This is a genomic window from Longimicrobium sp., assembly GCF_036399255.1.
Lineage (GTDB): Bacteria > Gemmatimonadota > Gemmatimonadetes > Longimicrobiales > Longimicrobiaceae > Longimicrobium.
On sequence record NZ_DASWNM010000090.1, the window covers coordinates 1 to 57,671 of the forward strand.

49 protein-coding genes (1 of these 49 running past the window's edge) are annotated in these 57,671 nt (G+C 70.3%); 16 read left to right on the top strand and 33 right to left on the bottom strand.

The features are described 5' to 3' along the window. Positions 1-476: 476 nt before the first annotated feature. Complete coding sequence (locus VGC13_RS15780) at positions 477-1,337, bottom strand: helix-turn-helix transcriptional regulator (protein ID WP_331126231.1); 861 nt, start codon at positions 1,335-1,337, stop codon at positions 477-479. 272 nt (positions 1,338-1,609) lie between these two features. Between VGC13_RS15780 and VGC13_RS15785 the strand changes: the two genes are divergently transcribed. After that, complete coding sequence (locus VGC13_RS15785) at positions 1,610-4,057, top strand: BTAD domain-containing putative transcriptional regulator (RefSeq protein WP_331126232.1); 2,448 nt, start codon at positions 1,610-1,612, stop codon at positions 4,055-4,057. Between the two features lie 13 nt (positions 4,058-4,070). Here VGC13_RS15785 and VGC13_RS15790 read toward each other — a convergent pair whose 3' ends face one another. The 7 genes from VGC13_RS15790 to VGC13_RS15820 form a co-directional block, all read right to left on the bottom strand. Continuing rightward, the gene (locus VGC13_RS15790; protein WP_331126233.1) at positions 4,071-4,721 is read right to left on the bottom strand and encodes a hypothetical protein; all 651 of its coding nucleotides are present in this window, start codon (positions 4,719-4,721) and stop codon (positions 4,071-4,073) included. A 181-nt stretch (positions 4,722-4,902) separates the two neighbouring features. Next, positions 4,903-5,082: an alpha-hydroxy-acid oxidizing protein gene (locus tag VGC13_RS15795; RefSeq protein WP_331126304.1), complete on the bottom strand. Its 180-nt coding sequence runs from the start codon at positions 5,080-5,082 to the stop codon at positions 4,903-4,905. A gap of 23 nt (positions 5,083-5,105) precedes the next feature. Next, positions 5,106-7,646, bottom strand: a complete 2,541-nt coding sequence (locus tag VGC13_RS15800) for a tetratricopeptide repeat protein (RefSeq protein ID WP_331126234.1) — start codon at positions 7,644-7,646, stop codon at positions 5,106-5,108. An 85-nt stretch (positions 7,647-7,731) separates the two neighbouring features. Next, on the bottom strand, positions 7,732-9,012 hold the full coding sequence (locus VGC13_RS15805) for a lactate 2-monooxygenase (RefSeq protein WP_331126235.1): 1,281 nt from the start codon (positions 9,010-9,012) through the stop codon (positions 7,732-7,734). 126 nt (positions 9,013-9,138) lie between these two features. Beyond that, positions 9,139-10,452, bottom strand: a complete 1,314-nt coding sequence (locus VGC13_RS15810; protein ID WP_331126236.1) for a M20/M25/M40 family metallo-hydrolase — start codon at positions 10,450-10,452, stop codon at positions 9,139-9,141. 587 nt (positions 10,453-11,039) lie between these two features. Continuing rightward, positions 11,040-11,498 carry a hypothetical protein gene (locus tag VGC13_RS15815; protein WP_331126237.1) on the bottom strand — a complete coding sequence of 153 codons (459 nt, stop codon included), beginning with the start codon at positions 11,496-11,498 and terminating at the stop codon, positions 11,040-11,042. Beyond that, on the bottom strand, positions 11,495-16,663 hold the full coding sequence (locus VGC13_RS15820) for an RHS repeat-associated core domain-containing protein (protein ID WP_331126238.1): 5,169 nt from the start codon (positions 16,661-16,663) through the stop codon (positions 11,495-11,497). The genes VGC13_RS15815 and VGC13_RS15820 overlap by 4 nt, the downstream gene beginning before the upstream one ends. 321 nt (positions 16,664-16,984) lie before the next feature. Here VGC13_RS15820 and VGC13_RS15825 point away from each other — a divergent pair, with 321 nt between their 5' ends. The 7 genes from VGC13_RS15825 to VGC13_RS15855 all read left to right on the top strand — a co-directional run bounded on the left by VGC13_RS15825 (position 16,985) and on the right by VGC13_RS15855 (position 25,495). Further along, positions 16,985-17,650 carry a hypothetical protein gene (locus VGC13_RS15825; RefSeq protein WP_331126239.1) on the top strand — a complete coding sequence of 222 codons (666 nt, stop codon included), beginning with the start codon at positions 16,985-16,987 and terminating at the stop codon, positions 17,648-17,650. A 514-nt stretch (positions 17,651-18,164) separates the two neighbouring features. Further along, positions 18,165-18,476, top strand: coding sequence for a four helix bundle protein (locus VGC13_RS15830; protein WP_331126240.1), 312 nt, complete (start codon positions 18,165-18,167; stop codon positions 18,474-18,476). A 43-nt stretch (positions 18,477-18,519) separates the two neighbouring features. Beyond that, on the top strand, positions 18,520-19,239 hold the full coding sequence (locus VGC13_RS15835) for an SDR family oxidoreductase (RefSeq protein ID WP_331126241.1): 720 nt from the start codon (positions 18,520-18,522) through the stop codon (positions 19,237-19,239). A 189-nt stretch (positions 19,240-19,428) separates the two neighbouring features. Continuing rightward, positions 19,429-21,567: a PBP1A family penicillin-binding protein gene (locus tag VGC13_RS15840; protein ID WP_331126242.1), complete on the top strand. Its 2,139-nt coding sequence runs from the start codon at positions 19,429-19,431 to the stop codon at positions 21,565-21,567. Between the two features lie 668 nt (positions 21,568-22,235). Then, positions 22,236-22,805 (top strand): hypothetical protein, encoded by a 570-nt coding sequence (locus VGC13_RS15845; RefSeq protein ID WP_331126243.1) that lies wholly within the window; start codon positions 22,236-22,238, stop codon positions 22,803-22,805. Between the two features lie 189 nt (positions 22,806-22,994). Next, positions 22,995-23,675, top strand: coding sequence for a TetR/AcrR family transcriptional regulator (locus VGC13_RS15850; RefSeq protein ID WP_331126244.1), 681 nt, complete (start codon positions 22,995-22,997; stop codon positions 23,673-23,675). Positions 23,676-23,707: 32 nt separating this feature from the next. Next, the gene (locus VGC13_RS15855; protein ID WP_331126245.1) at positions 23,708-25,495 is read left to right on the top strand and encodes a DUF885 domain-containing protein; all 1,788 of its coding nucleotides are present in this window, start codon (positions 23,708-23,710) and stop codon (positions 25,493-25,495) included. A 180-nt stretch (positions 25,496-25,675) separates the two neighbouring features. Here VGC13_RS15855 and VGC13_RS15860 read toward each other — a convergent pair whose 3' ends face one another. The 15 genes from VGC13_RS15860 to VGC13_RS15930 form a co-directional block, all read right to left on the bottom strand. Beyond that, positions 25,676-26,185: a hypothetical protein gene (locus tag VGC13_RS15860; RefSeq protein ID WP_331126246.1), complete on the bottom strand. Its 510-nt coding sequence runs from the start codon at positions 26,183-26,185 to the stop codon at positions 25,676-25,678. Continuing rightward, the gene (locus VGC13_RS15865) at positions 26,182-26,547 is read right to left on the bottom strand and encodes a hypothetical protein (protein WP_331126247.1); all 366 of its coding nucleotides are present in this window, start codon (positions 26,545-26,547) and stop codon (positions 26,182-26,184) included. Before VGC13_RS15865 ends, VGC13_RS15860 begins: the two co-directional genes overlap by 4 nt. Further along, complete coding sequence (locus VGC13_RS15870; RefSeq protein WP_331126248.1) at positions 26,544-27,095, bottom strand: sigma-70 family RNA polymerase sigma factor; 552 nt, start codon at positions 27,093-27,095, stop codon at positions 26,544-26,546. The genes VGC13_RS15865 and VGC13_RS15870 overlap by 4 nt, the downstream gene beginning before the upstream one ends. Before the next feature lie 62 nt (positions 27,096-27,157). Continuing rightward, positions 27,158-27,835: a hypothetical protein gene (locus tag VGC13_RS15875; RefSeq protein ID WP_331126249.1), complete on the bottom strand. Its 678-nt coding sequence runs from the start codon at positions 27,833-27,835 to the stop codon at positions 27,158-27,160. A 617-nt stretch (positions 27,836-28,452) separates the two neighbouring features. Beyond that, positions 28,453-29,493 (bottom strand): thioredoxin-disulfide reductase, encoded by a 1,041-nt coding sequence (gene trxB, locus VGC13_RS15880; protein ID WP_331126250.1) that lies wholly within the window; start codon positions 29,491-29,493, stop codon positions 28,453-28,455. A gap of 122 nt (positions 29,494-29,615) precedes the next feature. Beyond that, positions 29,616-29,804 carry a hypothetical protein gene (locus VGC13_RS15885; RefSeq protein WP_331126251.1) on the bottom strand — a complete coding sequence of 63 codons (189 nt, stop codon included), beginning with the start codon at positions 29,802-29,804 and terminating at the stop codon, positions 29,616-29,618. 394 nt (positions 29,805-30,198) lie between these two features. Then, complete coding sequence (locus VGC13_RS15890; protein WP_331126252.1) at positions 30,199-30,474, bottom strand: hypothetical protein; 276 nt, start codon at positions 30,472-30,474, stop codon at positions 30,199-30,201. Between the two features lie 25 nt (positions 30,475-30,499). Further along, entirely contained in the window at positions 30,500-30,988 is a 489-nt protein-coding gene (locus VGC13_RS15895) for a hypothetical protein (RefSeq protein ID WP_331126253.1), read from the bottom strand. After that, positions 30,985-33,033: an ABC transporter ATP-binding protein gene (locus tag VGC13_RS15900; RefSeq protein ID WP_331126254.1), complete on the bottom strand. Its 2,049-nt coding sequence runs from the start codon at positions 33,031-33,033 to the stop codon at positions 30,985-30,987. Before VGC13_RS15900 ends, VGC13_RS15895 begins: the two co-directional genes overlap by 4 nt. A gap of 378 nt (positions 33,034-33,411) precedes the next feature. Further along, positions 33,412-34,530, bottom strand: a complete 1,119-nt coding sequence (locus tag VGC13_RS15905) for a sensor histidine kinase (protein WP_331126255.1) — start codon at positions 34,528-34,530, stop codon at positions 33,412-33,414. A gap of 77 nt (positions 34,531-34,607) precedes the next feature. After that, positions 34,608-35,021: an IS200/IS605 family transposase gene (tnpA, locus tag VGC13_RS15910; RefSeq protein WP_331126256.1), complete on the bottom strand. Its 414-nt coding sequence runs from the start codon at positions 35,019-35,021 to the stop codon at positions 34,608-34,610. Positions 35,022-35,131: 110 nt separating this feature from the next. Next, positions 35,132-35,671: a GAF domain-containing protein gene (locus VGC13_RS15915; RefSeq protein ID WP_331126257.1), complete on the bottom strand. Its 540-nt coding sequence runs from the start codon at positions 35,669-35,671 to the stop codon at positions 35,132-35,134. A gap of 303 nt (positions 35,672-35,974) precedes the next feature. Continuing rightward, entirely contained in the window at positions 35,975-36,361 is a 387-nt protein-coding gene (locus tag VGC13_RS15920) for a hypothetical protein (protein ID WP_331126258.1), read from the bottom strand. Beyond that, positions 36,361-37,113, bottom strand: a complete 753-nt coding sequence (locus VGC13_RS15925; protein ID WP_331126259.1) for an SRPBCC family protein — start codon at positions 37,111-37,113, stop codon at positions 36,361-36,363. Before VGC13_RS15925 ends, VGC13_RS15920 begins: the two co-directional genes overlap by 1 nt. 434 nt (positions 37,114-37,547) lie before the next feature. After that, entirely contained in the window at positions 37,548-38,510 is a 963-nt protein-coding gene (locus VGC13_RS15930; protein ID WP_331126260.1) for a COX15/CtaA family protein, read from the bottom strand. A gap of 217 nt (positions 38,511-38,727) precedes the next feature. Between VGC13_RS15930 and VGC13_RS15935 the strand changes: the two genes are divergently transcribed. The 3 genes from VGC13_RS15935 to VGC13_RS15945 all read left to right on the top strand — a co-directional run bounded on the left by VGC13_RS15935 (position 38,728) and on the right by VGC13_RS15945 (position 40,726). Further along, positions 38,728-39,798, top strand: coding sequence for a heme o synthase (locus VGC13_RS15935; protein WP_331126261.1), 1,071 nt, complete (start codon positions 38,728-38,730; stop codon positions 39,796-39,798). Continuing rightward, positions 39,795-40,055: a hypothetical protein gene (locus VGC13_RS15940; protein ID WP_331126262.1), complete on the top strand. Its 261-nt coding sequence runs from the start codon at positions 39,795-39,797 to the stop codon at positions 40,053-40,055. Before VGC13_RS15935 ends, VGC13_RS15940 begins: the two co-directional genes overlap by 4 nt. A 128-nt stretch (positions 40,056-40,183) precedes the next feature. Further along, on the top strand, positions 40,184-40,726 hold the full coding sequence (locus VGC13_RS15945; protein WP_331126263.1) for a DinB family protein: 543 nt from the start codon (positions 40,184-40,186) through the stop codon (positions 40,724-40,726). Between the two features lie 1,055 nt (positions 40,727-41,781). Here VGC13_RS15945 and VGC13_RS15950 read toward each other — a convergent pair. Continuing rightward, on the bottom strand, positions 41,782-42,828 hold the full coding sequence (locus VGC13_RS15950) for an inorganic phosphate transporter (protein ID WP_331126264.1): 1,047 nt from the start codon (positions 42,826-42,828) through the stop codon (positions 41,782-41,784). Positions 42,829-42,835: 7 nt separating this feature from the next. After that, positions 42,836-43,447 carry a DUF47 domain-containing protein gene (locus VGC13_RS15955; protein WP_331126265.1) on the bottom strand — a complete coding sequence of 204 codons (612 nt, stop codon included), beginning with the start codon at positions 43,445-43,447 and terminating at the stop codon, positions 42,836-42,838. A 259-nt stretch (positions 43,448-43,706) separates the two neighbouring features. On the opposite strand from VGC13_RS15955, the gene pstS reads away from it, so the two are divergent. The 5 genes from pstS (at position 43,707) to phoU (ending at position 48,674) form a co-directional block, all read left to right on the top strand. Further along, entirely contained in the window at positions 43,707-44,828 is a 1,122-nt protein-coding gene (pstS, locus tag VGC13_RS15960) for a phosphate ABC transporter substrate-binding protein PstS (protein WP_331126266.1), read from the top strand. 387 nt (positions 44,829-45,215) lie between these two features. Beyond that, complete coding sequence (pstC, locus tag VGC13_RS15965; protein WP_331126267.1) at positions 45,216-46,211, top strand: phosphate ABC transporter permease subunit PstC; 996 nt, start codon at positions 45,216-45,218, stop codon at positions 46,209-46,211. Then, the gene (pstA, locus tag VGC13_RS15970; RefSeq protein WP_331126268.1) at positions 46,208-47,110 is read left to right on the top strand and encodes a phosphate ABC transporter permease PstA; all 903 of its coding nucleotides are present in this window, start codon (positions 46,208-46,210) and stop codon (positions 47,108-47,110) included. Before pstC ends, pstA begins: the two co-directional genes overlap by 4 nt. Positions 47,111-47,232: 122 nt before the next feature. Then, a complete protein-coding gene (gene pstB / locus VGC13_RS15975) occupies positions 47,233-47,979 on the top strand; it encodes a phosphate ABC transporter ATP-binding protein PstB (RefSeq protein WP_349264224.1) in 747 nt (248 codons plus the stop codon). After that, the gene (gene phoU, locus VGC13_RS15980) at positions 47,976-48,674 is read left to right on the top strand and encodes a phosphate signaling complex protein PhoU (RefSeq protein WP_331126270.1); all 699 of its coding nucleotides are present in this window, start codon (positions 47,976-47,978) and stop codon (positions 48,672-48,674) included. The genes pstB and phoU overlap by 4 nt, the downstream gene beginning before the upstream one ends. A 148-nt stretch (positions 48,675-48,822) precedes the next feature. On the opposite strand, the gene VGC13_RS15985 is transcribed toward phoU, so the two are convergent. The 8 genes from VGC13_RS15985 to VGC13_RS16020 form a co-directional block, all read right to left on the bottom strand. Continuing rightward, positions 48,823-49,347 carry a hypothetical protein gene (locus VGC13_RS15985; protein WP_331126271.1) on the bottom strand — a complete coding sequence of 175 codons (525 nt, stop codon included), beginning with the start codon at positions 49,345-49,347 and terminating at the stop codon, positions 48,823-48,825. Positions 49,348-50,158: 811 nt separating this feature from the next. Then, positions 50,159-50,575 (bottom strand): VOC family protein, encoded by a 417-nt coding sequence (locus VGC13_RS15990; RefSeq protein WP_331126272.1) that lies wholly within the window; start codon positions 50,573-50,575, stop codon positions 50,159-50,161. Positions 50,576-50,674: 99 nt separating this feature from the next. Continuing rightward, complete coding sequence (locus VGC13_RS15995; protein WP_331126273.1) at positions 50,675-51,307, bottom strand: hypothetical protein; 633 nt, start codon at positions 51,305-51,307, stop codon at positions 50,675-50,677. A gap of 555 nt (positions 51,308-51,862) precedes the next feature. Further along, positions 51,863-52,444 carry a hypothetical protein gene (locus tag VGC13_RS16000; protein WP_331126274.1) on the bottom strand — a complete coding sequence of 194 codons (582 nt, stop codon included), beginning with the start codon at positions 52,442-52,444 and terminating at the stop codon, positions 51,863-51,865. Between the two features lie 14 nt (positions 52,445-52,458). Next, complete coding sequence (locus tag VGC13_RS16005) at positions 52,459-54,891, bottom strand: DNA translocase FtsK (protein ID WP_331126275.1); 2,433 nt, start codon at positions 54,889-54,891, stop codon at positions 52,459-52,461. A 749-nt stretch (positions 54,892-55,640) separates the two neighbouring features. Next, on the bottom strand, positions 55,641-56,354 hold the full coding sequence (locus VGC13_RS16010; protein ID WP_331126276.1) for a zf-TFIIB domain-containing protein: 714 nt from the start codon (positions 56,352-56,354) through the stop codon (positions 55,641-55,643). After that, complete coding sequence (locus VGC13_RS16015; protein ID WP_331126277.1) at positions 56,347-56,799, bottom strand: hypothetical protein; 453 nt, start codon at positions 56,797-56,799, stop codon at positions 56,347-56,349. The genes VGC13_RS16010 and VGC13_RS16015 overlap by 8 nt, the downstream gene beginning before the upstream one ends. A 507-nt stretch (positions 56,800-57,306) precedes the next feature. Then, a protein-coding gene (locus tag VGC13_RS16020; RefSeq protein WP_331126278.1) for a 2-phosphosulfolactate phosphatase crosses the window boundary here: on the bottom strand, positions 57,307-57,671 show its 3' end. 376 nt of this gene lie beyond the right edge of the window; 365 of the gene's 741 nt are visible here — the last part of the coding sequence; its start codon lies beyond the right edge, outside the window — the gene reads right to left on this strand; it ends in the stop codon at positions 57,307-57,309.

Consider the following 57,671-nt stretch of genomic DNA (forward strand, 5'->3'; position numbering starts at 1 on the left):
AGGGGTGAAGGGGTGAAGGGGTGAACGGGTGAACGGGTGAACGGGTGAACGGGTGAACGGGTGAACGGGTGAACGGGTGAACGGGTGAACGGGTGAACGGGTGAACGGGTGAACGGGTGAACGGGTGAACGGGTGAACGGGTGAACGGGTGATTGAAGGGCGGGATTCGCCGCAGTTCGGCGGTGGGTGAGCCCGCGGGCGAATGTGCCAAAAGCCCCGTGCCAGCGACGCGTCCGTGGCGCTGGGGCGGGGCTTCGCCTTCATGATCCCGCACGCGCCGGAGTGTCGTTCGGGGGCGAGCGTTCGTCCTAATCCCCGCGGATCACGAGGGCTCGCGGCTTTGAGCGCTGCCTGCCACCTGATCCGCCCGCCGCGGGACCGGAGCCCTCGTCCCGGGGCCGAATCCGTCGTATCAGACGCCGGCGTGTCGAACCGCGCCGGGCCGGAAGCACCTGTATCCCGGACGGCATCGCCGCTCACCGATCGGCCACGCCGGCCGGCGGAGGGCGCGGGTGGGTGCGGCCGGGCGTGTGCCGCGCGCGGGCAGCCTCGTCGTCTCCGCACGCCGCCAGAAAGCACGCCGCCACCTGGCGGACGCCGCAGCCCGGCCCCAGGTCGCGGGGGCGCAGCCCGGCCATCGCCTTGAGCGTCTTGCGCAGGGCGGCACCGCTGGACAGGTCCAGCGCGCGTGCGACGCTCTCCACGCTGCGGCCGGGATCTTCCAGCAGCCGCGCGGCGTGCAGCAGGCGCCGCCACGCCAGCAGCTGCTCCGGTGAGGGAAGCCCCGCGGCGGCCAGCGTGCGGCGGAGCGTGCGCGGGCTGCACCCGGCCCGCCGCGCCAGCTCGGGGACGGTGCGCGGCTCCAGCGGCGACCGCAGCACCGGCTCCAGCCACCCGTGCACGCTGGCGGGCAGCAGCCCGCGCATCCGCTCGATCAGCGCTTCCAGCGGCGTCCACCCGGGCGCACCGTCGAGGCACGCCGCCAGCCGCGCCGCCTCGTCGGGAGCGCCCCGGGGCACCACCGCCCGCACACCCAGCTGCGCCAGCGTGAACGGGTCCCCCGCCGGGCGGCCCGTGAAGTCCGCGTAGGCAACCAGCTCCAGCGCGGGATGACGCGCCCGCAGGCGCCAGATCTCCGCCTGTGCCAGGGCGCCGCCGTGGTACGGGTCCACCAGGGCCAGTCCCGCGGTCACCGTCCCCGCCACGCGCGAGAGATCCGCCCAGCCGTGCACGCACCGCAGCGTGTGGCACGCGCCGCCGGCCGTGGCGTGGCGCAGCGCCCGCCGTACGCCGTCCACGGCTGCGGGCGAATCGGCCAGGAGCAGCACGTCAGCCATGCACGTCCTCCGTGCCGGGCGTCACCGGTGCGCGCGCCGCACGTGCCTGCATCGATTTCATCAAGCGCCTCCGGGATGATGGCCATCTGTTCCCGGACCCGTTGCTCCTCCGGGCCCGCGTGACCATCTTTCGCCGAAGGGCTCACAGTCCCCGCCATTCCATCGTCAAAGTGCAGTCATCGATGGGCACCGTCTTCATCAAGGTCCTGGGTGATCCGCTTCTGCGGGGGTCCGGGGGGCCCATAAGAGGTCGTGCCGCATACAAGCGCCGCATGGCGCTGCTGGCGGTGCTGGCGGTGGCGCGGGGGCGGCCGGTGGGGCGCGAGCGGCTGCTGGGGCTGCTGTGGCCCGACCACCCCGCCGACGCGGCGCGGCACACGCTGTCGGAATCGCTCTCCGTGCTGCGCAGGGAGCTGGGGGACCAGCTGTTCGTCTCCCTGGGCGACGAGGTGGCGCTGAACCCCCAGGTGGCGGGGAGCGACGTGGAGGCGTTCGAGGCCGCGCTGGAGGCGGGACGCCTGGAGGAGGCGGCCGCGGCGTACGGCGGACCGCTGCTGGACGGCTTTTACGTGGCCAACGCGCTGGAGTTCGAGCGCTGGGTGGATGGCGAGCGCGACCGCCTGGCCCGCGCCTTTGCCCGGGCGCTGGAGACGCTGGCCACCGGGGCGGAAGCGGCCGGGAACCCGGTTCAGGCGGTGGAGTGGTGGCGCCGGCTGGCCGCGCACGACCCCTACAGCTCGCGGGCGGCGCTGGGGCTGACCCGCGCCCTGGAGGCCGCGGGCGAGCCCGGCACCGCCCTGCGCGCCGCCGCCGCGCACGCCGCCCTGCTGCGCGAAGACCTGGGCGTAGAGCCGGACCCCGCGCTGGCGGAGGTGGTGGAGCGGCTGCGTGCGGAGCCGCCCCGCATCCCTTCCCTTCCCCCGCCCCGCCCGGCCGCCGCGCCCGCGGACGAGCCTCCCGCCACACCGGATCCGCAAGCGGAGCCGCCCCCCGCCGCGGAGGCGTCCCTTGCGGCGGCGCCCGCGGAGGAACGGATCGAGCCCCCGGCCAGGACCGCCAGCCCGCCTTCCGGCACGGCGGAGGCGGATGGCGCCGCTCCCGCCGTGATGCCCCCCGGGAACAGGCGGCCGTCGTGGAGGCGCCCGGCGGCCGCCGGAGGTTTGCTGCTCGCCGCCCTCGTCACGGGGTTGGCCGTCGCGTGGTTCTCAGCGCGCGACGCGCAAGCGGACCCGCGCTACGATCCGCGCCGCATCGCCGTCCTGTACTTCGACGACCACTCCCCCAACGGCGAGCTGGGCTACCTGGCCAACGGGCTCACGGAGATGCTCATCCACGAGCTTAGCCAGGCGCAGGCGCTGGACGTGGTCTCGCGCAACGGGGTCAAGCGCTATCGCGAGCACGCCGTGGCGTTCGACTCGCTGGCGGCCGACCTGCGCGCGGGGACGGTGGTGGAGGGGAGCGTGCAGCGTTCCGGCGGCCGTGTGCGCGTCACGGTGCAGCTCATCGACGCCAACACGCAGGCACACCTGGAAAGCCGCACCGTCGAGCACCCCGAGGGCGAGCTGTTCGAGCTGCAGGACGCCGTGGCCCGCGAGGTCGCCGGCTTTCTGCGCCGGCGCGTGGGGCGCTCCGTGCGGCTGGCGGAGATGAAGCGCCGCGCAAGCAGCCCGCGGGCGCTGGACCTGGTGCTGCGCGCCGCGGACGCGCGAGAGCGTGCGCGCGAGATGGCCCGCGGCCTTCATCCCCGCGACGTGGCCGCCACGCTGCGGGCGCTGAACGGTGCGGATTCGCTGCTGGCGCGCGCCGCGGCGCTGGACCCGCGCTGGGCGGAGCCCGCGGTGCAGCGGGGATGGGTGGAGCTGGGCCGCTCGCAGCTGCTGGAGGGGGCGGAAAAGGACGCCGCCCACCGCCGGGCGCTGCTCCACGCGCAGGCGGCGCTGCGGGTGGAGCGCACCAGCATGGACGCCCGCGAGCTGCGGGGGACCGCGCTGTGGAAGCGGGCGGCGTACGACCGGCGAGACCCCCGCAGCGCGTCGTGGCGCGGCGAGGCGGAGCGGGACCTGCGCGCCGTGCTCGCGGCGGACCCGGACCGCGCCGCCGCGTGGGTGACGCTCAGCCAGCTGCGCCGCCTGGACGGTGACCTGGCGGAAGCGGAGGTGGCGGCGCGCCGGGCGCGTGATGCCGACGCGTACCTGGCGGTGGGTGAGCTGGGGATCGAGCGGCTGTACCGCGCGGCGTTCTCGTTCGAGGACTTTTCCACCGCGCGCCACTGGTGCGCCGAGGGGCAGCGCGAGTACCCCGCGGACCATCGCTTCCGGGACTGCGAGCTGGCCCTCCTGGCCCGCGACCCCGCCGCGCCCCCCAGTCCGGATTCGGCGTGGCGGCTGGTCGCGGCGCTGGACCGGATGGACCCCGCGACCGGCGCCGCGGCGGCGGGGCGCGCGTACGCCCCCGTCTTTCGGCGGATGATGGCGGCCGCGGTGCTCGCCCGCGCCGGCCAGGGCGACAGCGCCCGGGCCGTGGCCGCCCGGGCACGCCGCCAGGTGCAGGGCGACCGTGAGCAGCTGGCCTCGTTCTACTGGGACGGGGCATACGTACAGCTGCTGCTGGGCGAGCGGGCCCGGAGCGCCGCCCTGCTGGACAGCTTCGTCGCCGCCCGGCCCGAGCTGCGGGACTACGTGGCCCGCGAGCGCATGTTCCGCGGCGTGCTCCGCGAGTAGCCCCGCCGCGTCCTCACTCGCCGGCCACGGCGTCCCTCCGCGGGACATGGCCGGACGGGCTCTCCTGGTGAAGCGGGACGAACGCAGGGATCCCGGATTCGGTCCGGCGCAGGAAACTGGGAACGTTCGGCACCTGCACGCCAACTCCGTCCGCGTACTCCGTCCAGGGAAAGTGCCCCATCACCTGTACCTCGGCCTCCTGGAAGTGTCGCATCACCTGCTCGGTGAACTCCGGGCCAAAAATGCGCTCGTAATACGGCTGCGCGAACTTCTCCACCGCCGACGCGGTGAAAAACAGTGCATCGATGCGACGCGCCGGGATGGAGTACACGTCCGGCTCGACGTGAAGGTCGACGCGGCCCACGGAACGGCCGGCCACGAGGACGGCCATGCTGGTATCGAACGGTCCGAAGAACCCGGATTCTCCACGTACCACCGCCGCCTTCAGCTCATCCGGCACCTCGTCCCAGCTGCCGTACGGCCCCGACATCGCGAAGCCGCCGCGCGTGGGCACGTCCAGCGGCACGTAGGGCGCCACGATGAACGTGGGATCCGCGCGGGGCACGAACCCGTCCGCTGCCTCGGCCAGGGCACGGGCCAGGGCGATGGACATCGGCTGGTTGGGGGGCGGCGAGTCGGAGAGGCCGGGCATCTGATCGGACATGTCGTCTGCTCCAGGTGAACGGTGAAGGCACAGCATTGACCGGATGATGATACCCGGAGGGCATCACAGTCCTTGCCCCGGCACTATCAATGCCCCGCGCCTCCACGCCGTACGTCCTGTAAATCCGCCTGAAAGGACGTTTCTGCCCATCCTCCGCGTCCCTGGGATCACATCCCCGCCCTTACCCGCCGCGCGCCAGCGACTCGCGCGTGACCTCGGCCAGCGAGCGGCAGCCGGCCAGGCCCATCGTCAGCTCGAAGTCGGCGAGCAGGTTGCGGATGACCTCGGCGGCGCCGGCCGCGCCCGCGAGCGCCAGGCCGTACACGTACGGGCGCCCCAGGCACACGGCCCGCGCGCCCAGCGCGGGGGAATGACAGGAGCTACTTAAGGACCGCGTGTTAGAGGGGCTGACTCCCCGTCAGGCGAGTTGGCCGGCTGATCGTCAGTTGCAGTAGCGGAGTCGAGCAGACGTTGCGCCTGCTTCAGATTTGAACGAGCGAGCGCGGCATAGTAGTCCGCGCCTGATGCTTCAAAGGTTTGCGTAGCAGCATGCAGAGATTTGACTGCGTCCTCCAATCTCGCGCTGTCGTTCGCACGCTCCCCTAAAATCTGGAGCGCGCGCCCGAGATTATTCTGCGTGGCAGCCCAGTGGAGTGGCACTCGTTCGCGGGTCCGCTCCTCAAGCGCCGCACGATAAGCAGCGACTGCCTCCTCCAAGCGGGCAGTACCGCTCTCGCGCTCACCCAACGTCCTAAGTGTAGCCCCCAAGTTGTTCTGGATCAGGGCCCAAACAAGTGGTGCTCGCTTACGCGTATACTCCTCGAGTGCCGCTCGGTACGCGATAACCGCCTTCTCCAAGCGAGCAGTACCACTGTCCCGCTCACCGAGAGTTTTGAGCACCGCCCCCAGATTATTCTGGGTTGCTGCCCAGTTAAGCGGTACGCGCTCGCGGGTTCGCTCCTCCAGCGCAGCATGGTAGGCGGCGACCGCCTCCTCCAGCCGCGCCGTGCTGCCCTCGCGCTCACCCAGAGTCCAAAGCGCGCTCCCCAAGTTGTTCTGGGTCATGGCCCAGTAGAGCGGCACGCGCATGCGGGTTCGCTCCTCCAGCGCAGCACGGTAGGCGGCGACTGCCTCCTCCAGCCGCGACGTGCCGCTCTCGCGCTCGCCAAGGGTCGTGAGCGCGTTCCCCAAGTTGTTCTGGGTCGTGGCCCAGTCGAGCGGCACGCGCTCGCGCGTAAGCTCCTCCAGCGCAGCACGGTAGGCGGCGACCGCCTCCTCCAGCCGCGACGTGCCGCTCTCGCGCTCACCGAGAGTCTGGAGCGCGTTCCCCAGATTGTTCTGGGTCATGGCCCAATCGAGCGGCACGCGCTCACGGGTTCGCTCCTCCAGCGCAGCACAGTAGGCGGCGACCGCCTCCTCCAGCCGCAACGTGCCGCTCTCGCGCCCACCGAGGGTCTGGAACGCGGTGCCGAGGTTGTTCTGGACCGTGGCCCAGTCAAGCGGCACGCGCTCGCGCGTAAACTCCTCCAGCGCAACACGGTAGGCAGCGACCGCCTCCTCCAGCCGCGACGTGCCGCTCTCGCGCTCACCAAGGGTCCAGAGCGCGTTCGCCAAGTTATTCTGGGTCGTGGCCCAGTCGAGTGGGACATTCTGGCGTGCGCACAATTGCACTGCTTGGCGCCACACCGAGATCGCCTCGCCGAGCGTGACGTTGTCACCGAACTCCTCACCGTGCTGCAGGAGCGTACTTGCTCGCCTGCACAGGTAGTCGAAGCCCGCGTCGGGGTCAAACGAAGCCACCAGCCGCTCCGCCTCGCAATAGCGATCGGCGGCCTCGCAATAACGAAGTTGCAGACGGTCGACGCCTGCCTCCGCTGCCAGTAGCGCCGCTTCGTCGCGTGCGTGCTGCTCGCGCGTGGAGCGAAGCGTGGCGCGCGCGTCGGCAAAGAGCCGGCGCGCGCCGTCCAGATCACCGGCGTCGAGAAGTTGATTTCCCTCCGACAGCACCGCGCTTGTATTGGGGGTAGACTTCGCGAGCGTGGAGAGTTGCTCACGGAGTGCGAGGTACTCGTCCGCCTTGGCCGAAAGTCGTGCGAGGATTTCCTCGTCGTGGACCGCGCTCTCTCCGAGCTTCTCCAGGATTGACCGGAGCGCCGCAGCCGGAACGCCCTTTTCCGCGGCAAGAGCCTCAAGGACCGCAGCGAATCCGGCCCGGTTCTCCGCGGCGAGATCCGCCACCCCGCTTTCCAGTCGCGCCAGCGCGCCGCCGAAACGCGCTTCGACCTGCGTCAGCCAGTCTCCCAGCGCAGCCAGGTTCGCTGCGTTCTGCAGAAGCAGGCCCGTGTGCAGCACCTCGCGAAACCCGTCATCCGTCTTCACCTGCTCCGCGAAGTAGATCCCGAACAACTCCACGAAGCGCGGCGTTCCCCGGCCGCCGCTGCGAAGATGCTCGGCGAATCCGCTCGGAGTCGGAGCCCCGTCCAGTGCCACCGCCAGTTCGGCCAGCACGGCGCCTTCCATCACGGTGGCGCCTGCAGCCACACCGCCCGCGTCGGCGTGCAGCGAGGCGAGTGGAAGGAGCGCATCACCCTGGAGGTGGGGGATCATGACCGGCTGATCCGCAGCGGAGCGGCAGAATTCGAGCGCCCGCTGGGTAAACGCATTCGGACCGCCACCGAGCCCGGCGAACGGCCGCTCCCTGGCGTAGTCCCGGATGACCTGCTCCAGCGCACGCATCTGCGCCTGGCGCAGGCCGCGCGCGAGGTCACCACCTTCCGGGCGCCTGGCCAGCGCCGGAAGCCGCTCGCGGATGGCGCGAACAGTGTCCACGAACGTCCGGTCGGCTAGCCCTTCCGCGATGCCTCCCATGGCCGTTGCGGCAATCCAGCTGATCCCCGCAACAGCCAGAGTCGTTACTGGTTCCATGACAATCTCAAGAATAGCCCAAGCGCATCAACATCCAAACTGCAGCTGACACAGTGCGGCGGTGATTAGCGACGAACGCAGGCCTTTACCCGCCGCGCACCAGCGACTCGCGCGTGACCTCGGCCAGCGAGCGGCAGCCGGCCAGGCCCATGGTGAGCTCGAAGTCGGCGAGCAGGTTGCGGATGACCTCGGCGGCGCCGGCCGCGCCGGTGAGCGCCAGGCCGTACACGTACGGGCGCCCCAGGCACACGGCGCGCGCGCCCAGCGCCAGCGCCTTGAACACGTCCGCGCCCCCGCGAATGCCGCTGTCCATCAGCACCGGGATGCGTCCATCCACCGCCTCCACCACGCCGGGGAGCGCGTCCAGCGTGGCGATGGCGCCGTCCACCTGCCGGCCGCCGTGGTTGCTGACGATCACCCCGTCCATCCCCGCGTCCACCGCCCGCCGCGCGTCGTCCGGGTGCAGGATGCCCTTGAGGACGATGGGGAGCCGCGTCCGCTCGCGCAGAAAGGGCAGGTCGTCCCAGGTGAGCGAGGGGCGCGAATAGGTGGCGATGAACTGCTGCACCGCCCGCAGCGGCTCCCCGCCTCGCACGTTCTTCATAAAGCCGCCCGGGTGCGCGCGCACCAGCTCCGCGAAGGTGCGCAGCGACGACAGGTTGATGGTGCGCTTCGCGTCCGCCGCCGGCCCCTCGGGCGGCGGCCCGCCCAGCGACTCCAGGAACACGGGATCGGTCACGTACTGCGCGATCCCCTTGCCGCGCAGGAACGGCAGGTAGCCCAGGTCCAGGTCCCGCGCCCGCCACCCCAGCATCGTCGTATCCAGCGTGACCACGATGGCGGAGCACCCGCACGCCTCGGCGCGCCGAACGAAGCTTTCCACCAGCGCGTCGTTCTTGCTCCAGTACAGCTGAAACCAGCGCGGCGCATCCCCCATCTCGGCCGCACATGCCTCCATGGGTCGCGACGCCTGGGAGCTGAAGATGAAGGGCACGCCGCACTCCGCCGCCGCCCGCGCCACGGCCACGTCCGCCTCGGGGTGCGCCATCTCCAGCACCCCGATGGGCGACAGCAGCACCGGCGAGGGAAGCCGCTGGCCGAACAGCTCCACCGAGGTGTCACGCGCCGAGACGTCGCGCAGCATCCGCGGCACGATGCGCCACCGCTCGAACGCCGCGCGGTTCTCGCGCACGGTGCTCTCGGACCCCGCGCCGCCGGCCACGTACGCAAAGGCCTCGGTGCTCATGGCCTCGGCCGCGGCGGCCTCCAGCCGCGCCGAATCCACCGGCACCGCGGGCGTCTTTCCCGCCACCCCGGCCAGGTAGATCTCGGACTGCCTTCCCAGCGCGCTCGGCCGCTCCGCCATCATCATCCTCCAGAAAAGGATTATCTCCCGAACGCCAGCGGAGCCGGCAGGATCGAACTCCGTTGACTCCGTTGACTCCGTTGACTCCGTTGACTCCGTTGACTCCGTGTGAGGCCAATCTTCTTGTCAGCGGGTCAGGCGGTAGATGAGGAGCGCCGCGCGCTTTACCTGCATGGGCAGCGTCTCCAGGTCCACGCGCTCGCCGGGGGCGTGGGCGCCGGTGCCGTGCACGCCCAGCCCCGCCAGCGCGTCCGTGAACGGCGCCACGAACGACACGTCCGCCGCCCCGCGCCGGCCGGGGTCCCACGCCCCTATCGCCGGCGAGCCCAGGTCGCGGTTCACCGTGTTCAGCAGGTCCAGCAGCGCCTGGTTGCCCTCCGTGGGCGCCATCGGCGGATAGCCCTCGGCAAAGGTGATCTCCGCCTGCGTCCGCGGCAGGTGCCGCGCGACGATCTGCCGCATCCGCTCGCGCGCGCGGTCCAGCTGCTCCACGGTCAGCGTCCGCAGGTCGCCTTGCACAACGGCGGACTGCGCGATCACGTTGGATTTTCCGAACGCCGTCCCCCGCCCCTCGTCTTCATTGAACTCCACCCCCGTGCCGCCCACGATGACGCCCGGGTTGAAGGTCAGGTACTGCTCGCCGCGCAGCTCCTCGTGAAAGGCAGTCAGGATGCGGGCCGCCTCGAAGATGGCCCCGCTCCCCGCGCCCTCGCTGAAGACGCCGGACGAGTGCGCCTGCCGCCCGGTGACGCGCAGCACCCACTCGTTGTGCCCGCGGCGCGCCGTCGTCGCGTACTCGCCCGTGCTGTCGCGGCTGGCGGTCTCGAACTCCAGCGCCACGTCGCTGGCGTGCCCCGCCTCGACCAGGTGCCGCCGCGCCTCGGCCAGCGGCGCGCCCGGCGACTCCTCGTCCCCCGTAAAGGCCACGGTGATCGTCGTTCCCTCCAGCGCCCCCGCCGCGTGCAGCGCCTTGAGCGCGTACAGGATGACGACGTCGCCGCCCTTCATGTCGTTGACGCCCGGCCCGGTGGCCCAGCGCCCCTCGCGGGTGAAGCGCTGGAACGGGTGGTCGCGCTCGAACACCGTGTCCAGGTGGCCGATGAGCAGCACCCTGCGCCCGCGCGTCCCCTGCCGGTACGCGAACAGGTGCCCCGCGCGGCGCATGGAGTCGGGCAGCGCGATCCACCGCGCGTCGAAGCCCAGCGAGTCCAGCGGCGCCTGGAACGCGCGCCCCACCTCGCGCACGCCCTCCACGTTCAGCGTGCCGCTGTTGATGTTGACCACGCGCTCCAGGAAGTCGACCGCCTCGTCCGCGTGCGCGTCCACGTAGCGGACGATGGCCTGCTCCTGCGGCGATAGCCCCTGCGCCTGGGCGGCGGACGGCGAGGCGGCCAGCAGCGCGGCGGCCAGAGGGAGCGCGGGGCGAAGGGGACGGGGCACGGCGTGCGGCTCCTGGGCGGCGGACGGCGCCGGGCGGCGGGATGGTGCGATGCAGACGCGCGGCGGATGAACGGCGCAGCATAGCGCGCCAGCCGCGGTGCATCAAGGCGGGATGGGCGGCCGAAACGAAAGGAGGGCAGGTGCCGTGCGCACCCGCCCTCGTTCCCATCTTCGCTCATCATCCACCCGCGGCGCCGATGCCGGCGTATCTGGCAACGCCCGGATCGTTGAGCGGAGTCGTTCGATCACGCGGATCTCTGCTTCACACGCGCCGCCGAAACACCAGCCGAAGATCCGTGGGGATCCTTTCCGGGAAATCGCATCGCACCAGTTCCTCCGACACCTGCACCTGCTCCGGCAGCGCGGCGATGACCTCGCTCACCACGCAAGCGGCGGATTAACGGTCGGCGTGGGAGATCGGGCCGTCGAAGTAGAATCGAACGGGCACGTTTTCCCCGTCCCGCCGATACCCGGCGGCCCGCAGCGCCGGGCCGACCTCGCCCAGGAGGGCGACCTGCAGCACAAGCCGCAGTTCTGATCGATCATCCTTCAAGACTGGCTGCCGCTGCCATGGTCGCACCACCCGGCTACTGCAGCCCCAGCCGGCGAAACGCCTCGTCACGCGAGACCGGCGCGGCCGCGGCGGGCACGTGAAGGACCAGCGCCATCGGGTCCGGCCCATCGACATCCACGTCCATGTGGTCGACGGACCCGTATCCATCACGCAGGTACGAAAGGAAGAAGTGAACCCAGCGGTCGAGCTCCGTCGGCGAGAGCGACGCCCGGACAGTGGTTGAGCCGCGCGCGACGCCGATCGTCCCCGCATTCTCATCCGCCTCATCCACCGCCCGCTCCACGTGAAGCTTGAAGGCGCGGTCCTCGGAATGGATGGAAAAGGTGTCGACCACCGATTCCTTCAGCATGCAGAGTCCGAGCGTCCACGGCGCCATGCTGCCCTCGGCCAGGCGGACGCGCACGACGCGTTCGCCCGGATAATCCTCGATGCTTCCGGCAAACTCGAGCTTGTAGACGATGCTGGTACTCATTGCCACCGTAGATGGAGGTTCTGGATGACTTCGCCAGTCTCGGGATTGAGCTGCTCTAGGTGAACGTGGTTCTCATTCACGTCCTTCGGCTTGGAGCGGTACTGCCACCTTCCATCGCGGCTACGCCACTTGTTCGGCTCGACCTGGACCGGGTCACGCCCCACCATTCTGCGCGCAAGGTTCCGAGCGTCGCCCTCACTCGCCATATCTGCGCTCCAGTTGCGCGTATTCCTCGTTACACGGTCGCGGGGGAACTGTGAAAACCCTCTCCCGTTTCCTCCGACCTTGGTAGCCCAGAAAGCACCGGCGTAACGCACTCCCTCGCCCATGCCCCCGCCGCCCGAACCCATCGCCGCTTCATAGCCCGTCTGCGCAATCCCGCTGGCGGTCGCCGGGTCCACTCCAAAAAAACGGAGCGTATGATACCCGGGACTGCGACACCACGGTCCATTGTTGGTGTCCTCGGGAGGGCAGAGCCCGTACGGGTCCGAATACGATACCGGATCCCCCGCCGCAAACCCGTACGCGTTCAGCCCGCCGGCCAAGCCGATGGGGTCCTCCTGCGTAAACTGGCCGGTGCCAGGGTCGTACGAGCGGTTGCGGCGGTACAGGGTGCCCGCGGCGTCCTCCTTGTCCTCCACGAGCGTTCCGTGCCACGCGTTGCGCATCACCCGCGGGCGGCTCAGGTCGAACCACGTGCCGGGCCACGAGATGCGCACGCACCGCTTTGTGGCCACGCAGCGGGTCAGGGCGCCGTCCGCGAACACCCCCAGGTCGCCCTGCCCGCGCGTGCTCCAGAGCGGAAACACGGCGAACGGAGCGGCGGTCCAGCGCCCCACGTACACGCCGTCCGAGTCCAGCAGGTCCGCGTACCCCATCCGCACGATGGAGAGCGGCTGGTCTACCGCGTGGCCGTAGGCGTACGCCACCCGCCCGAAGAACGGGTTGGGGTCCACGGCGGGCGTGACGCCCTGGTCGCGCGGAAGGTCCACCGGCCCCACGTCGTTCTCCAGGTGCTGCGACTCCGCGCCCCCCGGCATCTGGATCTCGTAGAACTCGCGGTCGCCGTCCCACACCGTGCGCCGCACCCGGCTGATGCGGCACAGGCCGGCCCACGTTTCGGTTTCGCACCAGCGGCGGGCGCGGGTCCACACCCGCCGCCCCAGCGCGTCGTAGCGGTACTCCTCGAACACCGTGTGCAGCGGGGTGCCCTCGCCGCCGGCCGAGGTGCGCTGGTCGGCCGCCACCAGCGTTCCGTCCGCCGCGTAGTACGAGGCCCGCTCGCTTCCCGCGGCCTGGTGGCGGGTATTGAACTCGGTGTTGCCGTCCGCGTCGTAGAACAGGGTGTCACGCGTGGCGCGCAGGCGGCCGGTTCCCGCCTGGTAGCGGTAGGCGTCGCCGCGCGAATGGGTCTCGCTGAAGCTGGCGCCGTACCCCACCTGGGTTTCCAGCCAGGTGGTGTCGGCCAGGGTGACGCTGGTGCGGTGCGCCAGCGCGTCGTAGCTGCTCCACTCCCACGCCGCCGAGCGCTGCGGGCCGGCCGTCAGGTTCACACCCCGGTGGCTGCGCCCGCCGTGCACCGCGTGGCCCAGGGGGGAATATCCCGCCCACATCGTGTCGCGGCGCAGCACCGTGTTCCCCGACCACAGCAGCTTGCCGCGCCCGTCATAGCGAAAGGCCAGGTTGCGCAACTGCCCCGCCGGGGTGGAAACGGAGTGCGTGCGCACCCGTCCGTCCAGGTCGGGGACGAACCGCTCGGTCACCCCGCCCGGGCGGGTGATTCCGGACAGCGTGCCGTCGGCCGAGTACTGGTGCGTCACCACGTTGCCCAGCGCGTCGGTCACGCTTCGCAGGTCGCCCCGTTCGGTGTAGGCGTACGTATTCCACTCGTTGCCGGTGGCGGCGGGCCCCAGCTGCGCGGGGTGTCTTACCCCCGTCTGCCGGCCGTTGCGGTCGTAGCGGTACTCCAGCGTGTACTGGTGCTGCGTGAAGTCGGCGCCCTCCACGGTGCGGATGCGCTGCGTCTCGGTCTGCGGCTGCCCGTTGGGGTAGTAGGTGCGCGAGACCTGCGCGTCGGCGTTGTCGGCGCGCTTCACCCCGCCGGCTGCGTGGTACTCGAACACGGCGCTGTCGGCCGCGATGGTGAGCCCCTCGGCGGTGTCGTTGTAGTAGAAGGGGTAGGGCGGGTTCTCGCCGGTGTCCTTGCGCCAGCGGGCAATGCCCTCGTCGCGCAGCGGATACACCACGGCCGGACGGCGGCGCTTCACCAGCCGGTTCAGGGCGTCGTATTCCATGGTGACCTCGCCGGAAACCCGCGAGAACGAGGTCCCGGCCCGCGTGGCCATCCGCCGCCGGCTAGTCATGCGCGTGGCGTTCCCCGCGGGGTCGTACCGGGTGCTGTCGCGCGGGTTGTCGGCCAGGTTGGCGGGCGTGCCGTCTGGCGCGATCTCCACCGTACGGCGCCCCAGCGCGTCGTACTCCCAGCGGGTGGTGACAGTCAGAATTCCCGCCGGGTCGGGGGCGGACCTGCGCGAGACGGCAGTCAGGTTGCCCTCCTCGTCGTACTCGTTGTCCACCACCACACGCTCCACCCCGGCCAGGAGCTGTCCGGCCGCGTTGACGGGTGCCCAGCTTTCCGTGTGCCGCACCTGGTCCACCATGTCGTAGACGGTGGTGTCCTTGCGAAACGTGGTCTGCAGCGAGTCGATGGGCGTGCGCACGCCCACCACCCGGCCAAGCGCGTCGTTCTGCAGCACCGTGCGAAAGCCCAGGGGGCTCACCCGCGCGCTCACGTTGCCGCGGACATCGTACTCAATGCGTTCGGTGGCGCCGCCCGGCAGTTCCACCCGCTCCAGCAGTCCCGGCGCCTGCGCGTGCGCAGCCGGAAGGTAGACGTAGCGGATGCGCGTGGAGTCGGCCGGCCCGGCCTGCTCCCACATCCGCCGGCCGGCGGAGTCGTAGTCCACGTGCGTCACCTCCCCTTCCGGAAGGGTGACGCGGGTCACGCCGGGCCAGCGGGTGTGCCACTGGTACCGGGTTACGGCGTCGCGCCCATCGCCGTACGGGTTGCGTACCGCCGTGCTGTCCACCAGGCCGCGCGCGTTGTACCACGCGTCCGTCCGCAGCAGGCCGTTGTTGGCCACGGTCCCGGTCACCAGCGCCGGAAACGCGGTGCTGCTGCGTTCCAGCCACGTCTGGTTGCCCAGGGCGTCGCGGACGCGCGTGGGCGCGCCCCAGCGGTTCACCCAGATGCGGGTGTGGTCCAGCACGTCCGCGTCCGGACGCGGGCCGTCCAGCAGCGTGTACGCGCTGTCCACGAGCGCGGGGCCCAGCGCCGGGACCCCGCGGCTTTCCGCCGCCCGGAAGCGCGCGAACACGTCGTCGGCCTCGCCCGCGGCGCCAAAGTAGCTCTGCGCCGCGGACAGCTTGCTCCCCGCGTCGAAGTGGTAGTCCGTGCGCGAGCCGCGCCGGTCCTGGCGGGCAATGATCCGCTGCCAGGGCGGCCCGCCGGGATAATGGAACGCCACCTGCGAACCGTCCGGGTCTACGATGGACCAGATGCGCCCGTCCCCGTTCTGTGGATGCAGATCCACCTGCCGCTGCTCCGCGCCGCTCTGCAGCCGCACCCGCCACAGGCGCAGGGGATACGGATCGACCTTGCCGTACTCGAACCAGTAGCGCACACCCCCCGGCACGTCGATGTAGTAGAGGCGGATGCCCGCCGCGTCCACGTAGTAGCCGAAGAAGGTGCGGTGGCCCAGCGCGTTGACGGTGGCGTCGTGATATCCGCTCGCCCCCAGTTCCACCCGCGACCCGTCGGGAAGCAGCCGTGCGTAGTGCGCGCTTGGGGTGGTGCGGTACTTCATGGTGTCGGGACGGGCAGGGTTGGCCCCGACCCACGTCGTGTCGTTCATCCGGGTGTACACGCGCGCGCTGCCGTCGCCGCCCACCCACAGCATGCGCGCGGCTCCCACGTGGTACAGGCGCTCCAGCCCCGCCAGCCACCATCCCGCGCCAAAGGGGCTGGTGATGCGGCTGACCACGATCAGGTCACCCGTGGCCGAGACGGTGTGCGGGGTGGCGCCGTACCACGCCGTGACCTGCAGCGTGTAGGGGTACAGCCCGGTGGGCAGCTCGCCGGCATCGAAGTCGTACACCAGCCGCCGTGTGCCGCCGGCCCACCCGGTCCACGTCCGCATCCCCCAGTTCTGCCCGGTGCCGGCGAACACCAGCACCCCTTCCACCCGCGAGGGTGTGCCCAGTGACGGATCCAGCGTCACGTTGGCCGCCACCAGCGGCCGCGGGTTGGCATGGTCGTGGTTGTACAGCAGCACCGGCGTGCGCGCCCTGTTCAGCGTACGCACGGCGGGAAGGGCGTGCGCCAGGCGCAGGTCGCCGCACTCGAACGCGCCTCCCACCACCGCCACCGTCACGCACGCGCCGCGATCCACGGAGCTTCCCGGACTGGCGTCGACGTTCACGCCCATGCTGACCGGGGGCGGCGCCGGCGTGACGATGGTGTACGAGCCGCCGTCCTGCACCGCGCCATACGCCGCGGTGAGCGCCACCGTCCCGCCCGTGCCCGCCGTGGGTGCCACGTAGCTCACCGTGACGACGGCCGACGTGCCGGGTGCCGGAGCCACGCTGGTGGGGAACGCCGCGCACGAGCCCGCGCCCGTGCAGCCGGGGGTCACGTTGAAGGAAACCGCGGCGGTGCCGGTGTTCTGCACCGTGAACTGCGCAGTCTGGGGAGATCCGCCGGGGACGGTGACGGCCTGCCCGTCGGGCGTCACCCGTACGCCCACCACCGGCCCGGTGTACATCACCTGGCTGGTGGAGCAGTTGCTGGCGTACAGGTCACAGATCTCGGCGACAAGCGTATACGTGCCTCCCGGCTGCACCTGCACGGTGCCGGTGGAGCGTGTGGTCCAGTTGTTGGTCTTGGTGTAGGTAAACTGGCTGGTGACGTTTTGCCCGTTCACGGTGATCTGCCGGGACCCGTCGTTCAGGTGCAGGTTGTCGGACCAGCGGATGTCGACCGCCAGCCCACCGGCCGGCTTGCCGCCGGTGGCTGGGGTGATGGAGATGGTGGGCGGCAGAAAGTCGGTGACGCAGGGCTCTTCGGTGCAGGATTGCGCGGCCGCGGAGCCGGCGTGTGCGACCACGGCAGCAAGCGCCAGCAGCAGGCACGGAAAAACGCGCCCGAGGCGGTGAAGGATTGGCACGAAAGGAGTACGGAACCGGTGGGGCGGGCGGGAACGCGCCGGCGGAAGGGCCAAGCGGCAGAAACAGATCACGCAATCTGTAGCCCCGCGCACCGCCTCGCAACGGCAACGCCGTACGGATTGCCGCGTCACACCGGCTCCGGGTTGGCGCACGCGGATGGGCGCGGGCCCTTGCGCGCGGGGCGCAAAAGGTTGAACGTTCGTGCAGCGTTTCTGGTATCACCGCCTCGCAGTGCTCTCCCCCGGTCCGCACAGCCTCTCATGCATCGCTCCGCACTCTTCGCCGTCCTGGCGATCGTCGCCGCAGCCGCGTGCCCCGCGCACGCGCAGGATCCGCGCATCACCCCGCTTTCCCAGGCCCGCGCGCAGGGGGTGGGGGCCACCGTGGTGGTGGAGGGGGTCGTCAGCGTGCCGCCCGGCGTGTTCGACGGCGGGTTTGCCATCCAGGACCAGACCGGCGGCATCTGGGTGATGGCCCCCGCGGACCCCGTGCAGCTGCGCGTCGGCCAGCGCGTGCTGGTGCGGGGCACGCTGGACGAGCCCAACGGCCAGCTGGCCATCCAGCCCTCCGCCATCGGCCCGCTGGGCGACCGCGACGCGCCCTCGCCGCGCGCGGTGCGCACGGGCGCGCTGGGCGAGACGGACGAGGGGTGGCTGGTGCGGGTTCAGGGGCGCGTGGCCGCCGAGGTGGTGGACGACGCGCCGTGGGGGTGGAAGGTGATGGTGGACGACGGCTCGGGCCCCGTGCTGGTGTTCGTGGACGCCGAGAGCAACGTGGACGTGCGCCCCTTCCGCGTGGGCGACACCGTGGAGGTGATCGGCTTCGCGGGGCAGTACGACGACCACTACGAGGTGGTCCCCCGCGCCCAGGTGGACATCCGCGTCCTGCCGCCCACCCCCAACGCGTCCGCGCTCACCCGCAACTGAGCGGACGCGGGACGGAAAGCGGGGGCGTGCCAGGCGGGCGCGCCCCCGTTTGCGTTCGTTTGATGCTGGCGGGGCAGGGAAATAGGGAATAGTCTCTGACCAGTGAAATCCTGCGCAAGTTGCGCAGGATTTGCGCGAGGTGACCACCTAAGCCGTTGCAAACGCTGACGGTCACCTGTCGCAATCGGAGCGGTTCGGAACACGCGTTCGTGCTCTCCACCAGCTTCCGGATGACGATCGCGTGAGGGATGCGCGCCCGCAGGGCCGAGAACCGGAGCAGCAGGGCACAGCAGTATCGTGCCCTGCTGCGGAGGGGCTCGGCGCCGTTGGCAACAGTTGTATCGTTGCCTACGGCGCGCGCAGCCCGACCCGGAGCGCAGCGGAGGGACACGCCCACATTCGCCGTTCGTCCTTTTGGTTCCGGCTACGCCGGGTTAGGGAATAGGGAATAGCCAGCAGGGAAGGGGGGCGGGGTGCCGGCTTCACACCGGGAGTTGCTGGTCTGGCGAAGTCGATGGACATGGCCGTACAGGTGTACCGGCTGACGGACCGCTTTCCGAAAAGCGAGCTGTATCGGCTGACCTCGCAGGTGACGCGCGCGGCTGTGTCGGTGCCCGCGAACATCGCGGAAGGCAACGGGCGGGGAAGCCGGCGCGAGTATGCGCACTTTCTGGCGATCGCCAAGGGCTCGTTGAACGAGACGGAGACGTTTCTGTTCCTCGCGCTGCGGCTGGGCTACCTTCGGGAGCACGAAACCGCGCCCACGATGTTCCTGATCACCGAGATCGGGAAGATGCTCACCGCCCTCCGCGCACGGCTCCTATGATCCGTTTTGTCCGCTATTCCCTATTCCCTATTCCCTATTCCCCATGCGGGTAGCACTGGTCACCGGCGGCGCGGTCCGCATCGGCCGCGCGATCTCCGCCGCGCTCGCCGAGGATGGATACAGGCTCGTCGTCCACTACAACTCGTCGTCCAACGCGGCGGATGCGCTGGTGGAGGAGATCCGCGCGAAGGGCGGCGAGGCGGTGGCGATCGGGGCGGACCTGGCGGATGCGGAGGCGGTGCGGCGGCTGGCGAACGATGCGGTCGACGCGTTCGGCGGGATCGATCTGCTGGTTAACAACGCGTCGGTCTTCCCGTCCGAGCGGCTGGAGGAGACGGATGAGGCGCTGTGGGATCATACCTTCGCGGTGAACCTCCGGGCGCCTTTCTTCCTGATCCGGCACCTTGCCGCTACACTTCGGGAGCGGCGCGGCGTGGTCGTCAACATGGCGGACCTCGCGGGCATCCAGACCTGGGCGGCGTACGCGGCGCACGGGATCAGCAAGGCGGGGGTCATCCACCTGACGCGCGTGGCGGCCCGCTCGCTGGCGCCGGAGGTGCGCGTGAACGGCATCGCGCCGGGAACCGTGCTGCCGCCGGAGAGCATGACGGACGACGAGGTCCGCCAGCTGGCCGAGCGCACGCCGCTCAAGCGCAACGGCGGCCCCGAAGACGTGGTGCGCGCGTTGCGCTACCTTCTGCAGGCGGACTTCGTCACCGGCGAGACGCTGACCGTGGACGGCGGCCGGCTGCTGCGCGGCTAGGCCCGCAGCCGCAGAGGCGCGGAGCAGATCGGAAACCAATCCGGAACCTGTTCCGTACGGCCTCGGTACTGATCAGCACACCCGACCTGCTTCCGCGGCAGCACTCTCCCGTTTTCCCCCTACGAGATGGCACGCAGCAGCAAGCGCCCTCGCGGCAAGGCCAAGGCCCATCCGCGCCCGCGCCTACGGATGGCGCTCCGCGTCCTGGGAATCGTCTGCGTCATTGGCCTGGCCATGGGCGCGGCCGGCGTGGCCTACCTGTGGCCGCGCTGCTCGGGCGCGGACTGCCCGTCGGTGGCCGCGCTGCGCGACTACACGCCGCCGCAGGCCAGCCGCGTGTTCGATGGGCAGAACCGCCTGGTGGCGCACCTGGCGCCCGAGCGGCGCATCGTGGTGCCCCTGGACCGCATTCCCGCCAACGTCTCCGGCGCCTTTCTGGCGGTGGAGGACAAGCGCTTCTACCGCCACAAGGGCATCGACTACCGCCGCTTCTTCGGCGCGGTGGCGCGCGACGTCAAGGACCTCAGCTGGAGCCAGGGCTTCAGCACGGTGACCATGCAGCTGGCGCGCAACGTCTTTCCGCAGCACCTGAAGCGCGAAAAGACGCTCAAGCGCAAGGCGTGGGAGGTGGTGCTGGCGCGGCAGATCGAAGGGGAGTTCTCCAAGGACCAGATCCTGGAGATGTACCTGAACCAGATCTACCTGGGCGCCGGGCTGCACGGGGTGGAGGCGGCGGCGCAGGGGTACTTTGGCCGCAGCGCCACGCGGCTGACCAACGCGCAGGCCGCCACCCTGGCCGCCATCCCCCGCAACCCGTCGTTCTACGATCCCCGCCGCAACCCCACGGCCGTCATCCAGCGCCGCAACCTGGTGCTGGGGCTGATGCAGGACGCCGGGGTGATCGACGCGGCCGCGGCCAACGAGGCCCGCGAGGCGCCGCTGGGGCTGGCTCCGCCCGCCGAGGCGCGCGGCCGTGCGCCGTACTTCATCGCGGCGGTGCGGCGCGAGCTGCGCGAACGCTTTGGGGCGGATGCCGAGCAGCAGGGGCTCAAGGTCTACACCTCGCTGGATCCGCAGCTGCAGCGCGCGGCCGAGCAGGCGCTGGTGGCGCAGATCCGCGCGGTGGAGCGCGGGGCGCACGGGCGCTTCCGCGGGTCGTCGTGCAGCGGCGAGAAGGTGGCGAATCCCGACCGCTGCCTGCAGGGGCTGTTCGTGGCGATGGACCCGGACGATGGCGACGTGCTGGCGCTGGTGGGCGGGCGCGACTACGCCATCAGCCAGTTCGACCGGGTTACGCAGGCCAAGCGGCAGGCGGGCTCGGCGTTCAAGCCCATCGTCTACTCCACGGCGCTGGCCAAGGGCATTCCCATCACCGAGCCGCTGATCGGGCCGGGGATCGGGGCGGGGGAGGGGGGCTACTACCCGGCGGACCACGTGGCCGACTCGGTGACGATGGACATGCGCGGCTCGCTGCGCCTGTCGTCCAACCGCGCCGCGGTGAACCTGGGGCAGCGGGTGGGCGCGGCCAGCGTGGTGGCGCAGGCAAAGGAGCTGGGGATCACCACGCCGGTAAAGCCGTATCCCAGCACCTTTCTGGGCGCGGCGGACGTGATCCCCATCGAGCTGGTGGCGGCGTACGCGCCGTTCGCCAACGGGGGGATGGCGGTCAAGGCGCGCATCATCCGCCGGGTGGAAGACGCGCAGGGCCGCGTGCTGTGGGAGGCCAGGAACACGCGGCGCTACGTGATGTCGCCCGCGGTGGCCTTTCTGACCACCTCGCTGATGCGCGACGTGGTGGACCACGGCACCGGCTCGGGGGTGCGCCAGGGGCTGCCGTACAGCATTCCCGCGGCGGGAAAGACGGGGACCACCAACGAGGCGGCGGACGTGTGGTTCGTGGGCGCCACGCCCGACATCGTGGCGGGGGTGTGGCTGGGCTTCGACCGGCCGCAGCGCATCCTGAGCAACGCGTCCGGCGGCGGGCTGGCGGCGCCGGTGTGGGGCAAGGCGCTGGCGGCGTACTACACCACCCACGGCGCGCCCGCGGCGTGGACGGCGCCCGCGGACCTGGTGACGGCCTCCATCGACCGGCACTCGGGCAAGCTGGCCTCGCCCGGCTGCCCGGGCGAGGACGTGCGGACGGAGTACTTCATCCCCGGCACGGAGCCGGCGGAGTACTGCCCCATCCACCCCGACAACTTCGGTGGATGGGTGGACCGCACGCTGCGCGGCATCGGCGACTGGATCGGCGGCGGCCCCCGGCCCGAGAAGCCGCCCCGCCCCAAGCCGCGCCCGCAGGGGATGGAGCCCTGGACCGGCACCCACTAGCCCATCTCGCATCCCCCGATCGACAGCCTCACCCGCACGCGTGGGTGAGGCTGTTTTCGTTCTGCTGGATCCGAGAACGAACGGCCTTCCACCCGAGTCTGCAGAATCAGCGCAGATCAGGCCGTCTCTTAGAGGGTGTTGCCAACCCCCAACCTCACAAGGAAGCGATGACTTCCTGAGGGAGCGCACCACGTGTAACCCGATTCCACAGAACCGCCTGCGCGCGACCGAAGGACCTGCTCTCCGGCGAGGCGGGGCCGGCCTCATGCCGCGGGACCAGCCCCGTCGTTCTGCTGGCGAGGTCCTTCGGTCGGCGCCAAGGTGCAGTGTGCAAGCGAGTAACGGGGTGGCGGCTCCCTCAGGAAGTCAATCACGCCGGGAGGTTTGGCAACACCCTCTCAAGGATGCCGGACTCTGCGCGAGGCTGAAATCAGGTTTCCGGGTCTTCGTGGCACGATGTGGAAGCATTGTCTCAACATGATCCGCTCATGCCCCATATAAAGAGGGAGGCGGGGGTGGCCGGAGTGTCCGTCGATGGGGAAAAACTTCAATGGCTGCAAGGGTTTGTGTTGTCATGGCCGGTGGCGGCTCCGCCCCTGCATTGCGGCGGTGCCAATGGTCGCCGGAAGCACTTCCGGGTTCGACTCAACTGTATGCGTGAGGCTCACATGTCCAACCGTTCCACCGCGGTGCGTTCTGCCCTGGCGTTCGCCGGCGCGCTGTTCGGCGTCGTGCCGGCGCCGGCCCGGACGCTGGTCGCAAGGGAGGGCGACCCGGTTCCGTACCGCATCGCCCTTCCGGAAGAGGCGGAGATCGAGACGGAATCGGGGCTGCTCTCCGCCCGGACCGAGGACCTGGTCGTGGCCGTCGTCGCGACGGACATGCTGGAGGGCGAGGAGAACCCGCTCCCCGTTTCCGAGCCCGAATCGCGGCGCATCCTGACGAGCATCATCATGGGCTCCGACGCGCTTCTGTTCGCGCTGCTGGACGAAGAGCTCCGGCGCAGAAAGCCGGAGTTCGAGGAGGTGGTCCGGGGGATCGGGATGCTGGGCGGCCAGCGGGCGGCGTGCGTGCGCGGCCGGGTGGAGGAACGGGGGGTGGCGAGCTGGCTCGACATCCACGCCACCGTAAAGGACGGCATCCTGTACATGCTCGCGTTCACCATCCTGGGCGGCGACGTTGCGCCGCACCGGCCTCTGCTGGCGCGCATCCGCGAATCGTTCGTCCTGCCCGCGTAGCCACAAAAGATTGGCCTCACACAGAGTCAGCAGAGTCAACAGAGTTCAGGCTCCTCCGTTGACTCTGCTGACTCTGTGTGAGGCATTTCTTCTGGTGGAAGGATGACGAGATCCTTGCGGAACGAACGAGAGCGCACTAAATACGAATGAGATTCGCATTTGTATTCGACACCCTCTCCGCCCGCCGCCGTGATCGATTCCAATCTGCCCACTCGGCCGCGGACGCCGCGGCAGCCGCGCAGCCGCGACACGGAGGAGCGCATTCTTCGCGCGTTCGGCGAGTTGCTGGAGGAGTCGAGCTTCGAGGAGGTGTCGGTGCAGCAGGTGGCCGGGCGCGCGGGCGTTTCGGTGGGCGGCTTTTACGCGCGCTTCGGCAGCAAGGACGACGCGCTGCTGCATCTGCTGTACGCGGGCTACGTCCGCGACGCGCTGGCGATGGCGGAAACCGCGCTGGATCCCGCGCGTTGGCGGGGCGCCGGCATCGCCCCCATCGCCCACGCCTACTTCACGCTGATGCTGGACGCGGCGTACGCGCACGAGGGCGTGCTGCGCGAGCTGGTGAGCCGCACGCGCGTGAACCCGGACGCGGTGCGCGACAACGCCGCCTGGGCCTCGTTCCGCCAGGGCGTCCACGAGCCGTTCCGCCGGCTGATGGCGGAGCGGATGGGGGACGTGGACCATCCTGATCCCGAACTGGCGATGCGGTTCGCCTTTTCCGCCTGCTCGTCCGCCCTGAGGGAAGCGGTGCTCTTTGGCCACATGGCGCCTTCCATGGGCGCGGTGGACCGGGAGACGCTGGCGCGCGAGCTGGCGCGGATGTTCTGCCGCTACCTGGGCGTCCCGTTCACGGACGCCGACACCCACACCTGAAATCCATCCCACGCTCCACAGGAAAACCGCACATGAAAGCCATCTCCGTGCGCGCCCTGCGCACCGCCGCTCTTGCCGCGCTGGCCGCGGCCGCACCGCTGCACGCCCAGCCCGCGTCGCCTGACGCGGCGCCCGGATCTTCGCAGGCCGCGCAGGTGCGGCGGATGGCGGACGCGTACCTGGCCGACGTCATCGCCCGTTTTCCCGGCACCGAGGAGCGGCTGGGGAGCGGTCCGGCGCCGGACCGATGGAGCGACAACTCGCTCGCATTCCAGCGCGCGTGGGACGGAGCGCAGGACGCGTATCTGGCGCAGCTGCGGGGCATCGACGCGGACGCGCTCTTCGGGCAGCCGGAGTGGCTGGTGCACGGAATGCTGCGCGAGTCGCTGGAGGCGTCCGCCGCGCAGCGTGTCTGCCGGTTCGAGCTGTGGGGCGGCGTGGACCAGATCTTCGGCTGGCACATCGGGGTGAGCAACCAGGCCGGCACATCCCGCGTGGAGACGCCGGAGGACCGCGCCCGCACGCTGGCCCGCTGGCGCGACCTGCCGCGCTTTGCCTCGGTCGAGATCGAGAACCTGCGCGCGGGGCTGGCGGCCGGGTACACGGCGCCGCGCCCCAACGTGGAGCGCGTGATCGAGCAGCTGCGGGGGATGACGCCGGACTCGGTCGAGGGCTCGCCCTTCTGGGTGCTGACCACGCGCTCGCAGGACGCGGCGTTCTCGCGGGAGATGGAGACGATCGTCCGCGAAGGCGTGTATCCCGCGCTGCGCCGCTACCTGGCGTTCCTGGAGGCGGAGTACCTGCCGCGCGCCCGGACCGAGCCCGGGCTGTGGGCGCTGCCGGACGGCACGGTGTGCTACCGCGGCGTGGTGCGCGGCTACACCTCGCTCGACATCAGCCCCGAGGAGCTGCAGTCCGCCGCCCGCGCCGCGCGCATGGAGATGGAGGCGGAGCTGCGCCCGCTGGCGCTGCAGGTGACCGGCGAGACGGAGCTTGGGGCCGCGCGGCAGCGGCTGAAGACGGACGGGGCGTTCGCGTTCGGCTCGCGCGAGGCCCGGCTGGCGGCGGCCCGCGCGCAGATGGACACGCTGCGGATGCTGATGCCGCGCGCCTTTTCTCGCGTGCCGGCGACGGAGGTGGTGGTGGAGCCGGCGCCCGCCTACGCCGAGGCGTCGCGCCCCGGCGCCTGGTACGACGCCGCGCCCATGGACGGCAGCCGCCCCGCCACCTTCTGGCTGAACCTGGGCAACTCCGAGCGGGCGCCGCGGATGGACCTGTCGACCTCCACCAGCCACGAGGGGTGGCCGGGGCACCACCTGCAGGTGGCGTGGGCGCAGGAGCGGCCGGTGGCGCACCCGGTAATGCGGCTGCTGGGCACCGGCTCGTTCCAGGAAGGGTGGGGGATGTACGCGGAACGGCTGGCGGACGAGATCGGCGCGTTCGGGGACCCGCTGATGCGCGCCGGCGTCTACGCACACCTCTCCGACGCGCTGGTGGCGCTGGAGATCGACCCCGGCGTGCACGTGTTCCGCTGGACGCGCGAGCAGGCGGTGGACAGCATGATGTCCATCTCGCGCCGCCCGCGCGCCCAGGCCGAGGTGTACGCCGACCGCCACGCGGCCACGCCGGGGCAGCTGATCAGCTACATGACGGGCTACCTTGAGATCGTCCGCCTTCGCGAGCAGGCCCGCCGCGAGCTGGGCGCCGCGTTCGACCTGCGCGCGTTCCACGACGTGGTGCTGGACGACGGGGCCGTGACGCTCCCCATGCTGCGCGCGAAGGTCGAACGCTGGATCGCGTCGAAGAGGTCCGCGGCGTAGGCGAGCCAGGGAAAAGCGAGGGGTACAGAGGAACAGAGAACAGCCAGAGGAGCAGAGGAAATCCATCATCATGATTTCCTCTGCTCCTCTGTGTTTTTCTCTGTTCCTCTGTACCCCAACCTGCAGTTCCTGCTCGTACCGCAGGACCTCGCTGGGCGCCGGGAAGCCGGTTCGTCCGGATCAGGTCCGCGGGATCGCGCCGCCGACCGCGTCCGGCGGAGGCCCGTCCGGCGCGCGGATGCGGGGCCCGTCCGGATCTCCGCGTCCGCCGCGGCGCTCGCGCCGGTCCTGTCGGTCGCGCTCCCGCATCTCCTGACGAATCTTCTGCCATTCCACGCGCTGCTCGGGGGTGAGCACCGCCTCCATCGCGGTCAGCGTGCTGTCGAAGCGCGCCCGCATTCCCCGGCGCGTCTCACGGAAAACGGAATCCGCGCGCACCCGGTCGCGCTCGGTGATGCGCTCGATGCTGTCGCGCTGCGCGGCGGTCAGCTTGAGCCGCTGGGCCACCGGGCTGCCCTCGGCGAACATGGGAGGCGGGCCGCGCCGGGCCTCGCGCGGCGGGCGGCGTGGGCCCCGGTCGTCGCCGCGCCCGCGCTCCACCGCCGCGCCGACGAGGGCGCCGGCCACGAACACCACCAGCAGCGACAGCACCGCCAGCAGCCGCATGCGCCGTCCGTTCTCGCCGGTCATTGCGCCGCTCCTTCCCAGTCCAGCACCATCTCCTCCACCGACGGCGCGCTCTCGGCGTCCACCCAGCTGGCGACGGAGGTGGAGTATCCCATCTGTGCGGTCAGGCTGGTCGCATCGGCGGTGGAATCCGTGCCGGTCAGCAGAAAGGCGCCGGCCGTCGCGGCCATCACCGCCGCGGCGGAGAGCGTGGGGCGCACCCAGTCGGCCAGCAGCATCATCATTCCCGGCGCGGGAAGGCGTGCCCGCCGCGCCAGCTCCGGCGCCGCGGCGGCCGTGATCCCCGCCACCATGCGCTCCCAGCGCTCGGTGTCGGGCGAGGGATCCAGCGGCGCCGTGTCGCGGAAGCCGTCTTCGAAGTTCACTGTTCCTCCCGATGTCGATCCGTCAGCCGCTCGCGCAGGGCGCGGCGGGCGTTGAACAGGTGCACGCGGGCCGATCCGTCGCTGATCCCCAGCCTGCTTCCGATCTCCTTGTGGCTCCACCCTTCGAAATCGTACAGCAGGATGACCTCGCGCTGCAGCTCGGTTAGCGTGTCCATCGCCCCCAGCAGGTCCTGGCGCAGCTCGGCGTTCTCGGCGTCGCCGCTGGGATCCGCCCGGTCCACCGCCTCGCTGGCGGCGTCCAGGGGCAGCGCGTCGCGAACCGCCCGGTAGCGGCGGTTGTCGCGCGCGCGGTTGCGGACGATGGACATGAGCCAGCTGCCGAACTGGTCGGGCTTGCGGCACTCCTCGATGCGCTGCAGGGCGGTGACGAAGGCGTCCTGCACCGCGTCCTGCGCGTCCGCCTCTTCACCCAGCTGCGCCAGCGCCACGGCGTACGCGGACCGCAGGTGCCTGCGCACCAGCGTTTCGAACGCACCTCCGTCGCCCCCGCGGGCCCGCGCGACCAGCGCCGCGTCGCTCTCCGTCAATCGGCCTCCATGCCCCGTTCAGCCCCGTCCGGGCGCACGATGCGCGCCCGGACGGGTTCCTGTCAGCGGGACCGCGCGCCGGCGCGGTCGCCGCCGCGGCCGCGCTCACCGCGCCGCGGACGGTCGCCCTGCCGCTCGCGGCGTTCGTTCAGCCGCTGCTGGACCTTCTGCTGCTGCTCCGCGGTCAGCACGGCGCGGGCCTGCGTAAGCGCCTGCTCGGTGTTGGCGCGCAGCTGCTGCACGATGGGCTGCGCCTGCTCGCGCCGCTGCCGCATCTGCTGGCGCTGCGCCTCGGTCAGCCGCGGGCGCTCGGCGCGGCGCTGGGCACGCGCGGCGCTGTCGGGACGGGCACGGCGCTCGCCCCGCGGACGCGCACCCTGGGGACGCTCGCCGCGCTGGCCCCGCGGACGGGCGCCGTCCTGGCCCTGCTCGCCACGCCGCGGCATCAGGGCGGTGAGCTGCTGGTGCAGCGGGGCGTTGCGGGCCTGCAGGTCGCGGTCGATGGCCTCCAGCCGCGACACCTGCTGGGCGGTCAGGCCCAGCTGCTCGCGCTGGCGCAGCAGGCCCTGCACGGGACTGCGGCCCGGACCGGCCTGGCCCGGACGCGGGCCGCGGAGCTCGCCACGGCCTTCGCGGACCTGCTCGCGCTGCCCGGCGGGCGGAGGCGTGGTCTGCGCACTGGCGGCCACGGGAGCGGCCGCCAGCGCGGCCGCGATCAGATAACGAGATGCGAACTTCATCGTGTGGTGCTCCTCAGGAAGTGTGTTGCCGGCGAGCGATGTCGTCGCTCGAACGGCCCGTCTGTAGAGGAGACGCGCGGGGCGGGGAGGATGTTAAGGCGCTCGTCCGCGCCCGCTCCGTGCGTGCTTCCAGAAAGGAGACGCGCGGGGGGCGATGGATGTTAAGGCGATGCGGCGGAACGGATTGCGCGGGGGTGGACGTGGGCTCGGCGACGTGCATCGAACTGCGTCCGCGGGGTGCCCCTCCCCCGGCCCCTCCCCGTTCGTTCCTCACGGAGAGGGGAGAATTCGATCGCGCTTCGGATGGATGCGGGAGGCGGCCAACGCGGTGTGGCGCTCCGAACCTTGCTCGTACGATGTACTTTCGCGCCGACCGAAGGATCTCGCCGGCAGAACCGAGGGGCTGGATTTGCTGCGTCGTGAAGCCGGTCCACAGTGGGGAGGAGTAGATCCTTCGGTCGCGCGCAATCGGTTGTGCGGTCGCTGGTTGCACGTGGTGCGCTCCCTCAGGAAATCAGGCTTCGATGTGACTGCGGAGGATTGGCAGTACCGTTCGACGGACGCGAAAAAGCCGCGGCCCCACCTGGGAGCCGCGGCTTTTCATCGAACGTACTGCCTTACGCCATCTGCGCGGCGGGGTGGCCGATGCTGCTTTCGGCGGTTTCCAGGACGGGCGACTCGGCTTCGGTGACGCCGTGGTGGGCCATCCAGCGCTCCGCCTCGAGCGCGGCCATGCAGCCGGTGCCGGCGGCGGTGATGGCCTGGCGGTAGTAGTCGTCCATCACGTCGCCGGCGGCGAACACGCCGGGAACGCTGGTGGCCGTGCGCCAGGCGTACGGTGCCACCAGGTATCCGTGCGGCGTCAGCTCCACCTGCCCCTTGAGGAACCCGGTGTTGGGCGTGTGGCCAATGGCCACGAACAGCCCGCCTACTTCCATCTCGCGCCGCTCACCCGTATTGGTGTCCTCCAGCAGCAGCGCGGTCACGAACTCATCGCCCAGCACGTCGGCCACTTTGGTGTTCCACTCCACGCGGATCTTGGGATTGGCCAGGGTGCGCTCGGCCATGATCTTGGAGGCGCGAAAGCCGTCGCGGCGGTGGATGATCACCACCTCGCTGGCGAACTTGGTGAGGTAGTTGGCCTCTTCCATCGCCGAGTCGCCGCCGCCCACCACGGCCAGGCGCTTGTCGCGGAACGCCGGCAGCGCGCCGTCGCACACGGCGCAGGCGCTTACGCCGCCGCCGCTCTGGGCCAGGCGGATCTCGTTCTCCAGCCCCATCCAGTTGGCGCGCGCCCCCGTGGCCACGATGACGGCCTTGGCGCGGATCTCGGGGCTGTACGACGGGCGCAGGACGAACGGGTAGACGGCGAAGTCGACGGAGGCCACGTTCTCCATCATCGTCCGCGTGCCGAACTTCTCGGCCTGCGCCTTCATCCTGGCCATCAGGTCCTGCCCGTCCACTCCTTCCGGGAAGCCCGGAAAGTTCTCGATGTCGGTGGTGTACATCAGCTGCCCGCCGGGGATCATGTCGCGCGAGGGCTCGCCTTCGATCACCAGCGGGTCCAGGTTGGCGCGCGAGGCGTACACCGCCGCCGTCCACGCGGCCGGCCCCGAGCCAATGATCACCAGCGTCTCCGCCTGACCGTCCTGCGACATTCGTAGATCTCCGAGTCGTTATTGTCTGCCCGCCGGGGCAGGAAACGTTGCGCGCGGGAATATACACCAGATGGGAAGGGACGTGCTACACGGTCTGTAGATCGGAGCATCCGACAACCACACTACTCTATGATCCACTTCGCCAGCCGCGCCTCTGCCTCGTCCTGCTCGACGACGCCCTCGGTGTCGGCGCGTTCCAGACCGTTCCGCACCTTCTGGATCACGTAGAGGTGGTACTGGATGTCCTCGAGCGAGCAGTCCTCCGGAAGACGTTTGAGCAGCGACGCGACTTCGTGCTTGACGGATCTCATCAGGACACCTACGGGCGGCTCTTGGCTGATTCACCCATCAAGCGGAGGGCTGTCATTCGCACCTCCTGCCGAGGGTGCATAAGTGCATCCGCGATCGACTTCTGATCCGATATCTTCTTCAACGCAGCCATAGCCGCATTGCGGGACCGATGGCGACTTATCGCTCATCGCCGCTATGCAGAGCGGTTCGACTGCCGGCAACGCTTGCCGTCCCAAGTGGCCGAGCATCCGAGCCGCTGTGACCCGCTGCCCAGAATGCGGGCGAGAGATGATCCGTTTGACAAGGCAGGGCACATCGCATTCGTAGTCGTCACGCGCATCTACCATATTGCTGGACAATCATGAAGGTTTGAGAAGAATGCCGGCCGGTCGCCATCGCGGAATCGGCGTGCGTTCAGGTGATCTCCGACTGGTGCCGCACGCCATTCTTGTCGATCCTGAGTGCCCAGCGGGAGCCGTTGCACTGCAGCCAGTCCGGGGACCGCACAACGATGCCGCTCGCGATCAGGTCGTCGGGCTGGCCGCCGTCGATGTCAGGCTCAAATGCGGTTGCTTGCATACCCTCGTGAAGCGGGACTTCGTTGCCGTATTCGTCCTCGCACGTGTCCGCGTGAGACAGGCAGAGGAGATCCCCAAAGAGGCCGTTGAAGTCCGCGTGCAGTCTGCTCATCGTGCTTCCTCAGAGTCCTGGCATCTCAGATCGAGAACTCCTGCTGCACCAGCGCGCCTCGCACGTAGGCCACGCGCCCGTCGCGGACGCCCAGCAGCACGGTGATGGAGTAGATGCCCTGGAACCAGCTCTGGTCGTAGCGCCCCGAGACCTGCTCGGTGCAGTCCGGGCACATCGTCTCCAGCACGCCCCCCTGGTACGGAAGCGGAATACGCTCGACGGTCACGCGAAAGCCGTGCTCTCGCAGTGTCCGGATGGCGCTCTCCCGGGGAGTGCCGACGGGGATGTACCGCGCGACCGTGCTGTCCATGCGCAGGTGGTACGCGCCCCTCGGCCGCTCCTGGGTGGCGAGCACCTCGCGCACCATCCCGTGGCGGTCGCGCGCGGACGTCCACGCGGAGTAGAGCGCCAGCGGAAGCAGGATGGCGCCCACGGTGTAGAGCCGCAGCGGGGTGGCCGGCTTTTCCATGCGCGCCTGGATGCGCCGGGATGCGCGCGCGGCCCAGCCCGTCATACCACCATCAGCTCCTCTTCGCCGTGCGCGTCGCCGCCGCCGGCCGGCTCGGAAAGGGCGGGGGCCACGGGCGGGCCGGCGGCCAGCAGCGGGCTCTGGTCGTCGCCGTCGAAGTCGCGGAACTGGCGGGCGTAGAGGCGCGCGTACAGGCCGCCGGCGGCCATCAGCTCGGGGTGGGTGCCGGTCTCCACGATGGTGCCGCCCTCCAGCACCAGCAGCCGGTCTGCGCGCCGCACGGTGGAAAGGCGGTGCGCGATGATGAGCGTGGTGCGGTTGGCCAGCAGGCCGTTCAGCGCATCCTCGATCAGCGCCTCGCTCTCGGCGTCCAGGCTGCTGGTGGCCTCGTCCAGCACCAGCACCGACGGGTCCTTCAGGATGGCGCGCGCCAGGGCGATGCGCTGCCGCTGCCCGCCGGACAGCTTGATGCCGCGCTCGCCCACTTTCGTATCGTACCCCTCCGCCAGCAGCTGCACGAACTCGTGCGCGTGCGCCGCGCGTGCCGCCGCGACCACCTCCGCCTGCGGCGCGTCGGGGCGCCCGTAGGCAATGTTCTCGCGCACGGTGCCGCTGAACAGCAGCGTTTCCTGCGGCACCAGGCCGATTGCCTCGCGCAGGTCCGCCAGCCGCAGCTGGCGCACGTCGATGCCGTCCAGCGAAATGCGGCCCTTTTGCACGTCCCAGAAGCGCGGGATGAGCGCGGCGATGGTGGTCTTTCCCGCGCCGGAGGGGCCCACGAGTGCCACCGTCTCGCCCGGGCGGATGCGGAACGAGATTCCACGCAGCGTCCAGTCGGGCGCGGCGGCGGGCTTGGCGGCCTCCTCGCGCTTCACCTCGCCCCACGCCTGGGGAAACTCCAGCTTGGGCAGCTCGTCGGGCGTCTCGTAGCGAAACCACACGTCCTCGAACGCCACGTCGCCGCGCACGGGGCGGGGGAGCGGCACAGGGGCGTCGGGGTCGCGCAGGTGCGGGCGGCTGCCCAGCAGCTCGAACACGCGCCCGGACGCGCCCACGGCCTCCTGGTACGCGCTCCACAGCCCGCCCAGCGAGCCCACCGCGCCGGCCGCCATGGCGCTGTAGAGGATGAAGGACACCAGCGTGCCCGCCGTAAGCTGCCCCGCGACCACCATCCGCCCGCCCACCCACAGCACCAGCACGGAGCCGCTCAGGCTGATGAAGCCGATGATGCTGAAGAAGAAGCCGCGCGTGACCGCCCGCCGCAGCGCCACCTGCACCGACTGGCGGATGCGGTCGCCGTAGCGCACGCGCTCGTGCGGCTCGCGGACGAAGCTCTGCACCACGCGGATCTGCGCGAACGCTTCTTCGGCGATGGCGCTGGCCTCGGCCACCTGGTCCATCACCCCCTGCGACGCCGTCCGCAGCTTCTTGCCGAAGAAGAAGGCGGAGCCCACGACCACCGGCACCACCACCAGCGTCACCAGCGTCAGGTAGACGTGCGTCACCGTCAGCATGACCAGCGCGCCGATCAGCATCAGCAGCTGGCGGCAGAGCTCGGTGGCGTGCATGGTGAGCACGCCCTGCAGCATGCTGACGTCGGTGCCCAGGCGGCTGGTGAGCTCGCCGGTGCGGCGGTCGGCAAAGAAGGCGGGGGGAAGGCCCAGCAGGCGCTCGAACAGGTCCATCCGCAGCTGCGCGATGATGCGCTCGCCGCTCAGGCTGAGCAGGTACGCCTGAAAGAAGTTGAGCACCGCCTGCACGGCGAACAGCCCCAGCAGAAAGAGGGCGGTGCGGTCCAGCTCGGCCATGCTGCGGTCCAGGAAGGCCGAGTCCATCAGCCCGCCCACCACGCGCGGAAACACCAGGCCGGCGGCGCTGCTTCCCAGCAGCATGATGGTGGCGACCGCCAGCTTGCCGCGGTGCGGCTTGAGCCGCGGCACCAGCTGGCGCAGCTCGCCCGCCTTCAGCTTCTGCCGGATCGGGATCTTCGGCGGCACGGCGGTGGCGGGCGGCGCCTCGCCGGAAGTCTCGGGCGCGTTCGCGGGCGCCTCGGCGGGCGCGGATTCGGCGGATGGGGCGGTCGAAGTCATGGTACCGCCAATCTAACCATGCGGCGCCGGTGCTCCAACCTGCGGCGGGAAAGGGGGGGGGCGGCAGATGGGGGGCGTAGTGAAGGACCGACCGCGGTGATCCGGGCTCGTTTTGTCCCGGGCGGGTGAACCCGCGGCTAGAAAAGCGGGAAGCCCCGCAAACTGCGCGGGGCTGTGATCGGCCGGATGCGTTGTGATGTGTCGGTAAATCGTGCCGGGCAGATCCACCATCCCGTGTTCGCCCTCCGTAAGGCGGATGCGCATGATTGTTTGTCGAAGCGCAGCCCCGCGGGGTTTGCGGGGCTTCCCGCAGTTCCAGCCGCGGGTTCACCCGCCCGACCCGAAGGCCAGCTCAGACATCACGTTCTTCCGAATGGCCTACAACTGCTCCACCGCCACCGCACCCCCATCCCCCAGCGGGATCTCGGCGCGGACGCGGGTGCCGGTGCCGGGGGCGCTCTGCACCTCCACGCGGCCGCCCAGGTACGCGGCGCGCTCGCCCATCCCGAAGAGTCCCAGCCCGCCGCCGGTCGCGCGCACCTCCGGCACGTTGAAGCCGTGTCCGTCGTCCTCCACCGTCACCACCAGCCGGTCCGGCTCTCGCACCACGCGCACGGCGGCGCGGGTGGCGCCGGAGTGGCGCACCACGTTGGAGAGCGCCTCCTGCACGATGCGGTACACGGCCAGCGAGGCCTCGGGCGGCAGGTCGTCGTCGGTGGTGCTGTCGGAATCCAGTGACAGGTCGATCTCGGTGATCTCGCGGATGGAGCGCACGTGCGACTCGATGGCGGGGATGAGCCCCAGCTCGTCCAGCGCGGGGGGGCGCAGGCCCCGGGCAAAGCGGCGCACGCCGTTCAGCGCGTGGCCGATCTCGCGGCGCATGTCCTCCAGCGGGCCCGCCACCGCATCGGAGCCGCTGGCGTTCTTGACCACGCGGATGCGGATGAGCAGCGCGGCCAGCAGCTGCGCCGTTTCGTCGTGCAGCTCGCGGGCGATGCGCTTGCGCTCCTCCTCCGCCGCGTTGAGCGCGGTGGAGGCCACCTCGCGCAGGCGCTCGCGGTTGGCGGCGCCGGATTCCAGCATGCCGTTGAAGGTGCGCGTAAGGCGGTCCAGCTCGCGGTCGGCCAGCACGGAGTGCGGCACGCGCGCGTCCAGGTCGCCGCGCTGCACGCGGGCGGCGGTGCGCTCCAGCGCGTCCAGCGGGTGCAGGGCCAGCCGCAGGATCAGCGCGTTCACCAGCACGGTGGCCAGAATGCCCATCACCGCCAGCGCCCCCACCAGGTCCAGCGTGGACGAGCCCGGGTGGCGGCGCACGTAGTCCGCGGTGACCATGCTGCCCACGATGGTGCCCACCAGCACCAGCGCGGCGTTGGCCAGCAGGATCTTGTAGAACAGCGGCACCCGCAGCAGCCACCGCACCAGCCGCGGCAGGCGGCCGGGCGCGGGCGTGGAGGGCGGGGAAGGGGAGGTGGTGGTGGCGGATGGATCGGGATGCATGAAGCTGGCTCTCTCCTCGGGCGGGTGAACCCGCGGCTGGAAAAGCGGGAAGCCCCGCAAACTACGCGGGGCTGTGATCACATGGAATCAGCCTCGAGCGCGCGACTGAGCGTGCCGTCACGGTGGTGTGCCTCCTGGTTGAGCACGTACTCGCGCACGTACGGCAGTCCGCGCTTGGAGAGGGAGAACGCACCATACGCACCCTGCCACTTGAACGCGTTCCGGTGCCCCAGGACGTGCGTGACCAGGTGTGAGGACGCGCCTTTCATGTGACGCACCAGATCGGAGATCGCGACCGTGGGCGGATATCGCGGGAGCACGTGGACGTGGTCCTCGATTCCCCCGATCGCGATTACCTCGCACCGGAGCTTCGACGCCTGGTGCTGGATGGCGCCGTAGATGTGCGGCTGCAGCTCCCGCGTGATCAGCGGCGCCCGCCTCCATGTCGACCACACGATGTGCACGTAGAGGTACGTCAGCGAATGCCTCATCGTCCAAACCGGGTTGATTGTGGTTCGCGCAGCCCCGCGGGGTTTGCGGGGCTTCCCGCTGTTCCAGCCGCGGGTTCACCCGCCCGAGAAAGAATTCTGCGGAGTCATCCCTACCCCTGCCACACCACCGGCATCGCCTCCTTCTGCGCCAGCAGCGCGACGATGCGCTCCAGCCAGCGCTGGTCCACCGCGTCGAAGGCGGCGGGGAGGGTGCTGTCGACGTCGAGCACCGCGATCAGCTCGCCGCGGGCGTCGAACACGGGGACCACGATCTCCGAGGCGGACGCGGAGTCGCAGGCGATGTGGCCGGGAAACGCGTGCACGTCCTCCACCACGATCGTCTCGCGCCGCGTGGCGCAGGCGCCGCACACGCCGCGCGCAAAGTCGATGTCCAGGCATCCCAGCGTGCCCTGGTACGGCCCCACCAGCAGCCGCGTGGGCCCCACGCGCCGGTAGAAGCCCGTCCAGAAGTAGTACGGAAAGCCGTTGTGCAGCAGGCACGCAACGCTCGCCATCGCCGCCGTCAGGTCCGGCTCCCCCGCCAGCGTCGCCTCGATCTGCGCCGCGAGGGTGGCGTAGCGCTCTTCCTTGGCCGCCGCGTCCATCCGCAACTCGCCCGTCTTCTCCGCGACCAGCGTGTATTCCGCCATGTGGATTCTATGTTATTCGGGTAAGCGATTCGCCGGCCTCTTCGCCCGCGCGCGCTGTCTGTTTTCAGGATGGATGATGATACACCGCATCCCGTCGCGCGACGAGTCTTTGCGGCATCGCAGCCCCGCGTAGTTTGCGGGGCTTCCCGCTCTTCCAGCCGCGGGTTCACCCGCCCGGGAGAGAGCGAGCTACGAACGACAAAGGCCGCCCCACGTCGGTGAGGTGGCCTCCATCATCAAAGCCTCGCGCAGTTTGCGAGGCTTCCCGCAGTCGTTGCGGCGAGTTTACTCGCTCTCGCCCAATCAGTCCTCGATGCTCCCCGCCACCGCCGCCCACGCGCCGATCAGCCCCACCTCCACCGCCGCGTCGGCCAGGTACACCGGGCGGATCACCCGGCGGGCCGTGTAGATGACGTCGATGGCCGCAAGCGCCCCGGCGGATCCCGCGGCCAGCAGCGCGATCTCGGGCGTGACGCGCCGCCGCAGCCCCGCCATCAGCATCGCCGCGCCGGAGACGGCGATCAGCGCGCCCACCGTCTCGACCAGCCAGTCGTCCGTCTTCTCACCCGTGACCGCCTCGAAGCTGCCCATGTGCAGCAGCGGCCACACGCCGGTCGCCAGGTAGAACGCGCCCTGCGCCATCGCCAGCCGGTCCGCCGGGCCGGCCCGGTCCCGTCCGCCGCCGGCCATCAGGCGCTGCTCCCTGCCGGGGCGCCGGCGCCGACGGTCGTCCCCGCCTCCATCAGCGTCTTGAAGCGGCGCAGGTCGGCCTGCACCATCTCCTTCGTCATCCCCTGCATCACCCGCGCGATGGCCTCGCCCACCATGCCGCCCGGCGGATCGAACTCCAGCGTGTGCCGCACGGTCGTCTCGCCCAGGCGGCCGGGGGTGAACTCCACCGAGCCGCGGTTGGGCAGGTCCGAGCCCGGCAGCGAGTGCCAGGCGATGCGCCGGTTGGGCACGTCCTCCGTCAGGTCCGACATCCACTCGATGGCGGCCCCGCGCGGCCCCTCCGCCGTCCACAGCGAGCGCCGGTCGTCCAGCGCGCGCACGGAGATGATGCGGTCCATGTAGCTGGGCGCGTTGGTGAAGTCGCGCCAGTACGCGTACAGCTCCTCCGCCATGCGGTTTACGGTGATGGATGCCTCCAGCCGCACGCCGGCGGCGGCGCCCGTCGCCGGCATCGCGCCGTCGGCCGGCCTGGCGCCGGTGGACGACGTATCGACCCCGAGCGCCGTGTACACGTTGCAGTGCCCCGTGGCGCCGCGGTGCAGCAGGATGGCGCCCACCAGCCCCATCAGCGCACCGCCGGCACCGCCCTTTTTGATCCCCGCGCCCGCCAGGTATCCGCCGCCGAACATCGACGCCCACCGCTCCACCGTCCCCACGTTCACCTCGCCGCCCACGAGGGCGCCGCCCAGCTTTTGAGCCACGTCGTTCACCATATCCTCCAGTCATCTTCCGCCCCCGAAAGGCGCGGAAAGCCGATCGTTCACCCGCGTTTTGGGCGCCGCCGGGGTGCAAGACGGGTGCCCTGTGGGATGCTGCGTACGGAAACGCGCCGCGGATGGTTGCGACGCAGCACCCTCTCCCGCGCGTCGGCGGGAGAGGGTGCGAGAAAGGGCGATGCATGGATTCCGCGCGCCCGGCGGTCGGGCGAATGAATTCGCGGCTGGGAAAACGCGATGTCCGCCTTCGCGGACGAGTGTCTCGTGATTCGTCCGAGCCGTTGAAGCCCCGCGCAGTTTGCGGGGCTTCCCGCTTTCCAGCCGCGGGTTCACCCGCCCGAGACGAACCCCGCCCGAGACGAACCCGCCCGGAATGAACCCCGCCCGCGACGACCCCCCGGGACGAAGCCGCTCCGACGCGCGGTGCCCTACACCGCGGCCGGCACGCTCCTCGGCGCCGGGTGGACCGCCGCGGAGGCGTCCGCCGGCTCTTCCGCCAGCGCGGACGCGGCGAGCAGCACCAGCGCCAGCCATACGCCATCCGCCAGCAGCAGGTGGATGATCTGCATCCACACCGGGGCCAGCAGCGCCACGTTCACCACGCCCGCAACGACCTGCAGCCCCAGCAGCGCCGCCGCCGCGTACGACAGCCGCTCCGTCGCCCGCCCCGGACGCCTGCGGCACAGCGCGGCGGAGGCGGCGATGGCGAACAGGGTCGTGGCCACCGCCAGTACGGGGTGCACGATGCGCAGCCGCTCCAGGAAGTGCGTCCCGCCGTCCAGGCCCACGCTGCTCTTGGGGAACAGCGTGTCGCCCAGCGCGGTGATGGCGCCGGTGACCGCAACGAGGAGCGTCAGCGCGACAGGCGCCAGGGCCAGGAACCCCGTGAGCCCCTGGCCGCGCACGCGGATGCGCCGGCCGCCGCTGGCCCACCACGCCGTCAGCGCGATGGCCGCCAGCAGAAAGAAGGTGTTGGTGAGGTGGATGGCCATCCACCACGCCCGCGCCAGCGACGCGTTGTCCGCTACCAGCCGCAGCAGCACCAGGCTGGCGCCCACCCCCGCCTCCGTCAGCATCAGCACCATCGACCAGATGGCGCCGGTGCGCACCACGTGCCCGCGCGGAAAGCGGCGTAGCGCCATCCACAGCATCGCCACCACGGCCAACAGCGCGATGCCGCTGGTGGCGCGGTGGGTGAACTCGATGAGCGTTTCGACGGACGGATCGCGGGGAATGACCACGCCGTTGCAGCGCGGCCAGTGTGCCCCGCACCCCGCCCCGGCGCCCGTCGCGCGGACCACGGCGCCCCACAGCACCACGGCCACGTTGTACGCCAGCACCAGCCGGGCGAACCGCGCAAACCGGTGCTGCGCGTGCGGATCGGGACTCATCTTCACATCCGGACGGGAGAGAGGGATCGGGCGCACGATGGTAACGGACCGCCGCCGCCCCACGCAAGTGGTTGAGAGCGCGCGGGTTGGATGCAGGTAAGGAGATCCCCCACGCCGCCGTGGGGCAACCTGCGGACGTTTGGTCCGGCGGGGTGGCGCGGACGCGTGCCAGGCGTATATTTCGCCCCGACTTGCGACCCCGCATCCAGACGAGTTGATGTCCGACGTTTCCGTCAGCCTTGTACCCGACGGCTTTCCCGTGCCCGCGCCGGTGACGCCGCCGTCCGACATGACCACCGCCACGCAGCGCGCCGGCATGGCCGCCGCGCAGAGCGGCGCCGGCGGCGTGCGGCAGCTGCTGCGCGACTACGTGACGCTCACCAAGCCGCGCATCATCTCGCTGCTGCTGGTGACCACGTGGGCGCCCATGGTGATCGCCACGCGCGGCTGGCCCAACGGCTGGACGCTGCTGTGGACCATGATCGGCGGCTACCTGATGGCGGGCGGCGCCAACGCGATCAACATGTACATCGATCGCGACATCGACGCCCACATGCCGCGGACGAAGCTGCGCCCCATCCCCAGCGGCCGCATGTCGCCGGGGCACGTGCTTGCGTTCGGCATCACGCTGGGCGCGGCCGCGTTCGCCGTCTACGCGCTGCTGGTGAACCCGCTGAGCGCGTACCTGGCGATGGCGGGGCTGCTGTACTACGTCTTCGTCTACACCCGCTGGCTCAAGCGCACCTCGCCGCAGAACATCGTCATCGGCGGTGCCGCGGGCGCGTTTCCGCCGCTGGTGGGCTGGGCCGCCGCCACGGGCGAGGTGTCGCTGACCTCGGTGTACCTGTTCCTCATCGTCTTTTTCTGGACCCCGCCGCACTTCTGGGCGCTGGCGCTGGTCAAGCAGAAGGACTACGGCCGCGTGGGCGTGCCCATGGCGCCCAACGTGTGGGGCGAGCGCGAGACCATGCGGCAGATGCTCATCTACACGCTCATCCTGCTGCCGCTGTCGCTGGGCCCGGTGACGTACGGCGGCCTGGGCCCCGTCTACGGCGTGCTGGCGACGGCGCTGGGGCTGTGGTTCCTTCGCGACGTGGTGCGGCTGATGCGCGCCGCCAACTTCGTGCAGCCGGCGTGGACGCTGTACCGCAACTCGCTGCTGTACCTGGCGCTGCTGTTTGCGGCCATGGCGGTGGACGGCATCGTCTCGCCCGGCGCCGAGGTGTCGCCGGGGCTGATCTTCGTGCAGGACCCGCTGGTGGCGTCCGCCGCCGCGGCCGGCCGGTGAGCGGGCCCGACAACATCGCCTTTCACGCCGCGTCGCCCACGGGCGGGCAGGGCTACGTGGTCCTGCTCTTTCGCCCCGAGGCGGACGGCACCGTGCGCCTTCGCGAGTGGTCCAGCGCCGACTACATGGCGCCCGGCCGCGAGGACGTGGTGCCGGTGGGGCAGATGAACGCCCGCGTCGCCGAGTGGGCGCGCACCGGGTGGAAGCTCACGGAGTCGCCGATCCGCATCGCGCACTGGCTGGCGGAGGGAAGGTAGTGCCGAGTTCCCAGGTTCAAGTGCCCAGTGCCGCCGGCCCCGGGCTGGGCAGCGGCCACCGCTCGCAAGAGCATTGATCGATCCGCTCGCCGTCCTCTCCCGCCCGCCCTCCTGACCTCACTCGACCGATGCCCACAGCCACGCCACGTGCCGAATCCCGCTGGCGCGCCGCGGTAGACGAGCACCAGGCGGCGCTCGACGCGTACCTGGACCGTGCCGCCGCGCTCCCCGATGCCGCGTGGACGCAGCCGTGGGCGCCGGAAAAGTGGACGCCGGCGGAGATCACCGAGCACCTGACGATGACGTACCGCGTGTTCATCGGCGAGGTGAACGGCGGGCCGGCGATGAAGCTGAAGCTGACGCCCTTTCGCCGGCGCGTGCTGAAGCTGCTGATGCTGCCGCACATGCTCTACCACCGCACCTTTCCCCGCGGCGCCCGCGCCCCCCGCGAGCTGCGCCCCGACCCCGCCACGCTGCCGCCGAAGGCCGAGGCGCTGGCGCGGATGCGCGAGCAGGGCGACCGCTTCATGGACGAGGCGCAGCGGGTGCGCGCGGGCGGCTGGGACCACGTAACGCACCCCTACTTCGGCGAGATCGACATGACGCGCGGCATGCGCCTGTGCGCCGTGCACCTGGAGCATCACACGCGGCAGCTGCAGGCGATCCGCTGACGCCAGGGGCCCGGCGCGAGCGTCCTCCAGGAGCGAATGAATTCGCCGCTGGAAAAGCGCAAAATCCGCCTGCGCGGATTGTAGCCGCGGCCCCTGCGCGCCGCGGCCGGTCCCGCCGTCACCGAAGCGAGGTCCTTCGGTCGCGCGCCGGGTGAGGCGGTACGGATGGTGAGTCGCGGCGCTCCCTCAGGCTCAGAGGGTGTTGCCAAACCCTCAGACTCCCCACGAAGCGGTGACTTCCTGAGAGGGTGTTGCCAAACCTCGCCCTGCGATTGACTTCCTGAGGGAGGCGCCGCTACGCAGCCTGCGGGTACGATGGACTTTGGCGCCGACCGAAGGATCTCGCCGGCAGAACCGAGGGGCCGGCTGCCGCGCCCGGACGACAGTCCTTCGCGAAGGCGGACGAGATCCTTCGGTCGCGCGCAGGCGGTCGTGTGGCTTCTGGTTACACGTGGTGCGCTCCCTCAGGAAGTCATCGCTTCTTTGTGAATTTGGGGTTTGGCAACACCCTCTCAGGAAGTCATCGCTTCTTTGTGAGTTTGGGGGTTTGGCAACACCCTCTGAGGGAGCGCATCACGTCCAACCAGAAGCCGCACACAGATTGTGCGCGACCGAAGGACCTCGTCTCGGTGGCGCAGGGGCCAGATCAGGGCACGGAACCAGCCCCGTCGTTCTGCTGGCGAGGTCCTTTGGTCGGCGCCAGGGTGCAGTGTACAAGCGAGTTGCCGGGCGGCGCCTCCCTCAGGAAGTCAATCACGCCGGGAGGTTTGGCAACACCCTCTCAGGAAGTCAGGGCGCGGTGGATGGTTGAGAACGTGTCCTCCCCATGCGCGCCGGCCCGTGCCCACGCGAGCCGTTGAAGCCCCGTTCGGCGAGCGTAGCGAGCCGAGACGGGGCTTGTCGCTTTCCCAGCAGCGGGTTTACCCGCTCATCGGGACGCGCTCGGGGTTTCCACACGAGAAACGAAGAGCCCCCGCCGGACACCTTCGTCCGGCGGGGGCTTTTACTTTCGCACTCCCGCACTCCCGCACTCCCGCACTCCCGCACTCCCGCACTCACGTCGTCCCGACCGGCGCGAACTGCGAGAGGATGAAGTAGCTCACCGCCGCCATCAGCGCCGAGGCGGGGATGGTGAGCACCCACGCCCACACGATCTGCCCCGCGATCCCCCAGCGCACGGCGGAGAGGCGGTTGGTGGCGCCCACGCCCACGATGGCGCCAGTGATGGTGTGCGTGGTGCTGACCGGAATGCCGAAGTTGGTGGCCAGCAGAATGCTCATCGCGCCGCCCGTCTCGGCGCTGAAGCCGCCCACCGGCTTGAGCCGCGTGATGCGCGTGCCCATGGTGTGCACGATGCGCCACCCGCCGAACAGTGTGCCGATGGAGAGCGCCGAATACGCGCAGACCTCGATCCACAGCGGGATGTGGCTGGCGTCCGGCAGGTACAGCCGGTGCAGCCACCCCGTCTCCTGCGCAAAGACGTGGTTCACCGACACCAGAAGGCTCACGATGATGCCCATGGTCTTCTGCGCGTCGTTGGCGCCGTGCGACAGCGAGAACAGCGCCGAGCTGCCCAGCTGCGCCACGCGGAAAAAGCGGTCGGCCGGGCCGCGCGGCACCTTGTGGAACAGCCACATCACCAGCGTCATCAGCGCAAAGCCCAGGAACATGCCGATCATGGGCGACAGCACGATGAACGTGAGCGTCTGGATCCACTTGGTGCCCCACTCGATGGCGCCCATCCCCGCCGCCGCCACCGCCGACCCCGCGTATCCGCCGATCAGCGCGTGCGACGAGCTGCTGGGCAGCCCGTAGTACCAGGTGATCAGGTTCCAGATGATGGCGCCCAGCAGCCCGCCCAGGATCACCGTGGGCGTGACGATCTCCAGGTCGATCATCCCCGAGCCGATGGCCTTGGCCACCGCCGTGCCCACCAGGAAGAGCGCCATGAAGTTGAAGAACGCCGCCCAGATGACCGCCGGCAGCGGCTTGAGCACGCGCGTGCCCACCACCGTGGCGATGGCGTTGGCCGAGTCGTGGAAGCCGTTGATGAAGTCGAACGCAAAGGCGACCAGGACGATGATGACTACGTAGGTGACCACGGCCGGTTCACCCGTTCTTCAGGGCGATGCTTTCCAGCACGTTCGACACGTCGTCGCACAGGTCGATCGCGTCCTCGAGCTTGTCGTACAGCTCCTTCCACTTGATCACTTCGAGCGGGTCCGGCGTTCCCGCGAACAGCGCGCCCACCGCCTCGGCGTAGATGGCGTCGCCCTCCTCCTCAAGCGCCTTCAGGGCCCGCGTGTGCTCCAGCATCAGCTTGGGCTTCTTCAGGTTGTTCACCGCCTTCTCGATCTGGTTGGCCGCCCGCTTCAGCACGTCGGCCAGGCGCGCGGCGTGGGGGCCGGCGGTGCGCACGTGGAACATCTGCACCCGGCGCACGGTGCCGTCCAGCAGGTCGATCACGTCGTCCAGCCGCGACGTGAGCAGGTGAATGTCCTCGCGGTCCAGCGGGGTCACGAAGCTGCGGTCGATGCGGACGATCACCTCGTGGGTGATGCCGTCGGCCTGGTGCTCCAGCCGCTTGACCTCGGTGGCGATCTCCTCCAGGCGGCTGGGATCGGCAAAGAGCTGCGCCACCAGGTCCGCGCTTTCGCACAGGATCCGGGCGACCTCGTTGAACATGGGAAAGAACTTCTCGTCACGCGGAAGCAGGCCCACGTCGTCCTCCAGAGACTCCTGAGTTGTAACGGAACGGACACGATCCGGCCGCGTTCCGTGCCCCGCGCGGCGTGCCGCCCACCCCCCGCGCAGGCGGGTTCCGGCGGCGTTTCACCACGCTGAACGCGGGATGTTACAATCGTTACGTCCGCGTTACAAGGTTCACGGTGACAACTGTTACGGACGCGTTACACGCGTCCGGTAGGTTCCCCGCGTTCCAGGGTTGTCCATCCTGTCCTGAACGCGAGACGCAGAGCTGATGAAACGATCGTTTTCCGGTGGGGTTGCGGCGGTGGCGGCGGTGGTTTTCCTGGCCGCGTGCGGGGGCGAAGGCGGCGGCGGCGCCACCCCCGGCCAGATGGCCAAGCAGGCCAGCGAAGGCGGTGGGGGCGCGGGCGGCACCACGCTCACGGGCGCCGGCGCCACCTTTCCGTTCCCCGTCTATTCCAAGTGGTTCAGCGAGTACGGCAAGGCCAACCCGCTGCGGGTGAACTACCAGCCCATCGGCTCCGGCGGCGGCATTCGCCAGGTGACGGAGGGCACGGTGGACTTCGGCGCCAGCGACGCGCCCATGAACGAGGAAGAGCTGGCCAAGGCGCCGGGGATGCTGCACATCCCCACCGTGCTGGGCTCCGTGGCCGTGACCTACAACGTTCCCGGCATCACCCAGCCGCTGCGGCTGGACGGCGCCACGGTGGCCGGCCTGTTCATGGGCCGCATCGCCAAGTGGAACGACCCCGCCATCGCCGCGCTGAACCCAGGCGTCACGCTTCCCAACCAGGACGTGATCCCCGTCTACCGCACGGACGGCAGCGGCACCACGTACGTCTTTACCGACTACCTGGGCGCGGTGAGCCCCGAGTGGAAGCAGGGCGTGGGCGTGGGCAAGTCGGTGCGCTGGCCCGAGGGGCTGGGCGCCAAGGGCAACGAGGGCGTCACGGGCGCCATCCGGCAGACGCCGGGCTCCATCGGCTACGTGGAGCTGGCGTACGCCACCCAGAACAAGCTGCCGGCGGCGGCGCTGCGCAACGCGGGTGGCCAGTTCGTGCAGCCCACGGTCGAATCGACCGCCGCGGCGGCCCAGAACCTGGGCGAGGCCATTCGCCAGCACCCGGACTTCCGCGTGTCGCTGGTGAACCTCCCCGGCGCGCAGACCTACCCGATCACCGCGTGGACGTACCTGCTGGTGCCGCCGCACGTGCAGGACTGCGGCAAGGCCAACGCGCTGGCGTCCCTCGTCCGCTGGACGCTCGCCGAGGGCGACCAGTACGCCCGCGACCTGCACTACGCGCCGCTCCCCGACGCGGTGCAGCAGCAGGTGATGGCGCAGGTGGCGAAGCTGACCTGCGGGCCGGATCGGCAGCCGGTGGCGCAGGGTTGAGGTGAAGGGGTGAACGGGTGACGGGGTGGAGGGGTGAAGGATCACGGCGCTTCGGGCGGTCCGGCACACGCCCCCTCCGGGCCGGCACCACCGGCCCACCTCCCCCAAAACTGCTGGGGGAGGTTGGTGTGGGGGCCGGGGCGGTGGCTCGGCGAATGAGATCGAACTGGCGCCCGCGGGGTGCCCCTCCCCCGGCCCCTCCCCGTTCGTTCCTCACGGAGAGGGGAGAACTTCGGGTGCGCTCCGCCTCTTTCGGAGCGGTCCAACCTCCCCCAGCAGTTTTGGGGGAGGTGCGAGCCTGAGCGAGCGGAGGGGGCGCCTGCGGATGCGGATATGCGCTTTCGAAGCGGCTGGAAACTGAAATCCAACTGAAATCCATAGGAACGGATGCAACCCGTACCTGAGCAGGCGGGCGCCCCGGCGGCGGGGCCCCGCCCATACCTGTCCCGCCTGCTGCCGTCGTACGCGCAGGGCAACGTGGCGGACCGCACCTACGCGATCGTCCTGGGCGCGTTCGGGCTGTCCATCCCCGTCCTCTTTGCGTTCATCGTGCTGCGCGTGGGCAGTGCCGCCATGCCCGCCGTGCGCGAGTTCGGCGGCTCCTTCATCACCTCCAGCGAGTGGGACCCGGTCGCCGGCCAGTTCGGCGCGCTGCCGTTCATCTTCGGCACCCTGGCCAGCTCGCTGCTGGCGCTGCTGATCGCGGTGCCGCTGGCCATCGGCCTGGCCATCTTCCTTACCGAGCTGGCGCCGCGCTGGCTGGCCGCGCCCATCGCCTTCGGCACGGAGCTGCTGGCGGCCATCCCCAGCGTGGTCTACGGCCTCTGGGGCATCTTCGTCCTCGTCCCCTTTCTGCGGACCTGGATCCAGGAGCCCTTGTCGAGCTCCATCGGCGACAGCGTGGGGCTGTTCCGCGGGCCGGCGTACGGCAGCAGCATCCTGGCCGGCGGGGTGATCCTGGCCATCATGATCGTCCCCTTCGTCTCCGCCGTCTCGCGCGAGGTGCTGGCGGCGGTCCCCGTCCCCCAGCGGGAGGGCGCGCTCGCGCTCGGCGCCACGCGCTGGGAGATGACGTGGCAGGTGGTGCTTCCCTACGCCTTTCCGGGGATCATCGGCGCCACGATCCTGGGCCTGGGCCGGGCGCTGGGGGAGACGATGGCCATCACCATGGTGATCGGGAACCGGGCGGAGGTGGCGACGTCGCTCTTCGCCCCCGGCGCGACGATGGCGAGCGTGCTGGCCAACGAGTTCGCCGAGGCGTCGGCCGACATGCACCTGGCGGCGCTGATGGAGATCGGCCTGCTGCTGTTCGGCATCACCATCCTGGTGAACTCCGTCGCGCGCTTCATGGTGTGGCGCGTGGGGCTGCGGGCCGGCCGATGAGCACGGTGACCTTCAACCAGCCGGCCGAGCCGCGGCACGCCGCGCCGCTCCCGGTGCTGGGCTTTCGCGAGCGGCGGCGGCGCTTCGTCAGCACGATGATGCTGGCGGCGACGGGCGTGGCGGCGGCGCTCACGGTGCTGCCCCTGCTGCTGATCTTCTTTCACCTGATGCGCGCGGGCCTGGGCTCGCTGAACCCGGACTTCTTCACCAACGTCCCGGCGCCCGTGGGCGAGAGCGGCGGCGGGGTGGGGAACGGGGTGCTGGGCACCTTCATCCTGGTCGCGCTGGCCGGTGCCATGGGGCTGCCGGTGGCCATCGGCGCGGGGATCTACCTGGCCGAGGCCGAGGGCGGGCGGCTCCCCAACGCCATCCGCTTCATCACCGACGTGATGAACGGAATCCCGTCCATCGTGATCGGGATCTTCGTGTGGGCGTGGATCGTGGTGTCCATCGGCTTCAGCGCCTTTGCGGGCGGGGTGGCGCTGGCCATCATGCTGCTGCCCATGGTGACGCGGACCACCGAAGAGATGGTGCGCCTGGTGCCCCGCGAGCTCAAGGAGGGCGGGCTGGCGCTGGGCTTTACCCGCTGGCGGACGACGCTGGGCATCGTCCTTCCCGCGGCGCGCAGCGGCATTCTGACGGGCGTGCTGGTGGCGCTGGCGCGCATCGCGGGCGAAACGGCGCCGCTGCTGTTCACGGCGTTCGGCAACCCGTTCTGGTCATCGGACCTGGGCAAGCCGATCGCCGCGCTCCCCGTGCAGATCTTTCAGTACGCCATCAGCCCGTACGAGGAGCAGCACCGGCAGGCGTGGGCCGCGTCGCTGCTGCTGATCGGGCTGGTGCTGGCGGTGAGTCTTACGGCGCGGTTCCTCATCCGCAGCCCTTACCGGAGCCGGTGATGCAACAGACGTATTCGCAGGCGCCGCTGGCCGGCGCCCCCGCAACCCCGGAAGCCGCGACCCCCATGCAGCAGACGGCGACGCAGCAGACGCTGGCGGCGCAGGCCCCCGCCCAGCTGGCCATCGAGGCCGACGACTTTTCGTTCTGGTACGGAAGCACGCGGGCGCTCAACGACATCACCCTGCAGATCCCGCAAAAGCGGGTGACGGCCTTCATCGGGCCGTCGGGGTGCGGCAAGAGCACGTTTTTGCGCAGCATCAACCGCATGAACGACCTGATCCCCGGCACCCGCCACGACGGCGACATCCGCCTGAACGGCGACAGCGTGTACCGGCAGGGGCTGGACGTGGTGCAGCTGCGCAAGCGGGTGGGGATGGTGTTCCAGAAGAGCAACCCCTTTCCCAAGTCCATCTACGACAACGTGGCGTACGGCGCGCGGGTCAACGGGCTGGCGAAGGGGCGGCGCGACCTGGACGAGCTGGTGGAGCGGTCGCTGCGGCAGGCGGCGCTGTGGGACGAGGTCAGCGACCGGCTGGACCGCAGCGCGCTGGGCCTCTCCGGCGGGCAGCAGCAGCGGCTGTGCATTGCCCGCGCGCTGGCGGTGCAGCCCGACGTGCTGCTGATGGACGAGCCGGCCAGCGCGCTGGACCCCATCGCCACGCAGAAGATCGAGGAGCTGATCTACGAGCTCAAGGACCTGTACACCATCGTCATCGTGACGCACAACATGCAGCAGGCGGCGCGGGTGAGCGACTTCACGGCGTTCTTCTACATGGGCTCGCTGGTGGAGATGGGAAAGACCAACGAGATCTTTACCAACCCGCGCGAAGACCGCACCGAGGCCTACATCACGGGGAGGTTCGGATGACGCCCACGCCCGGCGTGCGCCACTTTCACGAAGAGCTGGCGCGCCTGAAGACGCAGCTGCTGACGATGTCGGGGCTGGCCGAGGAGCTGGTGGACCAGGCGATGCAGGCGCTGCGCGCGCGCGACGCCGACCTGGCGCGCACGGTGATCCAGCGCGACAACGACCTGGACGCCATGGAAGTGGCGGTCGACGACATGTGCATCCACCTGCTGGCCCTTCAGCAGCCCATGGCGCGCGACCTTCGCCTGATCACCATGGCGATGAAGATCAGCAACGACCTGGAGCGGGTGGGCGACCACGCGGTGAACATCGCCGAGGCGGTGGGGCACCTGGCCGAGCAGCCCATCCACCTGGAGTTCGCCGAGATCGACGAGATGGGGCGGCTGGCCACGGAGATGCTGAGCGACGCGCTCGACACCTTCGTGCGCGCGGACCCCGAGGGCGCGCGCGAGGTGTGCCGCCGCGACGACCGCGTGGACGGGCTGCACAACTCGCTCTTCCGCATCCTCCTTACGCACATGATGGAGGACCCGCGGCGCATCGGGGCCAGCATGTCGCTGTTCCTGGTGAGCCGAAACCTGGAGCGCATCGCCGACCTGGCCACGAACATCGCAGAGGACGTGGTGTTCCTGGTGGAAGGCCGCAACATCAAGCACGGCGCCGGCCTCGTTTCCGGCGAAGCCCGGGCGAGCTGAGAAGAAGTGCGTGAGTGCGTGAGTGCGTGGGTGCGTGAGTGCGAAAGTGGTTGACGCAGAAGGGCCGCTCCCAGCCGGGAGCGGCCCTCTTCGCGATCCAGCCCGCTCGTCCTGTTGCCGTTGCAGGCTATTCCCTATTCCCTGTTCCCTATTCCCTGTCGCCTACGCCGTGCACGTCCAGCTCACCGCGCAGGTGGTTCAGATGCGTAGTAAAGATGCTGTCCTCTTCCTCGGCCTCGCGCCCGTCGGCGGACAGGATGGCGACGCCCAGGCCGCTGAGCGCGGTGACCACCTGCGCGGCGTTGCGGGTGCCGCGCTCGCGGTCCATGTGGATGATGGCGTGCAGGTACGCCGGCGTCTCGCCAAGAAAGGCGTGCAGCGCGTCGGGGTCGTTGGCCAGCTCCATGGTCTTCACGGCGGCGTCGCGAAGCTCGTCGTGCGACGCCTCGTCGCCGTGGGCGCCGCGCAGCAGCTGGCTGAACACGTCCAGCTCGCGGCGGTTGATGTCGTCGTCGCCGGCCAGCAGCAGGCCAAAAAAGCGCACCAGGTGGCGCACCGCGTCTTCGGCGATGGGGCCGGCGCCGGTCCAGTAGCCCTGCTCCTGGGCCGTCACCGCGGCCTGCACCACCAGCCGCGATAGCTCGTCCGGAGAAACGTCGATGTCGTAGCGCATCGGGTCGATGTCGGGGGATGGGGATCAGGCGGACGCGATCACTCCGCCGCGTCCGCGCGACAATGTACGTCCTCGACGTCCTTCGCGCCCGCCCCTGTTTCTCCGCCCTCCGAAATCTGTCATCCCGAGGCCCGCCCACCTGCCCCGCCCCTCGCGCCACCGGTGGTTTTTCGCCTCACCGACCAAATCTGTCATCCCGAGGCCCGCCCACCCCGCACCTGCCCCTCGCGCCGCCGGTCGATTCTTCGCCTCGCCGACGAGATCTGTCATCCCGAGGCCCGCCCACTCCGCACCTGCCCCTCGCGCCGCCGGTCGATTCTTCGCCTGCCCGACAAAATCTGTCATCCCGAGGCCCGCCCACTCCGAACCTACCCCTCGCGCCGCCGGTCGCAGGGCCGAGGGATCTACTCTCCGCCACCTCGAACGCAGTCGCGGCAGCCCGCACCGACCCCGCGGCTGCACCACCGCCGGCCAGGGCCGGTCCGGGGTGCGCGACGGGTCACCAGGAATCGGACGGTAGATTCCTCAGTCGGCGCCAGAGTATGCGGTAAGGGACGGTTTCGCGCGGCGCCTCCTTCGGAATGACAGATTGGAGGCGGTGGGGCTGGATCAGGCGTTGGCGCGCAGGAGTGGCGCGTGGTGCGGCAGGATGTAGAACCGCGACCCGGGGTGGCGGATCACGAGCCGCTGAAGCCCCGTTTGGCGACGCGTCAGCGGCGCCGAGACGGGGCTTGTCGCTTTCCCAGCAGCGGGTTTACCCGCTCATCGCATCCCGCTCATCACATCCCGCTCATCACCCAGCGTGTCGGCTTCAAACCCCGAACGTCGCCTCTTCCGGGATGCGCCAGATGCCGGGCGTGCCCAGTTCCAGGCTGTTGCCGGCGGGATCGCGAAAGTAGAGCGAGCGCCCGCCGCTTGGCCACGTGTAATCGCTTTCGATCTCCACGCCGGCCGCCTGCAGGTGCGCGCGCCAGTCCTCCACCTCGTCCGCGCGCATCGCGAAGCAGACGTGCCCGGGCCCGTCCGCCCCGTGCCCTGGAATGGCGCCGCCCTCGCGCGTGCGCTCCGCGTTGAACACCAGGAACACGCGCCCGCCGCAGCGAAAGAACACGTGCCGCCCCTCCACGCGCGTGACCACCTCCATCCCCAGCACGACCGTGTAGAACCGCTCCGCCGCCTCCAAGTCGTCCGCGTAGACGCACGCCTCCAGGATCTCGCCAGCCTGCATCGTTCCTATCCGCCTTCGCAGGTTTGTTTGATGTCACGCAGTGGTGGTTGTGCGATCTCCGCGCCGCGGGAACGCCTGCCACGTCAAGCCAGCAAACCTCTACAGGCTGAGCCGCTCCACGATTCTCTCCTCTATCGCGACGAGAGTGGTTGCATCGACACTCGAATCCAGGACATCGATCTGCCTTTTGAGCCACCTTCGGCGATCCCTGCTTTGCCGCCAGGGTTCACTCAGAGAAATCAGTGCTGCGGTATCGACCAGCGGACGCTTCAGCGGTACCGCGTCCAGCCACGGCTGACGCACGGGTTCTACGTCCCACCGCAATGGCTCCAGAACCTCCGGCCCCTCACGCCCTTCCACGGCGGCGTCCATGATCGGCGCGACGATCTGGAATCTGCGGTGGGCACTGTACGCATGCGTGGTCAGAACGATTCCGTACGCATAGCCGACACGGACGTCCACGATACGCACCAGCCGGCCCCGCACGCTTCTGGTTCCCGGCGGTGCCACACCCTCGCCCAGGCCCAGTGCCAGGGTGACGGCCCTGCGCACCCGTCGTACCTCGTCCACCGCCGACATTGCCGACACGATCAGCCGATCGGGATCGCGTGGGAGCAAGCGGCTGGCAATCACGAAGCTGCCGTCCTGATCCGGCTTCGTCAGGACCGCGGGACCAGGGATCTCGTGGACGGGACTGCCGTACTCAACGTGCTCCGTCGCTTTGGTGCTCATGTGAGCAAGCGTGCCCAGTACGAGCGGATCGGCGGCTACGTCACACCGGTTTACGAGAAAGTACGGCCGGCTCTTGTTCTCGTCCGTGGGACGCTCGGTGGCCGGGATGTAGAAGATGTGGCCGGCGGGGCGAGTCGCGCCGGATGGGAACCTCGCTCCTGGTTTCATCCCATACCCCTTGATCCGGTAACAGAAAGGCCGGGATCACAGGTGATCCCGGCCTTCTCGGGTGGCAACTCCACTTGCCCGGCGCTACGGCTTTCGGCGCGGCCGAGCCTGGCTGCGAGCTCGCAGATCGGCGAACGCTTCCTCCTGAGCCGCGTAGAATGCTTCTTCGTCCGTCAGGGCCTGTACCTCAGGCGCCTGAGCAAGGCCAGGGTGTTCCGAATCCCGCGGCTCGCCACGTTTCTCGAACGGGGCAGTATGGATCTGCATCCTGCAATGCTCCGCTGTAAGGAGTGGCTAATTTAGCGGTTCGTCAGACAATGCGTCAAGCCGCTACCGTTTCCCGCCTGCGACGTGATACCCCGGCACCGTCCATCCGCTCCGGTCAGCTTACGTCATCCAAACATTCGCGCGTGCCGTGACCGTCCAGACGCTACGTGCGCGGGAAAGGAGCACGAAGTCGCTCACGCCGCCGCAGGGAGGGCAGGCTCGCGTCACGTACACGAGCGCCTGTGCGCCGTCACGGGAATAGCCGACTCGCGAGAATACGATCACGCCCCCGCTGTCGGGATGCCGGGCGAAGTGCTCGCTCCAGCCGTAGGGCCACGCTCTCCACTCTTCCCGGCTCACCCATGACACGGTCGTGTCGCGCAAGTCGGGGATCGGCGCCACGTCGCTGTTGACCGCCAGGAAGGAGCGTACGGTGCTCGCGTCGAGCCCCGGCATCGCTGGCACGCGCGTCACAAGCCTGTGGAGTTCTTGCTCTTCGACGAACTCCAGCGCCGGCTCGCTGGTCCGCTGTACCACCGGGCGCAAGACGCCACCGGCCCGTTCCGCGGCGAGCACCGCGCGGTACACCGCCGCGTCGTCCCTGGCGGGAAGCATCTCGCCAGGCGCGAGCTCCCCACAGGCCGTGGCCATGACCAGCGCCCACGCCGAGGCGCAGAAAATCCGGTGCGGCATTCGGGACATGAGCGTGGTCCGGTTCAGGCCTCTCCGCAGACCGCGTCCAGCTGGGTAAAGTCGATGAGCACGTCGCGAGGCTTGGAGCCGTCGGGGGGGCCCAGCACGCCGGCTTTCTCCAACTGGTCCATCACCCGCGCGGCGCGGCCGTAGCCGATGCGCATGCGGCGCTGCAGCAGGCTGGTCGATCCGCCCTGGTGCTGAATGCACAGCTCCGCGGCCTGCCGGAACAGCTTGTCGCGCTCGCCCGGCTCCTCGTCGGCCTCCAGCTCGCCCGTGTCCTCTTGCGCGCGAACCTCGTCCAGGATGTTGGCCTCGGTGCTGGCCGCCGGGTCCAGCCCCCGCTCCAGCGCCTCCTCGCGCCGCAGGCGGGCCGCCTCGCGATACCAGTCCATCAGCTTCTCGGTTTCTTCCGTGCTCAGGTACGCGCCCTGGATGCGCACCGGCTCGCTGCTGGCGGGCGGCAGCATCAGCATGTCGCCGTTGCCCAGCAGCGCGTCGGCGCCGTTCTGGTCAAGGATCGTTCGTGAGTCCACCTTGGACGAGACGCGGAAAGCGATGCGGCTGGGGAAGTTGGCCTTGATCAGCCCCGTGATCACGTTGACCGACGGGCGCTGCGTGGCCAGGATCAGGTGGATGCCGATGGCGCGCGCCTTCTGCGCCAGCAGCGCCAGCGGCTTCTCCACGTCGCCCTGCACCGTCATCATCAGGTCCGCCAGCTCGTCGATGATGACCACGATGTACGGCAGCTCGCCGCCGCGGTACAGCCAGCGGTCCGGGTCGCCTTCCTCGCCCTCGGCCTCGCTGGCGCGCATGATCGTGCCCTGCTCCAGCCGCTTGTTGAAATCCTGCAGGTTGCGCACGCCGTTCACGCTGAGCAGCGCGTAGCGGCGCTCCATCTCCAGCACCGCCCACTTCAGGACCGCCGCGGCGTCGTTGTTGTCTGTCACCACCGGGTGCCGCAGGTGGGGCAGGTCGTTGTACATCGACAGCTCCACCATCTTGGGGTCCACCATCAGGAACCGCAGCGTGCGCGGCGTGTGGCGGTAGATGAGGGAGGTGATGATGGTGTTGACGCACACCGACTTGCCCGAGCCCGTGGCGCCCGCGATCAGCAGGTGCGGCATGCGCGCCAGGTCGGCCACGTTCGACTTGCCGGCGATGTCCTTGCCCAGCGCCAGCGGCAGCAGCGCCTTGGTGTTGCGGAAGGCGGCGGATTCGATGGTCTCGCGAAAGTAGACCATCTCCGGCTCAGGGTTGGGCACCTCCACGCCCACGGCGCCCTTGCCCGGGATCGGCGCCACGATGCGCACCGAGGGCGCGCGCAGGGCCAGCGCCAGGTCCGCCTCCAGGTTGGCGATGCGGGCCACCTTGATCCCCGGCGCCGGGCTGATCTCGAACTGGGTGACCACGGGGCCGCTGGTCATCCCCACGATCGTCCCCTCGATCTTGAACGTGGCCAGCTTGTCGATCAGCACCTGCCCCAGCTTGTCCAGCTCCTGCCGGTTGCGCGACTCGTCGCGCGGGGGCGGCGCCACCAGCAGGCCTGACGTGGGCAGGTCGGTGGAGAACGGGTCGCCGCTGTCCTCGGGAAGCAGCTCCACCTGCTCGGCCCTCGTCCCCCGCGCCGCGGGCTTCTGCGCTGCCTTACCGGCCTTCGCGTCCGCGGCCTTCGCGGGCGGCGCGGCGGCGGGCGTCGCAGGCGCGGGGACGATGGGGTCCAGCTGCGTGGCGTCGGGATCGATGGCCGGCTCGTCCGCGGCGCCCCAGTAGCTCTCGTCCTCGAACTCGTACTCCGCGTCCTCGATCCCGTCGTCCTCCGGCGTCACCGGCAGGGGCTCGCCGGGGACGGCGCGCTTGGGGAGCAGCTTGAGTGGGCTGGGCAGGGTAATGGCGGGGCGGGGAAGCGACACCGCCGCCTGCCGCGCCTGCGTCATGGCGAAGCGCCCGCCGTGGAACGCCGTCCGCAGCGGGTTCCATCCCACCGTGGCCACGCACAGCGCCGCGAAGAGAAAGAAGATGACCACCGCGCCGCCCACCGCCGAGAGCGCCGAGACCAGCAGCACCGCCACCGCCGCGCCCAGCCACCCGGCCGCGGGCGTGGGCTGCCCCGCCGTGCCGCCCAGGATGGAGATGCCGGAGGGCACCAGCACCACCAGGCCGGCGATCAGGATGGACCAGCGGAGCGCCATCCCCTGGTCGAGCTTGCGGAAGGCGGCCGCGCCCCAGAGCGCCGCCAGGATGGGGAGGGCCACCGAGGCCACGCCCAAGAAGCCGCCGAGCGCGCCGCTCAGCCCGCGGCCCGCCACCCCCACGATGTTGCCGGAGGGAAACACGCGCAGGGCCCCCGCGCCAAAGAGGGCCAGGGGAACCAGGCTGAGCGCGAGCAGCAGGGCAAGGGCGAACAGGCCCAGCCCCCAGAGCTCGCGGCGCTGCTTGTCGTCCAGGGAAAGCATTCGGCTCCAGGTAGAGCAGTGCCGAGGGAGTTCTTCGCGGAAGGAACGTCTGGAGCAACAAGATAGCGTGGACGCGCCTTTCGGCCAACTGCCGGGTTGCGGCGGTGGGGTGAAGGGGTGAAGGGGTGAAGGGGTGGCGGAGTGCGTGAGTGCGTGAGTGCGTGAGTGCGGAAGCCGGATCGGCAGACCAGCACGCAGAGGCGTGTCATTCTGAGGCCCGGCCACACAGGACCTTCCGTTGCCCTGCAGGTCGCAGGGCCGAAGAATCTAGCCTCGGCCTCCTCGAACGTAGACGCGGCAGCCCCGCACCGGCATTGCGGCCATCGACATTGTCGGACAAGGCCTATGGAGATTCGCGCCGGAATCCGGCGGAGCGGAGGGAGACGAGGAGGTGATGGAGTCGGATGGGTCCGGCGCGTTCCGCCTCCAGGAGCGAATGAATTCGCCGCGGGAAATTCGCAAAGTCCGCCTGCGCGGACTGCAGCCGCACGCCCGCGTCGCTGCGACGGATTACGAGCAGCCCGACGCTGGATTCCTCGGTCGCGCGCCGCGTGCGGTGGTTCGGGAGGGTGCAAGGGGCGCTCCCTCGGAATGACGCTCCTGGGCGTCCGGATGCCACTCGTTTGCGCGCAGCGCCCATGAAGGTGAAGCCCCACCTGGCGAGCGTGAGCGAGCCTTGGGTGGGGCTTGTCGCAGTTCCAGCCTGCGGCTTTAGCCGCCGGTGGCGAGGCCGGACGGCTTCCGGCGGCTTAGCCCAGGCCCCCGAAGATCCCCGCGATGATCTCGGCGATGAAGCTGAAGACGCCGCCGGCCGCCTCGCCCGCCACCTCCGCGGCCCCGGCGACCAGCTCCGGCGTGGACGCGAGCAGGCCCGGCGCGTGGGCCGCCGCCTCCGCGGCCGCGCCGACCACGTGAGCGCCCGCCTGCGCTCCGTAGTAGGCGGTGTGCGCCACCAGGTCGGGCGCGTACCACAGCGCGTCCAGCAGGAACGAGCCCGCGTCCAGCGCGGGGTTCATCTGTCCCGCGGCGCCGTAGTGTGCCACCGCGCCCGCGGCGGCCACCGCCCAGATGGACGCCAGCTCGTGGTGGTCCAGCCACACGGCCCGGCAGCCGCGGCACACGTCCACCGCGGTGCCCCGCTCCGACCTGCGCGACATGGCCTTGCCGCACTCCGGGCACTCCAGCGCGTTCTTCCATTTGCACCACGGGCAGAAGGCGGCGTCGCGCTCCATCGGCACGTGGCAGGCGTGGCAGACGAACGCCGCGTCCTGTGACCGGGTGATGGTGGCGCGCAGGGCGCTGGCCGGCACCGCGCGCAGCCGCGCCGTCTGCTCGCGCAGAATCCACGTGCCGCCGCACCGCCGGCAGTGGTCGATCTCCACGCCCGGGGCCGCGGACACCTTCTCCAGCGCCACCCCCAGGCACGCCGGACAAGCGAGCCGCATGGGCTCCGTGCTACGCATCGAGAATTCCCCGCGCGGTAGGCTTGTCGCGCAGCGCCGTCAGCGTGGGAAAGGTGTAGACCAGGTTCCCCTCGTCCGTCACCTCCAGCTCCGCGCGGCCGGCGCCCACCATCACGTCCAGCGTCTCGCGCGTCGTCTCTTCCGACAGGTGCAGCGACATCGCCGCCTCCACCGCCATCAGCTTTCCGCCGCGCCCCTGCGCCAGCCGCAAGAGCTCCGCTTCCGTGGCGTGCCGGCGCAGCTCGGCCCTGCGCCCCGTCAGCCGGCTCCGTTCCACGAAGTGGCTGCGCGCCAGCAGCACCGCGCCCGCCGCGGGGAGCACCACCGTGATCGCCAGCGCCGCCAGCCGCGCCCCGGCGGACACGTCGGTGTCGCTGTTCAGGAACCCGCCCAGCATCAGCAGCGCCAGCAGCGCCAACCCCACCGCTCCAACGATCTTCTTCATCGTGCCTGTATCCCCGAGGTTCTCGATCTCCGCTCCGCGGCTCGCCTGAACCGTACGGCGCCGCGCCCCGGCGAGTTCCAGGCGGCGCTCCAGGAGCGAATGAATTCGCCGCTGGAAAGGCGCAAAATCCGCCTGCGCGGATTGTAGCCGAACGTGCGCGGTGCACGACGGATCACGAGGATTCGGACGGTAGATTCCTCGGTCGCGCGCCCGGTGCGGTGGATTCGGATGGTGTGGGGTGGCGCTCCCTCGGAATGGCATCCTGTAGTGTCGGGGGCGAGCCTTCACGGGCGATGCATCGGTGGGCTACGAGGTGTCGGCGCACGAGCAGGTGAAGCCCCGTTTGGCGAGCCTCGGCGAGCCAAGACGGGGCTTGTGGCATTTCCAGCCTGCGGCTTTAGCCGCTGGCGCTCCGCCGCTGGCGAGCGGGCGCGTACGAAAAAGCCGGGCGGATGCACCTCGCATCCGCCCGGCCCCGTCCGTATCCGCCCCAACCGCGCGGCCGCGTCAGCTCTCCGCGGGCACGTGGGCCAGCACGATCTGCCGGTCCTGCAGCACGGGAAGCACGTCGCGCAGGTCCGTCTGCGCGCAGTAGGCCAGGTCGTCGACCAGGCCGGCCTCCACGATCCCGCGGCCGGCCGCCGTGTGGGGAAACAGCTTGGCGGGGTCGGGGAACTCCTCCGCCAGCGCCAGCGCCGCCACGGCGCCGTCGTTCAGCTCCCACTCCACGTCGGGGAGCGCCTTCATCACCGCCGCCGCCATCTGCCCCGCGCACACCGCGTCCTCCAGCCCGAACGCGCGCTCGCGGCCGGCGCACAGCAGCACCGGCTCGGCCTCGGTGCGCACCAGCTCGTCGACCACGGCCTGAAAGT

Bases quoted from the DNA above. Each gene is read 5' to 3' on its own strand.
- VGC13_RS15780 (WP_331126231.1), bottom strand. From the start codon at position 1,337: ATGGCTGACGTGCTGCTCCTGGCCGATTCGCCCGCAGCCGTGGACGGC.
- VGC13_RS15785 (WP_331126232.1), top strand. From the start codon at position 1,610: ATGGCGCTGCTGGCGGTGCTGGCGGTGGCGCGGGGGCGGCCGGTGGGG.
- VGC13_RS15790 (WP_331126233.1), bottom strand. From the start codon at position 4,721: ATGTCCGATCAGATGCCCGGCCTCTCCGACTCGCCGCCCCCCAACCAG.
- VGC13_RS15800 (WP_331126234.1), bottom strand. From the start codon at position 7,646: ATGGAACCAGTAACGACTCTGGCTGTTGCGGGGATCAGCTGGATTGCC.
- VGC13_RS15805 (WP_331126235.1), bottom strand. From the start codon at position 9,012: ATGGCGGAGCGGCCGAGCGCGCTGGGAAGGCAGTCCGAGATCTACCTG.
- VGC13_RS15815 (WP_331126237.1), bottom strand. From the start codon at position 11,498: ATGAGTACCAGCATCGTCTACAAGCTCGAGTTTGCCGGAAGCATCGAG.
- VGC13_RS15825 (WP_331126239.1), top strand. From the start codon at position 16,985: ATGCATCGCTCCGCACTCTTCGCCGTCCTGGCGATCGTCGCCGCAGCC.
- VGC13_RS15830 (WP_331126240.1), top strand. From the start codon at position 18,165: ATGGACATGGCCGTACAGGTGTACCGGCTGACGGACCGCTTTCCGAAA.
- VGC13_RS15835 (WP_331126241.1), top strand. From the start codon at position 18,520: ATGCGGGTAGCACTGGTCACCGGCGGCGCGGTCCGCATCGGCCGCGCG.
- VGC13_RS15840 (WP_331126242.1), top strand. From the start codon at position 19,429: ATGGCGCTCCGCGTCCTGGGAATCGTCTGCGTCATTGGCCTGGCCATG.
- VGC13_RS15845 (WP_331126243.1), top strand. From the start codon at position 22,236: ATGTCCAACCGTTCCACCGCGGTGCGTTCTGCCCTGGCGTTCGCCGGC.
- VGC13_RS15855 (WP_331126245.1), top strand. From the start codon at position 23,708: ATGAAAGCCATCTCCGTGCGCGCCCTGCGCACCGCCGCTCTTGCCGCG.
- VGC13_RS15860 (WP_331126246.1), bottom strand. From the start codon at position 26,185: ATGACCGGCGAGAACGGACGGCGCATGCGGCTGCTGGCGGTGCTGTCG.
- VGC13_RS15875 (WP_331126249.1), bottom strand. From the start codon at position 27,835: ATGAAGTTCGCATCTCGTTATCTGATCGCGGCCGCGCTGGCGGCCGCT.
- trxB (WP_331126250.1), bottom strand. From the start codon at position 29,493: ATGTCGCAGGACGGTCAGGCGGAGACGCTGGTGATCATTGGCTCGGGG.
- VGC13_RS15885 (WP_331126251.1), bottom strand. From the start codon at position 29,804: ATGAGATCCGTCAAGCACGAAGTCGCGTCGCTGCTCAAACGTCTTCCG.
- VGC13_RS15890 (WP_331126252.1), bottom strand. From the start codon at position 30,474: ATGAGCAGACTGCACGCGGACTTCAACGGCCTCTTTGGGGATCTCCTC.
- VGC13_RS15895 (WP_331126253.1), bottom strand. From the start codon at position 30,988: ATGACGGGCTGGGCCGCGCGCGCATCCCGGCGCATCCAGGCGCGCATG.
- VGC13_RS15900 (WP_331126254.1), bottom strand. From the start codon at position 33,033: ATGACTTCGACCGCCCCATCCGCCGAATCCGCGCCCGCCGAGGCGCCC.
- VGC13_RS15905 (WP_331126255.1), bottom strand. From the start codon at position 34,530: ATGCATCCCGATCCATCCGCCACCACCACCTCCCCTTCCCCGCCCTCC.
- tnpA (WP_331126256.1), bottom strand. From the start codon at position 35,021: ATGAGGCATTCGCTGACGTACCTCTACGTGCACATCGTGTGGTCGACA.
- VGC13_RS15915 (WP_331126257.1), bottom strand. From the start codon at position 35,671: ATGGCGGAATACACGCTGGTCGCGGAGAAGACGGGCGAGTTGCGGATG.
- VGC13_RS15920 (WP_331126258.1), bottom strand. From the start codon at position 36,361: ATGGCCGGCGGCGGACGGGACCGGGCCGGCCCGGCGGACCGGCTGGCG.
- VGC13_RS15930 (WP_331126260.1), bottom strand. From the start codon at position 38,510: ATGAGTCCCGATCCGCACGCGCAGCACCGGTTTGCGCGGTTCGCCCGG.
- VGC13_RS15935 (WP_331126261.1), top strand. From the start codon at position 38,728: ATGTCCGACGTTTCCGTCAGCCTTGTACCCGACGGCTTTCCCGTGCCC.
- VGC13_RS15945 (WP_331126263.1), top strand. From the start codon at position 40,184: ATGCCCACAGCCACGCCACGTGCCGAATCCCGCTGGCGCGCCGCGGTA.
- pstS (WP_331126266.1), top strand. From the start codon at position 43,707: ATGAAACGATCGTTTTCCGGTGGGGTTGCGGCGGTGGCGGCGGTGGTT.
- pstC (WP_331126267.1), top strand. From the start codon at position 45,216: ATGCAACCCGTACCTGAGCAGGCGGGCGCCCCGGCGGCGGGGCCCCGC.
- pstA (WP_331126268.1), top strand. From the start codon at position 46,208: ATGAGCACGGTGACCTTCAACCAGCCGGCCGAGCCGCGGCACGCCGCG.
- phoU (WP_331126270.1), top strand. From the start codon at position 47,976: ATGACGCCCACGCCCGGCGTGCGCCACTTTCACGAAGAGCTGGCGCGC.
- VGC13_RS15985 (WP_331126271.1), bottom strand. From the start codon at position 49,347: ATGCGCTACGACATCGACGTTTCTCCGGACGAGCTATCGCGGCTGGTG.
- VGC13_RS15990 (WP_331126272.1), bottom strand. From the start codon at position 50,575: ATGCAGGCTGGCGAGATCCTGGAGGCGTGCGTCTACGCGGACGACTTG.
- VGC13_RS15995 (WP_331126273.1), bottom strand. From the start codon at position 51,307: ATGAGCACCAAAGCGACGGAGCACGTTGAGTACGGCAGTCCCGTCCAC.
- VGC13_RS16000 (WP_331126274.1), bottom strand. From the start codon at position 52,444: ATGTCCCGAATGCCGCACCGGATTTTCTGCGCCTCGGCGTGGGCGCTG.
- VGC13_RS16005 (WP_331126275.1), bottom strand. From the start codon at position 54,891: ATGCTTTCCCTGGACGACAAGCAGCGCCGCGAGCTCTGGGGGCTGGGC.
- VGC13_RS16010 (WP_331126276.1), bottom strand. From the start codon at position 56,354: ATGCGTAGCACGGAGCCCATGCGGCTCGCTTGTCCGGCGTGCCTGGGG.
- VGC13_RS16015 (WP_331126277.1), bottom strand. From the start codon at position 56,799: ATGAAGAAGATCGTTGGAGCGGTGGGGTTGGCGCTGCTGGCGCTGCTG.